The 54,874-nt window shown below is 69.3% G+C and carries 58 protein-coding genes; 19 read left to right on the top strand and 39 right to left on the bottom strand.

Annotation, left to right across the window (positions count from 1 at the left end):
- Positions 1-35 precede the first annotated feature (35 nt).
- Genes H5J31_RS10615 through H5J31_RS10600 form a run of 4 tightly spaced genes read right to left on the bottom strand, consistent with a single transcriptional unit; the run spans position 36 to position 3,466 of the window.
- Positions 36-491, bottom strand: a complete 456-nt coding sequence (locus H5J31_RS10615; protein ID WP_181772334.1) for an Lrp/AsnC family transcriptional regulator — start codon at positions 489-491, stop codon at positions 36-38.
- The gene (locus tag H5J31_RS10610) at positions 488-1,630 is read right to left on the bottom strand and encodes a M24 family metallopeptidase (RefSeq protein WP_181772333.1); all 1,143 of its coding nucleotides are present in this window, start codon (positions 1,628-1,630) and stop codon (positions 488-490) included. The genes H5J31_RS10615 and H5J31_RS10610 overlap by 4 nt, the downstream gene beginning before the upstream one ends.
- A gap of 10 nt (positions 1,631-1,640) precedes the next feature.
- Complete coding sequence (locus H5J31_RS10605) at positions 1,641-2,891, bottom strand: MFS transporter (RefSeq protein ID WP_181772332.1); 1,251 nt, start codon at positions 2,889-2,891, stop codon at positions 1,641-1,643.
- Positions 2,888-3,466 carry an ArsR/SmtB family transcription factor gene (locus H5J31_RS10600; protein WP_181772331.1) on the bottom strand — a complete coding sequence of 193 codons (579 nt, stop codon included), beginning with the start codon at positions 3,464-3,466 and terminating at the stop codon, positions 2,888-2,890. The genes H5J31_RS10605 and H5J31_RS10600 overlap by 4 nt, the downstream gene beginning before the upstream one ends.
- Positions 3,467-3,583: 117 nt before the next feature.
- Between H5J31_RS10600 and H5J31_RS10595 the strand changes: the two genes are divergently transcribed.
- The 3 genes from H5J31_RS10595 (at position 3,584) to H5J31_RS10585 (ending at position 6,106) form a co-directional block, all read left to right on the top strand.
- Complete coding sequence (locus H5J31_RS10595) at positions 3,584-4,120, top strand: NADPH-dependent FMN reductase (RefSeq protein WP_181772330.1); 537 nt, start codon at positions 3,584-3,586, stop codon at positions 4,118-4,120.
- Positions 4,121-4,196: 76 nt separating this feature from the next.
- Positions 4,197-5,141: a 5'-3' exonuclease gene (locus H5J31_RS10590; RefSeq protein ID WP_181772329.1), complete on the top strand. Its 945-nt coding sequence runs from the start codon at positions 4,197-4,199 to the stop codon at positions 5,139-5,141.
- Positions 5,138-6,106 carry a pirin family protein gene (locus tag H5J31_RS10585; protein ID WP_181772328.1) on the top strand — a complete coding sequence of 323 codons (969 nt, stop codon included), beginning with the start codon at positions 5,138-5,140 and terminating at the stop codon, positions 6,104-6,106. The genes H5J31_RS10590 and H5J31_RS10585 overlap by 4 nt, the downstream gene beginning before the upstream one ends.
- Here H5J31_RS10585 and H5J31_RS10580 read toward each other — a convergent pair.
- From H5J31_RS10580 to H5J31_RS10560, 5 genes are all read right to left on the bottom strand, one after another.
- Positions 6,103-7,323 carry a GNAT family N-acetyltransferase gene (locus H5J31_RS10580; RefSeq protein ID WP_181772327.1) on the bottom strand — a complete coding sequence of 407 codons (1,221 nt, stop codon included), beginning with the start codon at positions 7,321-7,323 and terminating at the stop codon, positions 6,103-6,105. The genes H5J31_RS10585 and H5J31_RS10580 overlap by 4 nt on opposite strands.
- Positions 7,324-7,367: 44 nt before the next feature.
- Positions 7,368-7,778: a DUF4333 domain-containing protein gene (locus H5J31_RS10575; protein ID WP_181772326.1), complete on the bottom strand. Its 411-nt coding sequence runs from the start codon at positions 7,776-7,778 to the stop codon at positions 7,368-7,370.
- A 34-nt stretch (positions 7,779-7,812) separates the two neighbouring features.
- Positions 7,813-9,012, bottom strand: a complete 1,200-nt coding sequence (locus H5J31_RS10570) for a GNAT family N-acetyltransferase (protein ID WP_181772325.1) — start codon at positions 9,010-9,012, stop codon at positions 7,813-7,815.
- Between the two features lie 43 nt (positions 9,013-9,055).
- On the bottom strand, positions 9,056-9,874 hold the full coding sequence (locus H5J31_RS10565) for a DUF4333 domain-containing protein (RefSeq protein ID WP_181772324.1): 819 nt from the start codon (positions 9,872-9,874) through the stop codon (positions 9,056-9,058).
- 192 nt (positions 9,875-10,066) lie between these two features.
- Entirely contained in the window at positions 10,067-12,844 is a 2,778-nt protein-coding gene (locus H5J31_RS10560) for a DEAD/DEAH box helicase (RefSeq protein ID WP_181772323.1), read from the bottom strand.
- Between the two features lie 113 nt (positions 12,845-12,957).
- On the opposite strand from H5J31_RS10560, the gene H5J31_RS10555 reads away from it, so the two are divergent.
- Positions 12,958-13,545, top strand: a complete 588-nt coding sequence (locus tag H5J31_RS10555) for a hypothetical protein (protein ID WP_181772322.1) — start codon at positions 12,958-12,960, stop codon at positions 13,543-13,545.
- Here H5J31_RS10555 and H5J31_RS10550 read toward each other — a convergent pair.
- The 7 genes from H5J31_RS10550 to H5J31_RS39830 all read right to left on the bottom strand — a co-directional run bounded on the left by H5J31_RS10550 (position 13,529) and on the right by H5J31_RS39830 (position 18,484).
- Entirely contained in the window at positions 13,529-14,404 is an 876-nt protein-coding gene (locus H5J31_RS10550; RefSeq protein WP_181772321.1) for a diacylglycerol/lipid kinase family protein, read from the bottom strand. The genes H5J31_RS10555 and H5J31_RS10550 overlap by 17 nt on opposite strands.
- 8 nt (positions 14,405-14,412) lie before the next feature.
- The gene (tatC, locus tag H5J31_RS10545; protein ID WP_181772320.1) at positions 14,413-15,384 is read right to left on the bottom strand and encodes a twin-arginine translocase subunit TatC; all 972 of its coding nucleotides are present in this window, start codon (positions 15,382-15,384) and stop codon (positions 14,413-14,415) included.
- A gap of 109 nt (positions 15,385-15,493) precedes the next feature.
- Positions 15,494-15,832, bottom strand: coding sequence for a Sec-independent protein translocase subunit TatA (gene tatA / locus H5J31_RS10540; RefSeq protein WP_181772319.1), 339 nt, complete (start codon positions 15,830-15,832; stop codon positions 15,494-15,496).
- Positions 15,833-15,869: 37 nt separating this feature from the next.
- Positions 15,870-16,079, bottom strand: coding sequence for a bacteriophage holin (locus H5J31_RS10535; RefSeq protein WP_181772318.1), 210 nt, complete (start codon positions 16,077-16,079; stop codon positions 15,870-15,872).
- Positions 16,080-16,088: 9 nt separating this feature from the next.
- Positions 16,089-17,066, bottom strand: a complete 978-nt coding sequence (locus H5J31_RS10530; protein ID WP_181772317.1) for a helix-turn-helix transcriptional regulator — start codon at positions 17,064-17,066, stop codon at positions 16,089-16,091.
- Positions 17,063-18,043 carry a helix-turn-helix transcriptional regulator gene (locus H5J31_RS10525; protein ID WP_181772316.1) on the bottom strand — a complete coding sequence of 327 codons (981 nt, stop codon included), beginning with the start codon at positions 18,041-18,043 and terminating at the stop codon, positions 17,063-17,065. Before H5J31_RS10525 ends, H5J31_RS10530 begins: the two co-directional genes overlap by 4 nt.
- Positions 18,044-18,052: 9 nt before the next feature.
- Positions 18,053-18,484 (bottom strand): winged helix-turn-helix transcriptional regulator, encoded by a 432-nt coding sequence (locus H5J31_RS39830; RefSeq protein WP_181772315.1) that lies wholly within the window; start codon positions 18,482-18,484, stop codon positions 18,053-18,055.
- A 104-nt stretch (positions 18,485-18,588) separates the two neighbouring features.
- Between H5J31_RS39830 and H5J31_RS10515 the strand changes: the two genes are divergently transcribed.
- From H5J31_RS10515 to H5J31_RS10505, 3 genes are read left to right on the top strand one after another with little or no spacing between them, the layout of a single operon-like run.
- Positions 18,589-19,524, top strand: a complete 936-nt coding sequence (locus H5J31_RS10515; RefSeq protein ID WP_181772314.1) for an NADP-dependent oxidoreductase — start codon at positions 18,589-18,591, stop codon at positions 19,522-19,524.
- Positions 19,525-19,561: 37 nt separating this feature from the next.
- A complete protein-coding gene (locus H5J31_RS10510) occupies positions 19,562-20,017 on the top strand; it encodes an SRPBCC family protein (protein ID WP_181772313.1) in 456 nt (151 codons plus the stop codon).
- Positions 20,014-20,712 (top strand): SDR family oxidoreductase, encoded by a 699-nt coding sequence (locus tag H5J31_RS10505; RefSeq protein WP_181772312.1) that lies wholly within the window; start codon positions 20,014-20,016, stop codon positions 20,710-20,712. The genes H5J31_RS10510 and H5J31_RS10505 overlap by 4 nt, the downstream gene beginning before the upstream one ends.
- On the opposite strand, the gene H5J31_RS10500 is transcribed toward H5J31_RS10505, so the two are convergent.
- The 4 genes from H5J31_RS10500 to pafA all read right to left on the bottom strand — a co-directional run bounded on the left by H5J31_RS10500 (position 20,709) and on the right by pafA (position 24,639).
- Positions 20,709-21,587: a TIGR03620 family F420-dependent LLM class oxidoreductase gene (locus H5J31_RS10500; RefSeq protein WP_181772311.1), complete on the bottom strand. Its 879-nt coding sequence runs from the start codon at positions 21,585-21,587 to the stop codon at positions 20,709-20,711. The two genes, H5J31_RS10505 and H5J31_RS10500, sit on opposite strands and share 4 nt — an antisense overlap.
- Positions 21,588-21,658: 71 nt before the next feature.
- The gene (locus H5J31_RS10495) at positions 21,659-22,000 is read right to left on the bottom strand and encodes an ArsR/SmtB family transcription factor (protein WP_181772310.1); all 342 of its coding nucleotides are present in this window, start codon (positions 21,998-22,000) and stop codon (positions 21,659-21,661) included.
- A gap of 151 nt (positions 22,001-22,151) precedes the next feature.
- A complete protein-coding gene (locus H5J31_RS10490; RefSeq protein ID WP_181772309.1) occupies positions 22,152-23,198 on the bottom strand; it encodes a WD40/YVTN/BNR-like repeat-containing protein in 1,047 nt (348 codons plus the stop codon).
- Between the two features lie 82 nt (positions 23,199-23,280).
- The gene (pafA, locus tag H5J31_RS10485; protein WP_181772308.1) at positions 23,281-24,639 is read right to left on the bottom strand and encodes a Pup--protein ligase; all 1,359 of its coding nucleotides are present in this window, start codon (positions 24,637-24,639) and stop codon (positions 23,281-23,283) included.
- A 147-nt stretch (positions 24,640-24,786) separates the two neighbouring features.
- Here pafA and H5J31_RS10480 point away from each other — a divergent pair, with 147 nt between their 5' ends.
- Entirely contained in the window at positions 24,787-26,265 is a 1,479-nt protein-coding gene (locus tag H5J31_RS10480; RefSeq protein ID WP_181772307.1) for a bifunctional phosphatase PAP2/diacylglycerol kinase family protein, read from the top strand.
- Here H5J31_RS10480 and H5J31_RS10475 read toward each other — a convergent pair.
- Positions 26,262-27,236 carry an ArsR/SmtB family transcription factor gene (locus H5J31_RS10475; protein WP_181772306.1) on the bottom strand — a complete coding sequence of 325 codons (975 nt, stop codon included), beginning with the start codon at positions 27,234-27,236 and terminating at the stop codon, positions 26,262-26,264. The genes H5J31_RS10480 and H5J31_RS10475 overlap by 4 nt on opposite strands.
- A 284-nt stretch (positions 27,237-27,520) precedes the next feature.
- On the opposite strand from H5J31_RS10475, the gene H5J31_RS10470 reads away from it, so the two are divergent.
- Positions 27,521-28,159, top strand: coding sequence for an RICIN domain-containing protein (locus H5J31_RS10470; RefSeq protein WP_181772305.1), 639 nt, complete (start codon positions 27,521-27,523; stop codon positions 28,157-28,159).
- A 648-nt stretch (positions 28,160-28,807) separates the two neighbouring features.
- Here the strand turns inward: H5J31_RS10470 and prcA are convergent.
- From prcA to dop, 4 genes are all read right to left on the bottom strand, one after another.
- The gene (prcA, locus tag H5J31_RS10465) at positions 28,808-29,569 is read right to left on the bottom strand and encodes a proteasome subunit alpha (protein WP_181772304.1); all 762 of its coding nucleotides are present in this window, start codon (positions 29,567-29,569) and stop codon (positions 28,808-28,810) included.
- A 51-nt stretch (positions 29,570-29,620) separates the two neighbouring features.
- Complete coding sequence (gene prcB, locus H5J31_RS10460; RefSeq protein WP_181772303.1) at positions 29,621-30,457, bottom strand: proteasome subunit beta; 837 nt, start codon at positions 30,455-30,457, stop codon at positions 29,621-29,623.
- 74 nt (positions 30,458-30,531) lie between these two features.
- Positions 30,532-30,726, bottom strand: a complete 195-nt coding sequence (locus H5J31_RS10455; protein ID WP_005150863.1) for a ubiquitin-like protein Pup — start codon at positions 30,724-30,726, stop codon at positions 30,532-30,534.
- Between the two features lie 97 nt (positions 30,727-30,823).
- Positions 30,824-32,326: a depupylase/deamidase Dop gene (gene dop / locus H5J31_RS10450; protein WP_181772302.1), complete on the bottom strand. Its 1,503-nt coding sequence runs from the start codon at positions 32,324-32,326 to the stop codon at positions 30,824-30,826.
- A 43-nt stretch (positions 32,327-32,369) separates the two neighbouring features.
- Here dop and H5J31_RS10445 point away from each other — a divergent pair, with 43 nt between their 5' ends.
- Positions 32,370-32,888: an NUDIX hydrolase gene (locus H5J31_RS10445; RefSeq protein ID WP_181772301.1), complete on the top strand. Its 519-nt coding sequence runs from the start codon at positions 32,370-32,372 to the stop codon at positions 32,886-32,888.
- On the opposite strand, the gene H5J31_RS10440 is transcribed toward H5J31_RS10445, so the two are convergent.
- From H5J31_RS10440 to H5J31_RS10430, 3 genes are read right to left on the bottom strand one after another with little or no spacing between them, the layout of a single operon-like run.
- Positions 32,885-33,487 carry a hypothetical protein gene (locus tag H5J31_RS10440; protein ID WP_181772300.1) on the bottom strand — a complete coding sequence of 201 codons (603 nt, stop codon included), beginning with the start codon at positions 33,485-33,487 and terminating at the stop codon, positions 32,885-32,887. The genes H5J31_RS10445 and H5J31_RS10440 overlap by 4 nt on opposite strands.
- 55 nt (positions 33,488-33,542) lie before the next feature.
- A complete protein-coding gene (locus H5J31_RS10435) occupies positions 33,543-34,496 on the bottom strand; it encodes an aldo/keto reductase (protein WP_181772299.1) in 954 nt (317 codons plus the stop codon).
- 36 nt (positions 34,497-34,532) lie between these two features.
- Positions 34,533-34,868, bottom strand: a complete 336-nt coding sequence (locus H5J31_RS10430) for a hypothetical protein (RefSeq protein ID WP_181772298.1) — start codon at positions 34,866-34,868, stop codon at positions 34,533-34,535.
- Positions 34,869-35,060: 192 nt separating this feature from the next.
- On the opposite strand from H5J31_RS10430, the gene H5J31_RS10425 reads away from it, so the two are divergent.
- Positions 35,061-35,990 carry a DMT family transporter gene (locus tag H5J31_RS10425; RefSeq protein WP_181772297.1) on the top strand — a complete coding sequence of 310 codons (930 nt, stop codon included), beginning with the start codon at positions 35,061-35,063 and terminating at the stop codon, positions 35,988-35,990.
- Positions 35,991-36,051: 61 nt separating this feature from the next.
- Here H5J31_RS10425 and arc read toward each other — a convergent pair whose 3' ends face one another.
- On the bottom strand, positions 36,052-37,854 hold the full coding sequence (arc, locus tag H5J31_RS10420) for a proteasome ATPase (RefSeq protein WP_181772296.1): 1,803 nt from the start codon (positions 37,852-37,854) through the stop codon (positions 36,052-36,054).
- 362 nt (positions 37,855-38,216) lie between these two features.
- Here arc and H5J31_RS10415 point away from each other — a divergent pair, with 362 nt between their 5' ends.
- Positions 38,217-39,050: a hypothetical protein gene (locus H5J31_RS10415; RefSeq protein ID WP_181772295.1), complete on the top strand. Its 834-nt coding sequence runs from the start codon at positions 38,217-38,219 to the stop codon at positions 39,048-39,050.
- A gap of 10 nt (positions 39,051-39,060) precedes the next feature.
- Positions 39,061-39,510 (top strand): hypothetical protein, encoded by a 450-nt coding sequence (locus H5J31_RS10410; RefSeq protein ID WP_181772294.1) that lies wholly within the window; start codon positions 39,061-39,063, stop codon positions 39,508-39,510.
- Between the two features lie 27 nt (positions 39,511-39,537).
- On the opposite strand, the gene H5J31_RS10405 is transcribed toward H5J31_RS10410, so the two are convergent.
- Both H5J31_RS10405 and H5J31_RS10400 read right to left on the bottom strand, forming a co-directional pair.
- Entirely contained in the window at positions 39,538-40,362 is an 825-nt protein-coding gene (locus tag H5J31_RS10405) for a tRNA (adenine-N1)-methyltransferase (protein WP_181772293.1), read from the bottom strand.
- A gap of 58 nt (positions 40,363-40,420) precedes the next feature.
- Positions 40,421-41,572, bottom strand: a complete 1,152-nt coding sequence (locus H5J31_RS10400) for a M50 family metallopeptidase (protein ID WP_181772292.1) — start codon at positions 41,570-41,572, stop codon at positions 40,421-40,423.
- A 128-nt stretch (positions 41,573-41,700) separates the two neighbouring features.
- Between H5J31_RS10400 and H5J31_RS10395 the strand changes: the two genes are divergently transcribed.
- The 3 genes from H5J31_RS10395 (at position 41,701) to H5J31_RS10385 (ending at position 44,393) form a co-directional block, all read left to right on the top strand.
- Positions 41,701-42,594 (top strand): RecB family exonuclease, encoded by an 894-nt coding sequence (locus tag H5J31_RS10395; protein ID WP_181772291.1) that lies wholly within the window; start codon positions 41,701-41,703, stop codon positions 42,592-42,594.
- Positions 42,595-42,604: 10 nt separating this feature from the next.
- Complete coding sequence (locus H5J31_RS10390) at positions 42,605-43,390, top strand: thioesterase family protein (protein ID WP_181772290.1); 786 nt, start codon at positions 42,605-42,607, stop codon at positions 43,388-43,390.
- Between the two features lie 67 nt (positions 43,391-43,457).
- Positions 43,458-44,393, top strand: coding sequence for a ParA family protein (locus H5J31_RS10385; RefSeq protein WP_181772289.1), 936 nt, complete (start codon positions 43,458-43,460; stop codon positions 44,391-44,393).
- Positions 44,394-44,664: 271 nt separating this feature from the next.
- On the opposite strand, the gene hisG is transcribed toward H5J31_RS10385, so the two are convergent.
- From hisG to H5J31_RS10360, 5 genes are all read right to left on the bottom strand, one after another.
- Positions 44,665-45,510 (bottom strand): ATP phosphoribosyltransferase, encoded by an 846-nt coding sequence (hisG, locus tag H5J31_RS10380; protein WP_181772288.1) that lies wholly within the window; start codon positions 45,508-45,510, stop codon positions 44,665-44,667.
- Positions 45,511-45,542: 32 nt separating this feature from the next.
- On the bottom strand, positions 45,543-45,806 hold the full coding sequence (locus tag H5J31_RS10375; RefSeq protein ID WP_181772287.1) for a phosphoribosyl-ATP diphosphatase: 264 nt from the start codon (positions 45,804-45,806) through the stop codon (positions 45,543-45,545).
- A 72-nt stretch (positions 45,807-45,878) separates the two neighbouring features.
- Positions 45,879-46,370 (bottom strand): methylated-DNA--[protein]-cysteine S-methyltransferase, encoded by a 492-nt coding sequence (locus tag H5J31_RS10370; RefSeq protein ID WP_181772286.1) that lies wholly within the window; start codon positions 46,368-46,370, stop codon positions 45,879-45,881.
- A gap of 16 nt (positions 46,371-46,386) precedes the next feature.
- Complete coding sequence (locus H5J31_RS10365) at positions 46,387-47,850, bottom strand: AlkA N-terminal domain-containing protein (RefSeq protein WP_181772285.1); 1,464 nt, start codon at positions 47,848-47,850, stop codon at positions 46,387-46,389.
- A 55-nt stretch (positions 47,851-47,905) separates the two neighbouring features.
- The gene (locus tag H5J31_RS10360; protein ID WP_181772284.1) at positions 47,906-48,586 is read right to left on the bottom strand and encodes an HAD family hydrolase; all 681 of its coding nucleotides are present in this window, start codon (positions 48,584-48,586) and stop codon (positions 47,906-47,908) included.
- A 168-nt stretch (positions 48,587-48,754) separates the two neighbouring features.
- Here H5J31_RS10360 and H5J31_RS10355 point away from each other — a divergent pair, with 168 nt between their 5' ends.
- Positions 48,755-49,654, top strand: coding sequence for a PAC2 family protein (locus H5J31_RS10355; RefSeq protein ID WP_181772283.1), 900 nt, complete (start codon positions 48,755-48,757; stop codon positions 49,652-49,654).
- A 134-nt stretch (positions 49,655-49,788) separates the two neighbouring features.
- Here H5J31_RS10355 and H5J31_RS10350 read toward each other — a convergent pair whose 3' ends face one another.
- From H5J31_RS10350 to H5J31_RS10340, 3 genes are read right to left on the bottom strand one after another with little or no spacing between them, the layout of a single operon-like run.
- Positions 49,789-50,613, bottom strand: a complete 825-nt coding sequence (locus tag H5J31_RS10350) for a metallophosphoesterase family protein (RefSeq protein ID WP_181772282.1) — start codon at positions 50,611-50,613, stop codon at positions 49,789-49,791.
- Positions 50,614-50,628: 15 nt separating this feature from the next.
- Complete coding sequence (locus H5J31_RS10345; RefSeq protein WP_181772281.1) at positions 50,629-51,867, bottom strand: MFS transporter; 1,239 nt, start codon at positions 51,865-51,867, stop codon at positions 50,629-50,631.
- Entirely contained in the window at positions 51,864-52,442 is a 579-nt protein-coding gene (locus H5J31_RS10340) for an ArsR/SmtB family transcription factor (RefSeq protein WP_181772280.1), read from the bottom strand. The genes H5J31_RS10345 and H5J31_RS10340 overlap by 4 nt, the downstream gene beginning before the upstream one ends.
- Before the next feature lie 151 nt (positions 52,443-52,593).
- Here H5J31_RS10340 and H5J31_RS10335 point away from each other — a divergent pair, with 151 nt between their 5' ends.
- The gene (locus H5J31_RS10335; protein ID WP_181772279.1) at positions 52,594-53,052 is read left to right on the top strand and encodes a MarR family winged helix-turn-helix transcriptional regulator; all 459 of its coding nucleotides are present in this window, start codon (positions 52,594-52,596) and stop codon (positions 53,050-53,052) included.
- 150 nt (positions 53,053-53,202) lie between these two features.
- Positions 53,203-54,816, top strand: coding sequence for an ABC-F family ATP-binding cassette domain-containing protein (locus H5J31_RS10330; protein WP_181772278.1), 1,614 nt, complete (start codon positions 53,203-53,205; stop codon positions 54,814-54,816).
- Positions 54,817-54,874: the final 58 nt, after the last annotated feature.

The following is a 54,874-nucleotide window of genomic DNA, read 5'->3' as shown; positions in this document are numbered from 1 at the left end:
CGCGCAAGCCCACCCATTTACTGAGACGAGGCCGCTCAGAGGGTCGGCGAGCGACCCTCGAACGGCGTCGACAGCACCACCGTGGTCCGCGTCGAGACCTTGGCGGACTCGCGGATCCGGCGGAGCAGATCCTCCAGCCCGAGCGGCGACGCCACCCGGACCAGGAGGATGTACGACTCGTCCCCGGCGACCGAGTAGCAGGACTCGATCTCCTTGATGTGCTCCAGACGCTGCGGATAGTCGTCCGGCGCGGCCGGGTCGTTCGGGGTCAGCGAGATCAGCGCCGTGAGCGGGAGGCCGATCTGCTCGCCGTCGAGCCGCGCGGTGTACCCGAGGATGACACCGCGCTGCTCCAGCCGCCGCACCCGCTGGTGCACGGCCGAAACCGAAAGCCCGACCCGCTCCGCGAGATCGGTGAAACTGCGCCGTCCGTCCGCCGCCAGCTCCTGCACGATGGCCTGGTCCAGCGGCTCCAGAGAACCGGTCGTCATGCGTCGAGCACGATCAGGTCGTGCGGACGCCGGTTGACGGACTCGACGCCGTCCTCGGTGACGACGACGATGTCCTCGATGCGGGCGCCCCAGCGGCCAGGCTGGTAGATGCCCGGCTCGACGCTGAAGGCCATACCCGGCTCGAGCGGCAGCGCGTTGCCCTTGATGATGTAGGGCTCCTCGTGCACGTCGAGGCCGATGCCGTGACCGGTGCGGTGGATGAAGTACTCGCCGAAGCCGGCGTCGGCGATGATGTCGCGCGCGGCGGCGTCGATCGCTTCGGCGGTGACGCCGGGGCGGACGGCCTCGACCGCGGCGCGCTGGGCCCGCTGAAGGACGGCGTAGGTCTCGGCGACGTCGGCGTCGCGCGGGGTGCCGACGGCGTAGGTGCGGGTGGAGTCGGAGTTGTAGCCCTCGGCGATCGGGCCGCCGATGTCGACCACGACGACGTCGCCGCGCTCGATGACGCGCTCGGAGACGTCGTGGTGCGGGCTGGCGCCGTTGGGACCGGAGCCGACGATCACGAAGTCCGCGTGCGTGTGGCCCTCTTCGACGATCGCCGCGGTGATGTCCGCGCCGACCTCGGCCTCGGTGCGGCCCGGCCGCAGCCATTCGTGGACCCGGGCGTGGACGCGGTCGATGGCCGCGCCGGCGTCGCGCAGCGCCTGGATCTCGGTGGCGTCCTTGCGCATCCGCAGCTCGCGCACGATGGGTCCGGCCAGCGTCTGTTCGGCGTCGCCGAGCGCGCCGCGGAACGCGAGGACGTGCAAGGCCGGGGTGAAGTCGCTGACCGCGACGCGGCCGGGCTTGCCGAGCCGGTCGGCGACCAGTTCGTAGGCGTCGTCGCCGTCGACCCAGGTGACGACCTCGATGCCGAGCTCCTCGGCCGGGACGTCGGCGTAGCCGGGCGCTTCCAGCTTCGGCAGCACCAGTGCCGGGACGCCGTCGGCCGGGATCACCAGCGTGGTCAGCCGTTCGAAGGAGCCGCCGGCCTGCCCGATGAGGTAGCGAAGGTCCGAGCCGGGCGCGATCAGCAGCGCGTCGGTGTCGGCGGCGGCCGCCGCGGCGCGGGCCCTGTCCAGGCGGGCGCGGAGGCTGGCGGCGTCGGGGGCTGGGTTGTGAAGGGAACGGCGCGACATGAGGGCGAGCCTAGTCGGTCCGGGACTCTTGGCTCACCAGCCGGTCACCCCCGATCGGGGCGGGATCGTCGAGTCCCCGCCAGACCCGGAAGATCGCCGGGAACGTGGTGGCGATCAGGTACAGGCCGCCGAATACGGCGAGCGCGCCGACCAGCCCGATGCCGTCCAAGAGCAACCCAGCCGCCATCGAGCCGAGCGGCATCGCGGCCAGAATTCCGCCCACCAGGAGACTGAGCACGCGGCCGCGGACGGCTTCCGGCACCCGTTCGTAGACCGCCGGGAGCACGATCGGGTTGAGCGCCCCCGCCCCGATCCCGGCGACCGCCAGCCCGGCGAGCAGGACCGGTGGCGAGGGTTCCAGCGCGAGGAGGGCGAATCGCGGCGCGCCTTCGAGGGCGACGGCGACCAGCAGGGCCGAGCGGCGCGAGAACCGGTGGCCCAGCCAGCCGTAGAGAGCCGAACCGAGCAGCGCTCCCACCGCGACGGCGGTGATCATCGCACCGACGAGCGCGGCGCTGTGCAGGACCTGATCGCCGTACGCCGGGTACAGGACGCCGAGGAGGCCGAAGTCGAGGCTGTTGGTGAGCATCAGCATGCCGACCATCGCGCGCAGCAAGGCGTCGCGTTTGACGTAGCCGAGTCCTTCACGCAGTTCTTTGAGGTAGCCCTCCGACGACGACCGGGGCGGGCCGGCCGCGGCGGGGATCAGGACGAACACCAGCGCGGCGGACGACAGCAGCGCGCCGGCGTCGACGAACAACACCGGAATCGGTCCGATCCACGCGATCAGCGCGCCCGCGGCGGGTCCGCCCACCATCCGGCCGGTCCTCATCGCCGCTTCGACGGCGCTCGCGGCCCGGCTCGTCCGGATCCCACTCGCCTCGGCGACACCCGCCAGCAGCACCTGTTTCGCCGTGTCGGCGGGACCACGGGACACCCCCATCACGAAGGACAACACGATCAGGCCCGGCAAGCCCAGACCGGTGGTGCCGACGGCGAGCGGGATCAGCAGGACAGTGACGGTGGTCAGCAGATCCGCTCCGACGCTGGCCCGCCGCGTGCCGACCCGGTCCACGATCGGCCCGCCCAGCAGCGCGGCGACCATCAGGCCCAGCACCTCGGCCGCGGTGACGAGGCCGGTCTTGGTGCCGCTCCCGGTGCTCTGCAGGACGAACCAGGGAATCGCGATCAGTGTCATCATCACCCCGGCCGAGGAGATCCCCGAAGCCGCGACCAGGGCCCCCAGTGGCAACCTGCTCATGGCGTTTCCGGCCTCGACTTCCGCGGGAAGGCCGCCCAGTGCACGCGGACCGGGGTATCGCCCTCTCTTTCCGGGCGCCGGTAGCGGGCGATCACCTCGAGGATCTCGTCGCCCAGCGCGGCGGCCTCGTCGGGAGTGAGCGAAAGCGGCGAGTCGTGAAAACTGACCTTGTCGATCCACTCGTCGGCCCAGTCCCGTACCTCCGCGACGAACTGCGCTTCGGCCGCGTAGCGCCGCTCGATCATCGTGTGCGCGTAGGCGTTGAACGGACCGGCGAGGTCGGGATCGTCGATGAAGTCCCTGGCCCGCATCTGGTCCCCCTCATGCACGGCCTTCCACCACCTGTCGCGTCTGCTGCCGCGTTCGGCGTCCTCCCCGATCAGCCCGCATTCGGCCAGCTGACGCAGATGCCAGCTGGTGGTCCCGGAACTCTCCCCCACTCGCTTCGCCAGCCCGGACGCCGTCGCCGGACCGTCCTCCCGTAGCAACTCCAGGATCTTGACCCGCAACGGATGCGACAGCGCCCGCAAGACGCGGCCGTCGACCCGCGCGAGATACCTCTCGCTCTTCCCCATGACCGCATCCTACAATCGCAGAGGATCCTTTGCAAAGAGTTCTCTGCGCTTACCTGACTGAAATAGCCCACTTCCAGAGTTTGACTTCCAGTTAAGTACAGGTTTTACGGTCGGCGCATGACATCGAACACGCCCTACCGACTGGCCGTCGTCATCAGCAGCGTCCGCGAAGGACGCTTCGCCCCCGTCGTCGCGAACTGGTTCCTCGAACGAGCCAAACAGCGCGACGACGTCATCCTGAACGTCATCGACCTGGCCGAATCCCCCGGCGGCCTCTCCGACGGCGTCACCGCCGCGGACGCCGTCGTCGTGATCGTCCCCGAGTACAACCACAGCTACCCCGGACCGTTCAAGACCGCACTCGACGACACGGGCCGGGAATGGCACGGGAAGCCGGTCGCCTTCGTTTCCTACGGCGGGATCTCCGGCGGCCTGCGCGCTGTCGAGCATCTGCGTCCGGTCTTCGCCGAACTCCACGCCATGACCATCCGCGAGACCGTGAGTTTCCCGTACGCCTGGAACAACTTCGGGCCCGACGGCGAGCATCTGGACGCCGATGGCGCCGACCTCGCGGCGACCACGCTGCTGAACCAGCTGAACTGGTGGGCCAACGCGCTGCGCGACGCGCGGCAGGCCCGGCCCTACGCCGCCTGACCGATATCCGTGGAGGACCCGGCTGGGGGTCGGGTCCTTCGCGGACATCCGGGCCGGAACGTGGCAGGCTGTCCGCGTGACCGGACCTCTCGCCCTCCTCGATTCCGCGAGCCTCTACTTCCGCTCGTTCTACGCCCTGCCCGAGTCGATGACCGCTCCCGACGGAACGCCGGTCAACGCCGTACGGGGCTTCACCGACACCGTCGCCCGGATCCTCACCGACCGGCGGCCCGCACGGCTCGTGGCCTGCCTGGACGCGGACTGGCGGCCGAAGTTCCGCACCGACCTCCTGCCGAGCTACAAGGCGCACCGCGTGGCCGAAGAGGTCCCGGAAGGCGGAGACGTCGAAGAGGTGCCGGACACGCTCACCCCGCAGGTCCCGATCATCCTGGAACTCCTGGAGGCCTTCGGGCTCGCGACGGCCGAGGCGGCCGGGTACGAGGCCGACGACGTCATCGGCGCGCTCGCGGTCCACGAGAAGAAGTCGCCGGTCGAGGTCATCACCGGCGACCGCGACCTGTTCCAGCTGGTCCGGACCGAACCGACGCCCACGGTGGTCATCTACGTCGGCAAGGGCTGGAACAAGGCCGAGATCCTGGGCCCGGACGAGCTCGCCGAGAAATACAACATCCCGGCCGCGAACGCCGGCCCCGCGTACGCCGACATGGCCGCGTTGCGCGGAGATCCCTCCGACGGACTTCCCGGGGTGGCCGGGATCGGCGAGAAGACGGCGGCGAAGCTGATCACCCAGTTCGGTTCGCTGCAGGAACTCATCGACGCGTCCAACGCCGGTGACTCGCGGGTGCCGCTCAAGACGCGGCTGCGGCTGACCGAAGCCGCCGACTACCTCGCCGTCGCGCCCACCGTCGTCCGGGTCGCGGCCGACGCGCCGATCGACCAGTCCCGTTCGGACGTCGTGCCGTCCGAACCCGCCGACCCCGACAAGGTCGCGGAACTGGCGGAACGCTGGAACCTCGGCCGTTCGGTGGAGCGTCTGCTGGCCGCGCTCCCCAAGTCGTGAGCAACACCGAGACCGACCCGGCCGAACTGCTGTGCCGGGACCGGCCGGGCGACGGCGTCACCGTGCTGACCCCGCGCGAGGTCCCGCTCGGCGGGCCGCGCGCGATCCGCGTCCGCCGGACGCTCCCCCAGCGGCAGCGATCCCTGATCGGCGCCTGGTGCTTCGCCGACCACTACGGGCCGCAGGACGTGTCCGAGTCCGGCGGGATGGACGTCGCGCCGCATCCGCACACCGGGTTGCAGACCGCGAGCTGGCTGTTCAGCGGCGAGATCGAACACCGCGACAGCATCGGCACACGCGCCATGGTCCGCCCCGGCGAACTGAACCTGATGACCGGCGGGCACGGCATCGCGCATTCCGAAGTGTCCACACCGGACACCCGGACGCTGCACGGTGTCCAGCTCTGGATCGCGCTCCCGGACGCACATCGCGACACAGTGCGGGATTTCCGCCATTACGCGCCACCCGAACTCCAGCTGTCCGGTGCCACCGCGCGGGTGTTCCTGGGCAGCCTCGCCGGGACCACGTCACCGGTCCCGGCGTTCACTCCCCTGCTGGGTGCCGAACTCACCGTGGATCCCGGCGCGACGCTCGTCCTCGACGTCGACCCGGACTTCGAACACGGCGTGCTGCAGGACAACGGCTCGGTCACCGTCGGCGGAACCGCGCTGACGACCGGCGAACTCGCCTACCTCGCGCCCGGCGCCAGGCGGCTGGAACTGGCCAACCCCGGCACCGATCCGGCACGGGTGCTCCTTCTCGGCGGGACGCCGTTCACGGAGGAACTCGTGATGTGGTGGAACTTCGTGGGGCGCAGCCACGAGGAGATCGCCGAGTACCGCGAAGCGTGGCAAGCGCAGTCGGACCGATTCGGCCACGTCGACGGCTACGAGGGCACCACTGCGTGGTTGCCCGCACCCGCGTTGCCGCAGGTGCGGATCAAACCTCGGCGCAACCCCGCTTAGAAGAACGTCCCGCACCACGGGGCCCGCGCGGTGTGGAACAGCGCGTCGGCCCGGGCGACGGCCGCCGCGTCGACCACCTCGACGCGGCCGGCCAACGCCTGGTGCTCGAAGAAACCGTGGCCGAGATACAGCGACGCCAGGGTGTCGACGGCCAGCCGCAGATCCGCGTCCGCCGTGGTGCGCTCCACGCCCTTCGGGCCGACGACGTAGCGACCGTTGTTGTCCGGTAGCTGCCGGTCGAGCACTTCGAGCACCACCGGCTCGGCCGTGCCGTACGTGCGAGCCGTCAAGGCGGCGAGGACGTCGACGAGTCGCACCCACAGGTCGTCGATGACCTCGGTGGTGTTCACCGCGCGCGGATCGGTGAGCAGTTCCGCGATCGGCTCGTCCATCGGGCGGCCCCGGCCGGCGACCGCGGAGACCAGGTCGACCGACAGCAGGAAGCGCCAGAGCCCGGCCCACGCCCGCGGTGTCGCGGCGTGCATTTCCCGGATGTCGAGCAACGCTCCACGTTCCGGCGCCTGGCGGTCACGCAGGTCGATCGTCTGATAGACGACGAAACCGTCTTCGCCATCGGGTCCACTGTGGACAGCGACGCGATAACCCATGTCCCCGGTGACCAGACGGTCGAAGAAACCCGGCCACCACATCTCCGGACGGGCCACGAATCCCGGCCGCTCACCCGCGAATCGCCGGTACAGCGCCGGAACTCGCTCGACGGCCTCCGCGGGAGTGAGGAACCGGACCGTCCCCTCGCGACCCACGCCGTCATGGAGCTCGGCCCGGGGACGTTCGACGAGAACGCTTTTCCCATAGGTGGCCGCGCCGTAGCCGAAGCGGCCGTAGATGACGCCCTCCGAAGCGTGCAGCGCGGCGAGCGGGACACCGCGCGCGGCCATGTCCTCCAGCTGCGCGGCCATCATCGTGGTGAGGATGCCGCGACGGGTCCGATCGGCGCGGACGGCGACCCCGTCGACGGCAGAGGTGACGAGCTTCCGTCCACCTGGGACGGTGAGTTCGGTGTCGAAGGAACTGGCGATCCCCACCGGTGTGGCGTGGTCGTCGAAGGCGGCGAACTTCCCGGCGGCGGGCCAGGACGGCGCCATCTTCTCCCATGCCTCGTCGGACATCGGCCTGGAGTGCAAGGACTGCTGCAGGAGTTCGAGACAAGCCCGCTGTTCGCCTTCGGCCACCGCACGCACGTGGAATTCGCTCATGGCCGCGATCCTGCCGTCCGGTGCCCGCCGAACCCAACCGGTTTTCAGCTGGGCGCGCCGACTTCGTAGCGGCCGTCCTCACCGGTGACGGTGATCGTGACGGTCTTGCCCTCCCCCGCGACCTGGACGGTGCAGCTGAACGTGCTGCCGTCCTTGACGGTCTGGTTGGACGGGCACAGCACGTCGCCGACCTCACTCACCTGATAGGTCTCGGTGAGGATCTTCTTCACATCGGCCTGCATGGTCCTGGGGTCGAAGACCCGGCCCGGCGCGCTCGCGGAAGACGAGTCGCCCGAGGAGCTCCCCGCGGGCGGCGAACTCGAGGACGCGCTCGTCGACGGCGGGACCGTGACGGTCTTCGTCGGCGTCGCGGGCGGCGGCGTGTCCGAACACGCCGTCAGCACCGCGAAAGCGGCGCAACACAGACCGACCGTCGCGACGGCTCGCCTGCTCAAGCTTCTCCACCCCCGGGAATGTGATCTTCCAACGTCAGAAGAAGGTACCGCACCAGGGGTTCACCCGCGTGCTGAACAGCAGGTCCGCCCGCTCCAAGGCGGACTCGCCGGCCGCGCGGACGCGTCCAGCGGCGGCGAGATCCGACGCGCGCCAGCCGCCGAGGTACAGCATCGACAGGGTGTCGACGTCCACCGCGAGATCGGCCGGGTCGGTGGTGCGGGCGGCGCCGTCCTCGGAAAGGCGGTAGCGGCCGGAGTTGTTCTCCAGGAAGGGATCGTTCACTTCGATGACGAGCGACCCACCCCGGTAGGTCCGCGCGCCGAGCATCGTGGGGACGTCGACCAGCCGGAACCAGCCCTCGTCCTGGACCTTCTGCACAGCGGCGTGCCGGGGATCGGCGAACAGCAACTCGACCGGTTCGTCCAGTGGCCGTTTCTCGGCGGTGATCCGGTCGACCAGGTCCACCGAGAGCAGATGCCGCCACAGACCCGCGAACGCGTCCGGGGTCGAGTGATGGAAGGACTGGACCTTCAACACCGACGGGGCGCCGAAATGGGCCCGCTCGACGGTGTAGGTGACATACCCGTCGACCCCGTCGGGACCCCGGTGCACGGCTGTCGAGACGGGCGTGGTGGCGCGGCGCACTTCCCGGGCGTAACCCGGCCACAGATGCGGGCTCCGGGCGATCATGCCGGGCCGCGTACGCGGGAGCGCGTCGAAGAGCGACGGCCACTGCTCGATGGTGCTTTCCAAGTCCAGCAACGAGATCTGCCCACCGGACGAGAGCTCGGGGCGGAACTTGGCGCGCTGCCTGTCGACCTCGATCGACTTGCCCCGCGCGGCGATGCCGTATCCGAACCTGCCGTAGATGGCGCCTTCGGACGCGTGCAGCATCGCCGCCGGGACACCCCGAGCGGCGAAATCCTCGAACTGGGAGCGCATCAACGCGGTCAGCACGCCGCGGCGGGTGCGATCGGAACGGACGCCGACGAGGCTGACCGCGCCGAGCGGCACGGTGCCCCCGCCGGGCAACGTCACTTCGGAATCGAAGGACCGGACGGTGCCGATCAGTTCCGGATCGAACGCGCCGAACCCGCGATCCGGCTGCATCGACGGGGCGATCGCCGCCCATTCCTCGTCCGTCGTCTCCTTGACGTGCAAGGCCCGCCTGAACACATCCGTCGCGACCCGGTCCTCGTCGGACCGGAGCAACCGCACTGAGAAGTCGCTCATGGGGACGATCATGCAGGATCGACCGTCCCCGGCGCCCGTCGTTTTACTTGGGGACGGCGGGCGGCGAGACCTCGTAGTTGCCGGTGTCACCCTTCACGGTGATCGGCACCTCCTGCGGCTTGCCGTCGATCGTGGCGGTGCAGGTGAACTTCTCGCCGTCCTTGACCTCCTTGCCCGAGGGGCAGGAGACCGCGCTGACGTTCGGGATCTGGTAGGTCTCCGACAGCAGCTTCTGCACGTCGGTCTGCATCTGCGTGTTGTTGAAGACCTGCGTGTTGAACCAGCCCGGCGTGACGAACCCGAGGACGCCGACCGCGGCGATGATCACCACGAGCGCGCCGATCCCGATGAACAGGCCCTTCTTGGACTTCGGCTTGTCCTGCGCCTCGCCCTGGGTGCCCGGTACCTGGCCGTAGTCGAACTGCCCCTGCTGCTGCGGGTAGCCCGGCTGCTGCTGCGGCTGCCCGTACTGCGGCTGCTGCTGCGGGCCGCTCTGCGGATAGCCGGGCTGCTGCTGCGGACCGGACTGGGGATAGCCCGGCTGCTGGCCGTACTGGGGCTGCTGACCCCACTGCGGCTGCTGTTGCTGCGTCTGAGAGGGGTCGTAGCCGGGCTGCTGCTGGGGTCCGCTCTGCGGGTACCCGGGCTGCTGCTGGGACGGGTCGTAGGGAGCGGGCTGCTGGCCCCACTGGGGCTGTTGCTGCTGCGTCTGCGACGGGTCGTACTGCGGCTGCTGACCCCACTGCGGTTGCTGCTGCGGGCCGCTCGGCGGTTGAGAGCCGCCCGGCTGTTGCCCGTAGCCCGGCTGCTGCCCCCATTGGGGCTGCTGCTGCGGGTCGTTGCCGCCATACGGCGTGCTCATCGTTTCGCCTCCGCCTGTTCCGCCATCGTCACCGGCCGTGTTTCCTGCCGTCGTGGGCGATCCAACCACAGGTCGGCGCCCCTGCCCACTGTTCCCGGGTGGTGTCGGACCAACTCGATCCGCCGGTCAGCCCAACGCCGTCGTGAGTGGTAAGGACGGTGAGAACCGTCCTTACCACTCACGAGAGCCACGCTAAGCCCCGCCTGCCGCCACGACACCACGCCGCAAGGCCTTCACCGCGTCCGAAGCCGCCGCTCCGACCGGATCGGCCTTGCCGAGGACGTCGCGGATCTGGTCCAGCAGGTCGATGACCTGCCTTGACCAGCGCACGAAGTCACCGGCGGACAGCTCCTGCCCGTTCGCCTCGGCGGCGGTGAGGACCTTCTCCAGCGACTCGCCGCGGGCCCAGCGGTAGATCGGCCAGGCGAATCCCGCGTCGGGCTCGCGGGTGCGGTCGAGCTTGTGGCGGCGCTCGTCCTCGGTCAGTTCCACCCAGAGCCGGGTGGTCGCCTGCCAGGCGTCGAGCACCTTGCCCGCGGGCAGCCGCGGCTCCCCCGCGGTGTCGCGGCGGGCTTCGAAGACCAGCGTCGACACGACCGCGGCGAGTTCGGCCGGGGTGAGGTCCTTCCAGACGTCGTTCCGGATGCATTCGGCGGCGAGCAGGTCGGATTCGCTGTAGAGGCGGGTGAGCCGCTTGCCGTGTTCGGTGACGCGGTCCTCGCCGTCGCCCTTCGACTCCGGGCCGAGGTAGCCGCGCTCGCCGAGCAGACGCAGGATGCGGTCGAAGGCCCGTGCGAGCGAGTGCGTGGTCGCGGCGACCTTGCGTTCCAGTTGCTCGGTCTCCGACGAGAGCCGCTGGTACCGCTCGACCCAGCGGAGGTTCGCCTCGCGTTCGGCGAGCCCGTGGCACGGATGCGCGCGCAGCGCACGCCGCAGGGCGGCGAGCTCACCGTCCTCATTGGCCCCGGCGCGGCGTTTTTGCCTGCCGGGCAAGGAGATTCCGGCGTTGCGCAGGGTCGAAGCGATGTCGCGGCGCGTCTTGGGTGAACGCAGCTCGATGTGCTTCGGCAGCTTGATGTGTCCCAGCGCCTCGACCGGCGAAGGGAAGTCGGACACCGACAGCGGACCGGACCAGCGGTCCTCGGTGACCACGACGGGCCGCGGTTCGCGGATCGGGTCGAGTCCCGGGTCGACGACGACCGCGAGCCCCGCGCGCCTGCCCGCGGGCACGGCGATGACATCGCCCTTGCGGAGCTTCTCCAGCGACTCGGCCGTGCCGGCCCGGCGCGCGGAGGTGTTCTGCCGCGAGAGCGCCTTCTCCCGGGCCGAGATCTTCGCGCGCAGCTCGACGTACTCGAGCATCTCGTCGAAGTCGCCGGTGATGGCGGACGTGTAACCCCGCAGTGCCTCCTTGTTCCGCTCGATCCGGCGCGCCGTGCCGACCACCGACCGGTCGGCCTGGAACTGCGCGAACGACTGTTCCAGCAGGTCACGGGCCGCTTCGGCGCCCACCTGGGCGACCAGGTTCACCGCCATGTTGTAGCCGGGCCGGAACGAGGACCGCAGCGGGTACGTCCGGGTCGAGGCGAGACCGCCGACCTGCTTCGGGTCGATCCCCGGCTGCCAGGCGACGACGGCGTGGCCTTCGACGTCGATCCCGCGCCGCCCGGCACGCCCGGTGAGCTGCGTGTACTCCCCCGGCGTCAGGTCGACGTGCGCCTCGCCGTTGTACTTGACCAGCCGTTCCAGGACGACCGTGCGCGCGGGCATGTTGATGCCGAGGGCGAGCGTCTCGGTGGCGAACACGACCTTCACCAGGCCTTGTACGAACAGTTCCTCGACGGTCTCCTTGAACGCCGGGAGCAGTCCGGCGTGGTGCCCGGCGATGCCGCGTTCGAGCGCCTCGCGCCACTCCCAGTACCCGAGGACGCCGAGGTCGCCTTCAGGCAGGTCCTTGGTGCGTTCGGCGACGATCCGGCGGACCTTCTCGACCTCTTCGGGACCGTTGAGCCGGAGGCCGGACCGCACGCACTGGCCGACGGCGGCGTCGCAGCCGGCGCGGGAGAAGATGAAGACGATGGCCGGGAGCAGACCGGCGTTGTCCAGGCGTTCGACGGTGTCGGTGCGGGACGGCGGCCGGTACCTCGGCATCCGCGACGGCGCCCCTCGCCGTCCTCTCGGCCCGCGCAACCCGGCCGGGGCGAAACGTCCGCCGATCTCCTCGGTGCGGCGCAGCAGGCTCGGGTTGATCCGCAGTTCGGCGCCCGGCGCGTGTTCCTCCTGGCCGGCGAACAGATCCAGTAGCCGGTTGCCGACCAGCATGTGCTGCCACAGCGGCACCGGACGGTGCTCGTCGACGACGACCGTGGTGTCGCCGCGGACCTCGACGAGCCATTCGCCGAACTCCTCGGCGTTGCTCACCGTGGCCGAAAGGCCGACGACGCGAACGTGTTCGGGCAGGTGGAGGATGACCTCTTCCCAGACCGCGCCGCGGAACCGGTCGGCGAGGTAGTGGACCTCGTCCATCACGACGTAGGCGAGTTCTCCGATGGTCGACGACCCGGCGTAGAGCATGTTGCGCAGGACCTCGGTGGTCATGACCACGACCTGCGCGTTGCCGTTGATCGAGGTGTCGCCGGTGAGCAGGCCGACCGCGTCCGCGCCGTAGCGGCCCACGAGGTCGGCGTACTTCTGGTTCGACAGCGCCTTGATGGGCGTCGTGTAGAAGCATTTGCGGCCCTCGGCGAGGGCCAGGTGCACCGCGAACTCGCCGACCACGGTCTTCCCCGCGCCGGTGGGTGCGCAGACGAGCACGCCGTGACCGTCTTCGAGCGCCTCGCAGCCGCGGATCTGGAAATCGTCGAACTCGAACGACGACTCCGCGGCGAACCGGGTCAGCTGGGGGTACTGAGCGCGGCGCTGGGAGGCCGCGTAGGCCTCGGCCGGGGTCTGAGAAGGGCTATTGACCACTTCGTCAGGGTTCCATACGGCACCGACAGTTCGCACTCGGTGTGACGATCACGGGAACGGCGGACGCCCTTCCGGCATCGAAGGCACGGATTCGTGATCGAGAGGGGGACGCCATGGAGATCGCTTGCCCGCAGTGCGCGCAGGTCGACCAGGTGCAGAGCGTGCCGGCGGTGTTCCAGGGCGGGCAGACCACCTACCGGGTGCAGGGGCCGATGACGGCCATCCCGGCGGGCGACGGCGTCGTCTACACGGCGAGCACGCATCGGGGCGTTTCGGTGACCGCGACGGCCGCCGCGCTCAACCCGTACCCGGTGCTTCGCGGTGGCGGGTGTTTCCTGACGCTGGCCCTGTTCCTGCTGATCCCCGCGTTCGTTTTCGTCTCGTTCGCGAACGAGGTGCTCGCCGAGAACCCCGCGCCGACCGCGGGCGGACGCCTCGGGGCGGCGATCGGGGCGTGGATCTTCCCGTTCGGCGCGTTCGCGCTGGTGGCGCTGTTCGCGGTGCTGTTCGTGCTCCGGCTGCGGCGCAACGCCCGGATCCGGCGCGGCATCCCGGACGCGCTGGCCCACTGGCGGCAGGGGTGGTTCTGCCATCGCTGCGGCGGCGTGTTCCTCCCCCGCGGCGAACTGATGTCGGCCGCGTCGTTCCGGGCCCAGGTCTGGCGCGCGGGCGGCTACGCCGGGGTCAGCCGAGGAGGGTGAGGGCCCCGGGGACGCAGGTGATGTCGATCGGCAGCCTGCCCAGCGGTTCGCCGTCGGCGTAGACGGGCAGGTCGCTGCCGGCGAGGTGGATCTCGGTGGCTTTGAGCGTCCGGACCGCCGGATGCGCGACATGGCGCCCAGATCGGACACCGGGCAGCATGCGGAGCAGATCGCGCCGGGTCGCGTTGCCCACGACGGTGACGTCGAACCGCCCGTCCTCGGGGTCGGCGTCGGGACAGATCCGCATGCCGCCGCCGTAGAACGGCGTGTTGCCGACCGCGATCATGGTGGCGTCGAGTTCGAGGGTCTCGACGTCGGTGCGGAGCACGACCGGCCGGGGCTGGAACGCGGCCAGCTCACCCAGGATCGCGACGTCGTAGCGGCGCGGGCCGGTCGGCCAGCGCAGGCGGTTGGCCCGTTCGGTGACGAGGGCGTCGAAACCGGAGCACAGGACGGTGGCGAACCATTCGCCACCGGCGCGGCCGAGGTCGATCCGGCGCCGGTTCCCGGCGGCGATCCGCCTCGCGACCGCGTCGGCGGCCTTGTGCGGTTCTTCGGGGATACCGAGCGCCCGGCCGAAGTCGTTGCCGGTGCCGGCGGGAACGACGCCCAGTGCGACACCGGATTCGGCGCAGAACTGGACTCCTTCATGCACCGAGCCGTCACCGCCGAGGACGACGAGCACGTCCAGCCCGGCCGCGCCCGAATCGGTCATCAGCGCGCGGGATTCCTCGACCGTGTTCGCGACGAGGACGTCGAGCCGGTCGACGGCGGGCCGCAGCCGCGCCGCGACCGACTCCATCAGCCGTCCCGCGGCACCGTTGCCGGAGGCGGGGTGGACGGCCAGTGCCGCGTGCATGGCCGGGCTCAGGTGACGTCGTCGGTACTGGACCGCTTGCCACCGGTGGTGGCCGAGGGTTCGTCGTCGATCGTGCTCGGCGTGTAGTCGAACGGCGCGGCCTCGTCGTCGTCGAGCTGGTCCCAGCCCTCGGTGCCGCGTTCCTTGTCCAGTTTGCGATCGTGGAAGCGCGCGATCTGGATGGACAGCTCCAGCAACACGACCAGCGCCCCCGCCAGTGCGAGCATCGAGAACGGGTCGGAGCCGGGCGTGGCGAACGCGGCGAAGACGAACACGACCATGATCAGGCCGCGGCGCCACTTCTTCAGCATCTGGTACTTCAGGACGCCGACGCGGTTCAACATCACCACGAGCAGCGGGAGTTCGAAACTGACGCCGAAGATCAGCAGCAGCGACAGGATGAACGAGATGTACTTGTCACCGGTGAGGGCGGTGATGAACTGGTCGCCACCGAAGTTCATCAGCAGCTCGAGAGCGTGCGGGATGAGCAAGTAGGCGAGCACGGCGCCGCCCGCGAAGAGCACCGAGGCGAAGGCGACGAAGGTGAGCGCGTACTTGCGCTCCTTCGAGTAGAGGCCGGGCGCGATGAACGCCCAGAGCTGGTAGAGCCACAGCGGCGCCAGCAGCACCGAACCCGCGGCGATACCGACCTTCAGCTGAATCATGAAGGCTTCGAACGGGACCGTCTGCAGCAGCTGGCAAGGGCCGTCGGGCGTGCCGCCGAGCCGGCGCTGCCACGGGATACCGCAGTACGGGCCGGTCATGATCTGCCCGAGGGACGGGATCGGACCCACCTTGGTCTGGAACCAGAGGAAACCGATGATCCCGCCGACCAGGATGGCGAGCAGCGCGAAGCCCAGGCGGCGCCGGAACTCGTAGATGTGCTCGATGAGCGTCATCGTGCCGTCGGGGTTCTTCCGACGGCTGCGCTTGCGCCGCGTCGACCCGCGGCGCTCCTCACCCGAGGCGGAATCCGCCACTGAACAGTCCGTTCTCGTCAGGGTCCACCATGAGCGCGCCGTGACTTCGGCGCGCTCATCCGCGAACAGGCTCCGCTGAGCTGTCTAGAAGCTGCTTGCCACGAACCGGTCAGCTGGCGTTCTTCTGCGCCTGCTCGGCCGGAGCGGGCGTGGCGGCCTGCTGCTTCTTGAGCTCGTCGAGCTGGCGCTGGAGGTCGGCGACCTGCTTGTCCTGCGCGGACGAGGTGGCGGGCGCGGCAGGCGTGGTGGCCTGCGGCAGCTGCTTCGTCTCGACCTCTTCGGTCTCCGCGGCCTTGTCCTTGTCTCCGGCCATGTCCTTGGTCTCGGCCTTGAAGATCTTCATGGACTTGCCGATGGACCGCGCGGCGTCCGGAAGCCTCTTGGCGCCGAACAGCAGAACAACGACGAGCACCAGGATGATGATGTGCCACGGCTGCAGCGCGTTCATCGTTTGCGGCCTCCTTCTCGAGTCTCTAGGTGTGATGTTACCGGTCTTCGAGCCCACGTCGTTGCGCGATCGCCACGCGGAGCGCGGCGGACCGAGCGCGAAGGAGCCCTGTCCGTTTTCGGGTGTTCGTAGCCACCATGCTCATCGTATGGGTGAGCACGCGCAAGACTCCGCGTAACTTGATTAGCAGAACAAAGAGAGCGATCAGCCCCGCGACGGCGAGCGCGATGCTCGGGAGGTACGACACGGCGTCACCCTACTGCTCGCAGGTTGACGCAAGGTGACGAGCCCGAGCCAGCGCGTCGGACGCCCGGCGACGAACCGCCTCCCCGAGCGCGGCGGGGCTCTCGACCTGCGCGTCTCCGCCGAGACCGAGGATCAGCCGGACCATCCACGACTCGTCCGCGTACCGCATCCGGATGCTCAGACGGCCGCCGTCGAGTTCGTCGAGTTCCTCGCAGGGGTAGTACTCGGCCACCCAGCGTGCGTCCGGATCGAGAACGAGGACGGCTTCCTGCTGATCGGGACGCGGCCGGAAGACGCCGTCGGAGATGTCGGTCGGCCGGGCGTGCGCGGGCGGCACGGCCGGCTCGTCGAGCACGGTGAGTTCGTCGATGCGGTCGAGCCGGAACAACCGCACGTCCTCGGCGCGACGGCACCACGCTTCGAGGTAGCCGACGGCCTGGACGATGAGCAGCCGCATCGGATCCACGGTGCGTTCGGTGATCTCGTCCTTGGACGCGGTGTAGTACCGGATCCGCAAGGCGCGCTTCGCGGTGAGCGCGGCTCGGACGGCTTCACGGGTCCTGGCGGTCTTCTTGCCTTCGCGGACTCCCCCGCCGACGACCACACCGGACGGCTGAGCCTGGCCGGCGGCGGCTTCGATCTTCGCGATCGCGCGACGGACCGCGTCGGCGTCGAGCACGCCCGGCGTCTCGGCCAGCGCGCGGAGGGCGACGAGCATGGCCGTCGCCTCGCCGCCGGTGAGCCGCAGTGGGCGGTTCATACCGGCGTCGTGGGTGACGACGATCGTGTCGCCTTCGAAGGACAGGTCGATCAGGTCACCCGGGCCGTAGCCGGGCAGCCCGCACATCCAGAGCAGTTCGAGGTCCTTGCGGAGCTGCTTGGGCGTGACGTCGAAGTCGTGGGCGGCGTCGGTGATCTTGATACCGGGCCGGGCGAGCAGATACGGCACGAGGGCGAGCAGGCGCGGCATCCGTCCGGTGGCGCTCATCGGGCACCACCGGAGTGCGCGATGGCTTCGAGGCGACTGAAGACGGACTTCGCGAGGACCTCGGGTTCGAGGACCAGGACGTCCGGGCCGTGGGCGGTGAGCCAATCCGCGGCCGATTCCGGGTAATACAGCTCGATCTCCACGAGGTCGCCTTCTTCTCCCCCGGCGTCGCTTCGGCCGACGACGCGACCGCGGCGGCGAACCCCGGCGGCACGGCCGTCGGCCACCCAGACGCTGGCGGTGGTGGCAGCGGACGGGTCCTCACTGCTGCTGGCCGAGACCATCTGCAGGAGATTGACCCCTTCCGGACGCTCGACGACGCCGGGTTTTCCGACGGGCTCGACCTTCCCGGTGACGCGGGAAAGGCGGAAACATCGAGACGCGCCACGGTCCCTGTCATGTCCGACGACGTACCAGCGGGCGCGCCAGGACACGACGCCCCACGGTTCGAGGGTGCGGATCTTACGTTCGGCCGAGCCGCTGCGCCGGTATTCGAACCGCACGGCCTGCCCGGCCTGGACGGCGGCGAGCAGCGGACCGAACGCCGATTCCGCGCGGACACGGGGTTCGACGACGGTCGGGGCGTGGTCGTCGACCTCGACCCCGGCGGCGCGGAGTTTCACCAGCGCGCCCTGTGCTTCCCCGGTCAGTTCCGGCGAGTCCCACAACCGGACGGCGAGACCGACCGCGGTCGCCTCGTCGGGCGCGAGATCGATCTCGCCGAGTTCGTAGTCGCGGCGCGCGATGCGGTAGCCGTCGATCCCGTCGAAGGCGGAGTTGCGGCCGGTCTCCAGCGGGATGCCGAGTTCGCGCAGTTCGGTCTTGTCGCGCTCGAACATGCGGAAGTAGGCCTCGTCGCTGGCCGCGTCGGCATACCCGGGCACGATGCCCCGGATCCGCTCGGCGGTGAGGTACTGCCGGGTGGACAGGAGGGCCAGGACCAGGTTGACCAATCGTTCGGCGCGTGCGGTGGACACCCGGTAACCCTAGCCCTCGCCGTCCGCCCCGATGGTGAGTGCCGCTGATCGCGCGTCGTAACCGGCCCTGGCGGCGTCGACCTCGTCGAAATGCGTCTCCGCCCAGTCCTTGATCCCGGCCACCAGCCGCAAGAGACTCCGGCCGAGATCGGTGAGTTCGTAGTCGACGCGGACCGGTACACACGGCGTGACGGTGCGGGTCAGCAGACCGTCCCGTTCCAGGGCTCGCAACGTCTGCGTGAGCATCTTCTGGCTGACGCCCGCGATCCGGCGGGACAGGTCGCTGTAGCGCTGGGGCCCGTCGCCGAGCGCGACGAGGATGAGGCTGACCCATTTGCCCGAGACCTCGTCGAGCAGCTTCCGGGCGGGACAGGCCGCGAGATAGGCGTCGTAGGCCCGTTTCTCCTCGTCCCGCCGTTCCTGTGCCGTGCGCGTGACCACGGTTCGCCGTACCTCCGCGTGGGTTGGGCACCTCCAGGTGCGTACTTCCCGATGGAGAGTAACTCCCCCTACGTTCGCGGGGAACGGAACCTTGGAGGGAAACGATGCGCGCAGTGGTGGTCCGCCGGTTCGGCGGTCCGGAGGTCTTGGAGTTCGCTGAAGTCCCGGTGACCGAGCCGGGCCGCGGCCAGGTGCGGGTGAAGGTGGCGGCGGCCGGGGTGAACCCGGTCGACGCCGCCACCCGGTCGGGATTCCTGACCGAGGCCGGGATCGTCCCGCCGAGGGAAGCGGTCGGGATCGGCTGGGACGTGGCCGGGATCGTGGACACGGTGGGCGACGGCGTCACCGGCTTCGTGCCCGGCGACGCCGTGATCGGCCTGCGGGACCGGCCGGCGACCGCGCTCGGCACTTACGCCGAGTACGTCGTGCTCGACGCGCACGCGATCGCGAGTGCGTCCACAGTGTCCTTGCCGGAGGCCGCGACGTTGCCGTTGAACGGCCTCACCGCGGTCCAGGCATTGGATCTGGTCGACCTTCCGCCGGGAGCGACGGTGCTCGTGACCGGCGCGGCGGGCGCTGTCGGCGGGTACGCGGTCTCGTTGGCCCACGCCAAGGGTTTCCGGGTGGTCGCGGTCGCCGGCGAGTCCGATGAGGACGTCGTCCGCGGTTTCGGCGCCGACGTCTTCCTGCCCCGCGGCGACTTCCTGGCCGACCGTGTACGGGCGGAGATCCCCGGCGGCGTGGACGCGGCGCTCGACACGGCACTGCTCGGCCTCGACGCCCTGGACGCGGTTCGGGCCCAGGGCCGCTTCGTGGTGTTCGCGGCCGGCGCGGCGCCGATCCCCTTGCGCGGGATCCGCGTCGAGCACGTGTGGATCCGCGCGGACGGCGCCGCCTTGGCCGGACTCGTGAAGCTGGTCGACGACGGCGTGCTCGCCTTACGCGTGGCGGACACTCTCCCACTGGAGGAGGCCACGAAGGCGCACAAGCGGCTGGCGGCGGGCGGTCTCCGGGGACGGCTCGTCCTGACTAACGAATAAGTTGACGCTTAATTAAGTCTGCGGTTATCTTCGCACCATGGACAGCGAAGAGACCCTGATCGAACTCCGGCGCGAGTACCCGGACCCGATCGACGACGTCTGGTCGGCGCTCACCGAGTCCGACCGCACGGCCCGCTGGATCGGCACGTGGACGGGTGAGCCCGGCGTCGGCAACACGATCATGCTCTTGATGACCGCGGAGGAGGGTTCCGAACCGGCGCCCGGCGTCATCCGCGAATGCGATCCGCCGAAACGGCTGGTCATGGATCTGGAGAACCCCAGCGAGCCGACCACCTGGCGGGTGGAGCTCACCCTGACGCCACAGGGGTCGGGAACGGTGCTCGACTTCGTGCACCGGATGCCCAAGCCCGACTGGGACACCTCGGACATCGCCAAGGGCTGGCATTTCTACCTCGACCGGCTCGGCGCGGCGCTCAGCGATGAACCGGTCCCGGAGTGGGACGGCTACACACCGCCTAGCTTGGAGGCATGAACGATCGAGTACTGCTGATCACCGGCGCCTCCCGCGGGCTCGGCGAGGCCACCGCCCGCCGGGCCGCGGCCGCCGGCTACCGCCTGGCGTTGCTCTCCCGCGACCGCGAATCGCTGCTCCCCCTCGTTTCCGAGTTCGGCGAGGATCGCGCCCTCGCGCTCGCGGTGGACGTGACCGACTGGGGTTCGCTGTCCTCCGCCGTCGGGACGGTGAAGAAGACCTTCGGACGACTGGACGCCGTGTTCGCCAACGCGGGACAGAGCGTCGTGGTCTCGTTCTTCGGCGACGGCGGGGCCGAACCCGAGCAGTGGCGGGACATGGTGCTGACCAACGTGTACGGGACCGCGCTCACCGCACGCGCCACCTTGCCGTCGCTGGCGGAGTCGAAGGGGCATCTCGTGCTGACCGGCTCGGTGGCCGGGCGCTATCACCGGCCCGGCAACCTCTACTCGGCGACGAAATGGGCGGTGACCGGTCTCGCCGGCTCCATCCGCGAGGAGGCCGTCGGCACCGGCGTCCGGGTCACCGTGGTGCAGCCGGGCCTGGTCGACACCTCGATGATCCCCGAGGACTCGAAGTCCAAGCCGAAGCTCGAACCCGACGACATCGCGAGGGCGGTGCTCTACGCGCTGGAGCAGCCGCCCTCGGTCGACGTCAACGAGATCGTGGTCCGGCCGACCGGTCAGCTCCGCTAGCGGATCGCGGCAGACCGGGGCAGCAGCGCTTCGACCAGCCGCCGCCAGTGCGGCATGGCCGACCGGCCGGGTTCGACGCCGATCACCTGGATCCCGACATGGTCGGCGCCGGCGTCGAGATGGCCGTGCAGTTTCGCCGTGATCGTGTCGATGTCGCCCCAGAACACGAGATCGTCGACGAGCCGGTCGCTGCCGCGGCCGCCGTCGATGTCGGCCTCCGTGTAGCCGAGCCGCAGGAACTTGGCGACGTTGTACTTCGACGTGAGGTACGCGTGGAGATGCTCGCGGGCGGTCTCGCGCGCCTTGGCGGCGTCCGTTTCGAACAGCACCGCGTGCTCGACGCCGAGGAACGCCTTGTCCCCCAGCGTTTCTCTCGCCTGGGCGGTATGCGACACGGTCACGTGATAGGTGTGCGCCCCCTCGGACCGGTCGCGGGCGAGTTCGAGCATCTTCGGTCCGTACGCCGCGAGCAGCCGCCTCATCGGTGCGACGGGCAACGGATTGGCGCTGGTGACCGTGTCGAGTTCGTCGAGATAGTCGTTCATCGCCCGCAACGGCTTGACGCCGGATCGCGCGCCGCCGAACCCGAGCCCGAGGACATGCCGGCCCGGATACGCGTCGGCCAGCAAGAGCGCCGCCCCGCGAGTCCAGCGCGCCCCACGGGAGCCGATCCGCGCGATCCCGTTGACGACGGCGATGCGCTCGGTGGCCGAGAGCAGGAAGCCGGCGTGGGTCAGCGCCTCACGACCGTCCCGTTCCGGGATCCAGATCGCCGGCCAGCCGAGCTCTTCCAGTTCCCGGACCGAATCCCGCAGCATGCCCGCCGGCTGCTCCTCGAAGTCGAACGTCCAGACTCCGAACCGCCCCAGTTCCATTCGTTTCTCCTCGCTTCGAGTCCAACATATCGAAGTATCGCAGATTCTCGATATGTTATTCCCGGGGAGGCTCAGATCGAACGTCCCAGCAGGTCGACGAGCTGCGCGATCCGCTGCTCGTCACGCCGGTAGTGGGTCCACTTCCCCACCCGCGTGGACTTCACCAGCCCGGCGCGCTGCAGCAACGCCATGTACGCGGACACCGTCGATTGCGCGAGCCCCAGCTTCTCCTGGAGGTGGCTCACGCAGACGCCGACCTCGTTCTGATCGGCGATCGCCTTCTCCGGCGAGAAGTGCCGGTCCGGCTCGCGCAGCCACCCCAGTACCTGCAACCGGACCGGATTGGCGAGCGCCTTCAATACTTCGACCAGATACTCGGTGGTGTCCGGTGCGGCTTCGGCGTTTGCGGTCATGGTCTTTCGAGCTTAAACCGGCTCTGGGGACTCGACAGCAACAGTGCGCTGTCCGCCAGGGGACGACGTTGCGAAAGTGGCTTTCGCACCACCCTTCGTGGACCTAGGCGTCCCAGGACGAGCCACCGACCACAGCACGTTCACCTTCCGCTCAAGCAACCCCGCCGAGCCGGGCGGCCCTGCCCTTCGCGCCGCTCGCCCAGCACGCGCCACGGGCACAGTCGACCGAGTCCAGCGAGCCGGTGTCGAACGCCTCCCAGTGCCGTCCGCCGTCCGGGCTCAGATCGCTCCCGCCGGGTCCGACGGCGATGATCGTGTTGCCCAGCCACGCCAGGCCGGACCGGTAGCCGACAGGTGCTTCCGACGGCGTCCGCCAGGTCCGCCCCTTGTCCGCGCTGAGCGCGACCGCCGGGCCGGGCGCGTTCGGGGCCGCGTAATCCCCGCCGATGGCGACGCCGTGGCGCGGATCCCGGAACGTCACCGAGAAGACGCCGGCCGAGGCGCCGCTGGGCAGCGGAGTGTCGGCGGCTTCCCAGGTCTTCCCGCCGTCGCCGGAGTGCAGGACACGGGCGCGGGCCCCGCCGCCCGTCGCGATCCACGCGTCACGCGGACCGGACGTGGTCAGGCACTGGCCGCTCGCGGCGAACCCGAACTCGCCCTCCAGCGCGGGGACCATGCCGTCGGCGGGCACGGGCTTCCAGCTGCGGCCGCCGTCCGAAGTGGACTGCAACCGGAACTTGCCGTCGACCGGGTCGCTCATCGCGAGGCCGCGGTGGCGGTCGAAGAAGGCGACGCAGTCGTAGAACGCGGCCGGATCACTGTTCCGGAAGGACAGTCGCCAGCTCTTGCCGCCGTCGTCCGTGCGGTAGATGCGGGAGGCTTCGCCGGGCCCGATGGACAGGGCGACGGCGTGATCGGCGTCGAAGGCCTCGATGTCGCGGAAGTCGAGGTCCGCGGTGTCCGGCGGGGCGACGGATTTCCAGGTCCGACCGCGGTCGGTGGTACGCAGGATCGTGCCCTTGCTGCCACTGACCCAGGCTGTGCGGGAGTCTACCGCGGACAGTCCGCGCAACTGGGCGTCCGTACCGGTCGGGGTCTCCGTCCAGGCGGGGTCGGGACATTCGGGCGCGGCGTGCGCCACCCCGGTGAGCGCCAGCGGGACGACCGCTCCCAGCACGACCAGCAACGCACGGCGCATCGGCGTACCTCTCCCTCGAAGATCCGTGAAGGCCACCCTAGGGGACCTAGAGTCCCGCGGGATGGCCTTCACGGAGCAACTTTCAGAGCGAGGAGATGAGCCGTTCGACGCGTTCGTCCACCGAACGGAACGGGTCCTTGCACAGCACGGTCCGCTGCGCCTGGTCGTTCAGCTTCAGGTGCACCCAGTCGACGGTGAAGTCGCGGCCCGCGGCCTGCGCTGCGGCGATGAAGTCACCGCGTAGCTTCGCCCGCGTCGTCTGCGGCGGGGTGTCCTTGGCGACCTCGATCTCGCCGTCGTCGGTCACCCGGCGGACCAGCCCCTTGCGCTGCAGCAGGTCGAAGATGCCGCGGCCACGCCGGATGTCGTGGTAGGCCAGGTCGAGCTGCGCGATCCGCGGGCTCGACAGGTCGAGGTCGTGCTTGGCGCGGTAGCGCTCGACCAGCCGGTGCTTGATCGCCCAGTCGATCTCGGTGTCGATCTTACTGAAGTCCTGCTGCTCGACGGCCTCCAGCGCCCGGCCCCACAGCTCGACGACGCGCTCGGACTGCGGCGACGAACCGGTCTCCTTGACGTGCTGGACGGCGCGGGCGTGGTACTCGCGCTGGATGTCCAGCGCGGACGCCTCACGACCGCCGGCGAGCCGCACCTGGCGACGGCCGGTGAGGTCGTGGCTGATCTCGCGGATCGCCCTTATCGGGTTGTCCAGCGTGAAGTCGCGGAACTGCACGCCCGCTTCGATCATCTCCAGCACCAGGTTCGCCGAGCCGACCTTCAGCAGGGTCGTCGGCTCGGCCATGTTCGAGTCGCCGACGATCACGTGCAGGCGCCGGTAACGCTCGGCGTCGGCGTGCGGCTCGTCGCGGGTGTTGATGATCGGGCGCGAACGGGTCGTCGCGCTGGAGACGCCTTCCCAGATGTGTTCCGCTCGCTGGGACAGGCAGTACACGGCGCCACGCGGCGTCTGCAGCACCTTGCCCGCGCCGCAGATCAGCTGCCTGGTCACCAGGAACGGCAACAGCACGTCCGCGATCCGGGAGAACTCCCCGGCGCGGGTCACCAGGTAGTTCTCGTGACAGCCGTACGAGTTGCCCGCCGAGTCGGTGTTGTTCTTGAAGAGGAAGATGTCCCCGCCGATGCCCTCGTCCGCCAGGCGGCGCTCGGCGTCCACCAGGAGGTCCTCGAGGATCCGCTCCCCCGCCTTGTCATGCGTGACGAGCTGCACCAGGTCGTCGCATTCCGCCGTCGCGTATTCGGGGTGGGAACCCACGTCGAGGTAGAGCCGCGAGCCGTTCGACAGGAAGACGTTCGACGAACGTCCCCAGGACACGACACGCCGAAACAGGTAACGCGCCACTTCGTCCGGGGAGAGCCTGCGTTGCCCATGAAAGGTGCACGTGACCCCGAACTCGGTCTCGATGCCAAAGATCCGCCGCTGCATCCCACCAGAGTAGGCGGTGAGGCCCCCTTGACGGTGCGCCGTTCGGGCGTCGACACGCGGTCGGTACGTTGCGTTCGGTGAAAGGTGTGCGGAGAGTCCCGATCGGGTATCACGCACATGACATCCCGACCCGGAAGCGGTGGAACCGTGTTAAAGCAGCTCAAGCGCCCTTTCCGCAAGGTCGGGCGGACCGACCGGCGACTGATGGCGAAGAGCGCGGCGCTGCCGAGGACCAGGGCCGACGACGTGATCACTTCGCTCTCCAAAAGTGCGGATAAATCGAAGCTCTGGTGGTGTGTCGCGATCCTGCTCGCGACCAAGAAGGGCCCGACGCGCCGAGGCGCGCTACGAGGCGTGGCCGCCATCGCCGGCGCGAGCGCCGCCGCGAACCTGATCGGCAAACCGCTGTTCCCCCGACGTCGTCCCGCGGCCGAAGAAGTGCCGATGCACCGGCGCCTCGTCCGGCGTCCGACGTCCTCGTCGTTCCCATCCGGACACTCGGCGTCGGCGGCCGCCTTCGTCACGGCCGTCGCGATGGAATCGCCCAAGGCGGGCGCCGCGCTCGTGCCGCTGGCCGCCGCCGTCGCGTACTCCCGTGTCCACACCGGCGTCCACTGGCCCAGTGACGTCGGCGTGGGGATCAGCATCGGCGTCGGCGCGGGCCTGCTCACCAGGCACTGGTGGCCGCTGAACCCCGACGTTCCCGGCCGCACCGCGCACACCGCCGAAGCGCCCGAAATGCGCGATGGCGAGGACATGCTCGTCCTGGTCAACCCGCACTCGGGGATCGACGGCCAGGACCCGACCGAAGAGGCCCGCTTCGCCTGGCCCAAGGCCACCATCCTGTACCCGGACTCGAAGCGGGACCTGCGCGAACAGCTCGTCGACGAGATCACCGCCCGCGGCGGCACCGTGCGCGCGCTCGGCGTCGCAGGCGGGGACGGGACGGTCGCCGCGGTGGCCTCCGTCGCGGCCGACCACGACCTGCCGCTCGCGCTCATCCCGGCCGGCACGCTCAACCACTTCGCGCGCGACGTCGGCATGCGTTCGATGCCCGACGCCGACGCGGCGACCGAGGCGGGCAACGCGGTCGGCGTCGACCTCGGCGAGGTCGAGATCAACGACGACGATGACCACCGTTACTTCGTCAACACCGCCAGCCTCGGCGGCTATCCCGAAATGGTGCGGGTGCGGGAAAAGCTGCAGAAGCGGCACCCGAAGTGGCCGTCCGCGGCGATCGCGCTGGCCCGAACGCTTCGGCGCGCGAAGCCCCTCGAAGTGACCCTGAACGGCAAGCACACCAGCATCTGGCTGCTGTTCGTCGGCAACGGCACCTACGCGCCCAAGGGATTCGCGCCCTCGCACCGTCCGGCGCTCGACACCGGCCTCCTCGACGTCCGCTACCTGCGCGCCGACCTGCCGTACTCGCGGGCCCGGTTCATCCTGGCCACGATCACGAACAGCCTCAACGCGAGTCACGTCTACCAGGAGATCGACGTCCCCGAACTGCACGTCAGGCTGCTCAACGGCAACCGCCGCGTCGCCACCGACGGCGAGGTCGGCCCGCTCGGCAACGACTTCCGCTTCCGGTCGCGGCCCAGCGCGCTCACCATCTACCGGAACTAGCCGCCGAGCAGGGCGCTACCCAGCGGCGTCAGCGAGTGCAGCACGGCGTTGCGGTCGCGTTCGGTGGTGATCAGCCCCGCGCGCCGCAGCACCGTGGCGTGTTTGCTGACCGCCGACGGGGTCACTCCGAGCCGCGCGGCCAGTTCCGACGTGCTGCACCCGACGGCGAGGACCGCCAGCGCCGCCGCCCGGGTCGGCCCGAGCAGGTCGGCCAGCGCGGTGTCCGGCGATCTTCGCACGTCACGGCCGTACCCGGTGGAGGGCGCGGCCTGCCGCACCGACGGGTACAGCAGCCTGACCGGCGCCTCGCCCGAGGGCGGGACGATCACCGGGCATACGGCGAAGTACGTCGGCGAGACCACGAGTCCCGTGCCGCCCGCACCGCAGGATCCGACGCTCCCGTCCCCCACCTCCAGCACCGGGGACGACCAGCGCACCATCGGCCGCAGGCTCGTCAGCACCGCGTCCACCCCGTCGTGCAGCAACAGTTGCGCCCGCATCCCCCGGTCGGCGTCCACCTGCGCCCGCGCCGGCTCCCATCCTGGCGCCAGCGCGAGTTCGAAGTAGTCCTGCATCAGCTGGATCAGCTTCGGCAGGCCCGCCGTGTCACCGTCCGCCAGGTTCGCCGCCCAAGCGGGCAGATCGCGGTTCACCGGGGCGTCCCGCAGCGCGGACTTCAGGCAGACCGAATCGGTCCGGCCGATCGTCGCGAACCCCGCCTCCAAACCGTTTTCGTCCCTCTCCGGCACGAGGAACGCCGGGATGGGCGTGGACGGACGGCACAGCCACAACAGCACCGAGGCCGACTCGGCCAGCCCGGGCCACACCCGGTGCCGCCATCGGTTGAACAACGCCGAACCGGCGTCTCGCCGCTGCAGGATCTGCAGACTGGAGGCCAGCTCGGCCAAGGGATCGGCTTCGGGCGCGAGCCGGACGCGCGTCAGATCCTGCAACGTCAGCTCGATACGCACGGGGACCTCGCCTTGGTCGGAGTCGTCGCCGTGTGATCGCGTACCGGTCCATTCCGTTACAGGGCTGATCTGCCTTATTGCCGCTCCCGGAAATCTCCTCGACGGCCGTGGTTCAGACCTGAATGATGTTCATGGAAGGTCCGCTTCTCGGGGGTTTACGCGGATCCTTCACGAGGGGGAATCACCGGCAGGGCCCAAGAGGCCGCGCTTCGTCGCGGCCCGACGACTCCTGCGACCCTCCCCTGGAACCACTGGGAGAAAACGCTTTCCACAAAGGGGAAGAAATGACGAAAATGAAGCGCCTGGCGGGAATCATCGCCGCCGCGGCCGGTGTCCTGACGCTCGCCACCGCGCCCGCGGCCACCGCGGCCCCGCAGCCCACCGGCGACGGGTTCAAGACGGTCACCGTGCACGGCATGAAGCTCATCCCGGTCAAGCGCACCTCGACCGGCGCGCGCACGCAGGCCAACGGCGTGGCCGACGCGGACATGTACCTCATCCCGTCCGGGCTGAACTCGAACAAGTGCTGGGACGCCGACCTGGGCACCATCAACCGCAACGGCACCAAGATGCAGCTGTGGGACTGCAACTTCGACGCGGACCACCAGGCGTTCTACATCACGGACAACCCCGAGGGCTTCTCGCGCTTCCAGAACGTGGCCAGCGGCCGCTACCTGGACGCCGACCTCAACAGCATCAACAACAACGGCACCATCGTCCAGCTGTGGGACTACATCCCCGGTGCCAAGAACCAGTGGTGGGGCGGCGCCACCAACCCCGAGGGCTACGTCCGGTTCCAGAACCCCAGCGGCGGCCGGTACCTGACCGCCGAGGGCAACTCGGCCAGCAACGGCACGCGGCTCCAGCTGTGGAGCTTCATCGCCGGTGGCCGCAGCCAGTGGTGGGGCACCGGTCCCGCCTGACCCTGAGTCGTGAGTGTTTCGGGTCGTTCTAACCGTCCTCACCACTCACGAGCCCCTTGACCGGCTACGGCGCGGCGCCCTGGCCACCCGCGCTGCTGGTGCACGTTGACGACCCATAAGTCCGTGAAGGCCTCCTTGCCTACTTTCAGGGTAGGGAAGGAGGCCTTCACGGACCGGACCCACGACCCACCGCAGCCAGAACCCAGTGGGTACCTGAGACCCGGTTGGCCCTAGCGACCCAAAACACTCACGACCAAGCCGGGCCGGGTCGGTGCTTTCGCGTGACTGAGTGGACGGCACATGTGATCAGCCGGACGACGCCCGTGATCAGACGGACGACACTCGGTGACGTCCATCCAGTCACGCGTGCCGTCCGTCCAGTCACGCGTGCCGTCCGTCCAGTCACGCGTGCCGTCCGTCCAGTCACGTGTGACGTCCGTCCAGTCACGTGTGACGTCCGTCCGGCCACGCCAACCAGCCTGACCCTGAGTCGTGAGTGTTTCGGGTCGTTCTAACGACCCAAAACACTCACGACACCGCACCGAACGCTCCGGCGACTTTCTCCTCGGCGCCGTTCGGTGTCCCTTGTGTACGTACGTGAAGGCCCCCTTCCCGCACTGGGGAAGGGGGCCTTCACGATGAAAAGCGTCAGTCCTTCTTGGAGTCGCCTTCGGGCTTGTCGCCTTCGACTTCGTCCTTCTCGGGTTCCTCCGGCTCGGCCGGCAGCAGCGAGTCCAGCGCCGCCCCGGTGACCCGCCGGAACTTACGGCCGCGCCGCTCCCGCTCCAGGACGGCGACCTCGAGCTTCACCGGGTCCGAGTCGCCGTTCGCGGGCGTCGGGGTGTTGTCGCGCAACGCCTTCACCGCGACGCCGAGAGCCGCACCCAGTTCCAGGTCCGCCTCATAGCTTTCCTTCAGCTTAGTGGTGAGCGTGTCGGCCTGCCCGCCCATCACGACGAACTTCGGCTCGTCGAAGATCGAACCGTCGTAGGTCAACCGGTAAAGCTGGTCTTCGGCGGCGGTCGCGCCGACCTCGGCGACGCAGATCTCCACCTCGAACGGCTTCAGCTGCTCGGTGAAGATGCTGCCCAGCGACGCGGCGTAGGCGTTCGCGAGCGCACGCGCGCTGACGTCCCGCCGGTCGTACTGGTAGCCCTTCAGGTCCGCGTGCCGGATCCCGGCGACCCGCAGGTTCTCGAACTCGCTGTAGCGGCCCACGGCCGCGAAACCGATCCGGTCGTAGATCTCCGACACCTTGTGCAACGTCGCCGAGGGGTTCTCGGCCACGAACAGCACGCCACCGCGGTACTTGAGCACGACCACGCTCCGGCCACGCGCGATGCCCTTGCGCGCGATCTCGGAACGCTCCCGCATCAGCTGCTCGGGAGAGGCGTACAACGGCATCGTCACTGTGGTGCTCCGCTCTTTCTGGCTCTCATCGGAAAGGGATCAGGGAGACGGCTAGCGCCCGCGCTCGGCACGTGCGGCGACGATCGCCTCGGCCACCGCGGTCGTCTGCTCCTGCGGCAACGCCACCGCACCCTGCTCCGCGGTGATCGTCACGATCGTCGGGAAGATCCGGCGCACCAGATCCGGTCCGCCGGTCGCCGTGTCGTCGTCCGCCGCGTCGTACAGCGCCTCGACCGCCACCCGGATCGCGGCGTCGACGTCCCCGTCCGGATCGTGCAGCTTCTTCAGCGAGCCCTTCGCGAACAGCGAACCCGAACCGATGGCGTGGTAGCCGGCGTTCTCCTCGTATCGTCCGCCCGTCGGGTCGTACGACACGATCCGGCCCGCGTGCTTCGCGTCTTCCGCGTCGAGGTCGTAGCCGACGAACAGCGGCAGCACGGCCAGCCCGGCCATCGCCATCTCCAGGTTGGCCTTCACCAGCCCGGCGAGTTTGTTCGTCTTACCGTCGAGCGAGAGCGAAACACCCTCGATCTTCTCGTAGTGCGCCAGTTCGACCGCGTACAGCCGCACCATCTCGATGGCCAGCCCGGCCGAACCCGCGATGCCCACCGCCGAGTACTCGTCGGTGACGTGCACCTTCTCCATGTCCCGCGAAGCGATCAGGTTGCCCGACGTCGCCCGCCGGTCACCCGCGATCAGCACACCGCCGGCGAACTTGACCGCGACGATCGTCGTACCGTGCGGCACGTCGAGCCCGGCCGCCCCGGCCGCGACGCGCCGCTCCGGGAGCAGCTCAGGGGCCTGCGCCCGGAGGAAGTCCGCGAACGACGAGGTCCCCGACGTGAAGTAAGCGTCGGGCAGCGCCGACTTACCCGAGGTGTGTTCCATACGTGCTCAAAGTTCCCATCTGTGTGATCCGCCGGCTCTGCGCGAGCGGCCGCATCCGGCCGCCGGAAGACGAACTACTCGCCGCCCTTTTGCACGTACGCGCGGACGAAGTCCTCGGCGTTCTCCTCGAGCACGTCGTCGATCTCGTCGAGGATCGTGTCGACGTCCTCACCGAGCTTCTCGCGTCGCTCCTGGCCCGCCGGACCGCCGCCCTCGAACTCTTCGTCCGAGTCGCCTCCGCCGTGCTTTTCGATCTTTTCCTGAGCCATCTCGCCTCCCGGTGTGGCCGATGTTTCCTAGCCTACCCAGCGGTCCCGACATTCCGTGGGATCCGTGATCGCTTAACCCTGAGGAAAGGAATTCCCGCTAGTCCGAACCGGTGAGCGCTTCCACCAGTTCCTCGGCGGTCGCGGAGTCGTCCAGCAACTTCCCCACGTGGGCCTTAGTGCCCCGCAACGGCTCCAACGTCGGGATCCGCACCAGCGATTCCCTGCCGACGTCGAAGATGACCGAATCCCACGACGCCGCGGCGATGGAGTTGGCGTACTTCTCCAGCGTGCGGCCCCGGAAATAGGCCCTGGTGTCCGAAGGCGGCGTCGTGACCGCCTCCAGCACCTCCTCCTCGGTCACCAGGCGTTTCATCGAGCCCCTGGTGACGAGCCTGTTGTACAGGCCCTTGTCCAACCGGACATCCGAGTACTGCAGGTCGACCAGCCGCAACCGCGGCGCGCCCCAGGCCAGCTGGTCCCGCGCGCGGTAGCCCTCGAGCAACCGCAGCTTCGCCGGCCAGTCCAGCCTGTCCGCGCATTCCTGGGGGTCCCGCGCCAGCGCGTCCAGGATCTCGCCCCAGACCCGCAGGACCTCCTTGGACGCTTCGTCAGCACCGGTGCGCTCCAGATTCGCCGACGCGATCTCGTGGTAGGCGAACTGCAGGTCCAGCCCGGTGTACTTCCGACCGTTCGCCAGCGACACCTTCGCCTTGAGCGTCGGGTCGTGGCTGATCTGGTGCACCGCGCGCACCGGCTCGTCGAGCTTCAGGTCGTCGAACCGGATACCCGCCTCGATCAGGTCCAGCACCAAGGCGGTCGTGCCGACCTTGAGGTACGTCGAGTACTCGGCCAGGTTCGCGTCGCCGATGATGACGTGCAGGCGGCGGTACTTGTCCGCGTCGGCGTGCGGCTCGTCGCGGGTGTTGATGATCCCGCGCTTGAGCGTCGTCTCCAGGCCGACCTCGACCTCGATGTAGTCCGAACGCTGCGAGAGCTGGAAACCGGCTTCCTCGCTCTGCTGACCGACACCGACCCGGCCGGAACCGGTCATCACCTGGCGCGACGCGAAGAACGGCGTCAGCCCGGCGATCACCGCGGTGAACGGCGTCGACCGCTGCATCAGGTAGTTCTCGTGCGTGCCGTAGCTCGCGCCCTTGCCGTCGACGTTGTTCTTGTAGAGCTGCAACGGCGGCTGGCCGGGGACGGTGGCGGCCTTGCGAGCCGCCTCCTCCATCACCCGTTCGCCCGCCTTGTCCCAGATGACCGCGTCGCGCGCGTTCGTCACCTCGGGCGCCGAATACTCAGGGTGGGCGTGGTCGACGTACAGCCGGGCGCCGTTCGTCAGGATCACGTTCGCCGCGCCGAGGTCCTCGACGTCCGGGTCGTGCCCCGGGCCGCTCGGCCCGGTCAGGTCGAAACCACGGGCGTCGCGCAACGGCGACTCCACCTCGTAGTCCCATCGCGCCCGCCTGGCCCGCGGGATGTCCGCCGCGGCCGCGTAGGCGAGCACGACCTGGGTCGAGGTGAGTACCGGGTTCGCCGTCGCGTCGCCCGGCACCGCGATGCCGTACTCGACTTCGGTTCCCATGATCCGCCGCATACCCACCACCCTACGGGGTCGGAGCCGTGCGACGATGCCCCCCATGTCAGGCAGTGACGAACTCGTTGCGCTCTATGACCTCGGCGGAACCGTCGTGGGGGCGGCCACCCGCGCCCGGGTCCGGGCCGAAGGGCTGTGGCACGCGGCGGGCGTGGTCTTGGTCCGTTCGGGTGACGGAAACTCCGTCTACGTGCACCTGCGCACCCCCACGAAGGACGTCTATCCCTCCACTTGGGACTGCTGGGCGGGCGGTGTCGTCGCGGCGGGCGAGACCCCGGAGGAGTGCGCGCGCCGTGAACTGGTTGAAGAACTGGGCGTTCACGGAGTGGAACTGCGGCCGCTTTTCACCCATGTCTATGACGAAGGCACGATCCGCTGCCACAACTTCGCCTTCGAGGCACGCTGGGACGGCCCTTTCGTCCACCAGCCGTCCGAAGTGGTCGAAGGACGGTGGCTGACACTGGAGGAACTGCGTTCCTGGCTCGACGATCCGGAGAGCTCGTTCGTGCCGGACGGACGCCTGGGCGCGCTGGAGTGGTTCCGGCGGGAAGCGGCCCGTTAGGCCGAACGCAGACGCTGCGCCACGATCGGCAGCAGCCGCTTCGCCGCGTCGGTCGCCCGAGCCTCGGTCCCGGCGGTCACGCTGAGCGCGGAGACGAGCTTCCCCTTGGCGAGCAACACCGTGCACGTCGTGCCGTCGCACCAAGCACGCTGCTTCTCGATGCCGGATTGCTTCGTGAGCGTGAGTTTCTTGCCCTCACAGTCCGCCTGGGCGACGTCGGCCGCGTCCCGGTCGGTGTATTCGGTGACCTGGTGCTCCAGGGTCGAGCCGCTCGGGTACGTCCACGTCGCCGAACGGCTCGTGCCGCGGGTGAGACCGGTCAGACAGCCGGACACCTTGCTCTCGCCCGGAACGACCTCTTCCTCCACGACGTCCTCGTCGGTCAGCAACGCCGCGGAGACGGCGGCCGGGACCGGAGCCGGGGTCGACGTCTGCGGCACCGGCGCGGCCTGCGGCTTCACCGAAGGCTGCGCGGGTTCGACCGTGGGTGTCGGGGTGGGGTCGTCGTAATAGGTGTCGAGGTCGTTGGGCCGGTCGGCGCATCCCGACAAACCGAACAGCGCGACCGTCGCCACCGCGAGCACCTGCCGATGACGCACCCTCAAGCCTCCCCGGTGTCCCGCCAGACGTTTGCCGCGAGACTAGACCAGCCCGTCAGGTCCAGCCGAGGCAGGACCTGTGCCGCCAGTAGGCGACCGGTTCTTCGGCGAGCGCGGACAGCTCTTCCAGCTCGTCGCCGGTCAGGTTCGCCTTGACGGCAAGGAGATTCTCCGCCAGCTGACCGGTGCTCGACGGGCCGATGACCGCGACCGGCCGCCACTCCCGCGCCAGCACAGCCGCGATCGCGACCGCGTCCGGGCCGACCTCGTGCTCCCGCGCGATGCGCGCCAACGACGGCGGCGGCTCGACGACCAGCCTGCCGTTCGCGACCGTTTCCTTGACCAGCACGCGTTTCCCGGCCGCGTGCGCCTCCGCGAGCGCGGGACCGACCGAAGGTTCGAGCAGGTTCCACGTCGATTGCACGGCGCTGAAGACCGGCACTCCGGACACTTCCAGCTCGAACGCGCGACGAACCGCGTCGGCCTGCTCGGGACCGGAGGTCGAGAATCCGATCGGGACACCTTCGGCCGCGAGCTCGGCCAGCGCGCCGATGAGCCGCTCGTCGGTGAACAAAGGACTGTCCACAGTGAGCGAGTGGACCTGGTAGAGCGACACCGCTTTCCCCAGCAGGCCAACGGTTTCCACCCACTGCTCGGCGAGCCGCGGCGCGGTGTGCTCCTTGACCTCGTGCACCTCGGCGTCGAGCCGCCACTCCCCGACGTAGCGGTAACCCCATTTGCTGGACACCGTCACGTCCTGATGGGCGCGGTCGGCGAGCCAGCCGGCCAGGAACTCCTCGGAAGAACCATACGAACGGGCGACATCGATCCAGCGGACGCCGGCACGGTACGCGTCGTCCAGCACGTCGTAGGTCGCCGCGCGCATCGCCTCGAACTCGCGTCCGGGAGGAAGCGCGTCGGCGCGGCCGAGGTTGATGTACGCGGGCCTGCCGAGCGCCGCCAGGCCTACGGCGATCCTTTCGTCCGTGCGGATTTCCGAGTCCGTCACCAGCGTTTCCCCTCTCCCGCCCAGCGGTATAGGTCGTTATACATTCTTGTGACGGAGGATCGCGAGCCACTGGCTCGAGTTCTGCGCCTGCCGGTGGAGCTTTTCGAGGCGGGCCGCCGGGGCCCGAACGTATCCCTTCCCGAACACCGGCGCGATCTGGCGGAGGCTCGCGCCCTCTTCCCTGGCGGCGAGCAGTGCCCAGTCGGACGCGTCGGCGCAGGCCGCGGAGGCGCGCCGCAACTCCCCCAGCAACTCGATGAGCTCGGGGGCGCTCACCTCCCCCGCCTGGACGGCGGCGGCCGTCGTTTCCAGCCACGCCAGGACATCGGCTTCGGTGATCGGCGCGCGCGGGCGCCCGGAGGATTCGCTCACAGCTCCGCAGTATAGGGCGTTATACGGACGCCGGGCGCGATCTCTCACCGGCGTTTCGCGGCCGGGTGGCACACGACCTTGCCTCCACGGCGCGCAGGAGTCTTCGGACACAACGTCCGAAAACCGCTGGAGTACACAGTGGAATCCCGTTTGACTGTGCTCGGGAGCGTGCGGGACTCGAGAGAAGGACAAGTGGGACGTTTTGGAATCGCCATCCGGTTCGCGGCACTCGCGATCGTCTGGGGTGCGAGTTTTCTGTTCATCAAGATCGGCCTGACCGGGCTTTCGCCGGCACAGGTCGCGCTCGCCCGGGTCGTCCTCGGCGCGGTGGCGCTGATCCTCATCGCCGCCTGGCGCCGCAAGCCACTCCCCCGGGACCCGGCGATCTGGGGCCATCTCGCCGTCGTCTCGGTGCTTTTGTGCGTCATCCCGTTCCTGCTGTTCTCGTGGGCCGAGCAGTACATCTCCTCCGGACTCGCCAGCATCTTCAACGCGACGACGCCCCTGATCACCATGCTCATCGCGGCCGCGGCCCTGCCGACGGAACGCTTCACGAAGGCGCGCACGACCGGGCTGGCCCTCGGTTTCCTCGGCGTCCTCACCATCGTCGGGGTCTGGCAAGGGATCGACGTCTCCCACGAGCTGACCGCGCAGCTGGCGTGCCTGGGCGCGACGACCTGTTATGGGATCTCGTTCGTCTACGTCCGGCGGTTCATCTCCTGGCGGAACCTCGACGCGCCGACCATCGCGCTCGGGCAGGTCTGCTGCGGAGCCGTGGTGATGCTGCTGCTCGCGCCGTTCATCGCGACGACCCCGGTGCGCCTGGACACGCCGATCGTGCTGAGCATGATCGCGCTCGGCGCCCTGGGCACGGGTCTCGCCTATGCCTGGAACGCGGCGATCATCTCCGCGTGGGGCGCTTCGAACGCGTCCGCAGTGACCTACCTCACACCCGTCGTCGGCGTCCTGCTCGGCGTGCTGGTCCTCGACGAACCCCTGGCGTGGAACCAGCCCGTCGGCGCACTGCTCGTCGTACTCGGGATCCTGGCCGCACACGGCCGTCTGAGCCCGCACAAGAAGCCCGAGCCGGTTCAGGAGCTGAAGGACACCGTTCCTTCCTGAGACACGACGAAGGGGCCCTTCACCGCATGGCATGTGGTGAAGGGCCCCTTCGGCTCTCGTCTTACAGGTACTGACCGGTGTTCGTGGCGGTGTCTATCGCCCGCCCCGAATCCTGGTTCTTGCCGGTGACGAGCGTGCGGATGTAGACGATCCGCTCACCCTTCTTGCCGGAGATCCGGGCCCAGTCGTCCGGGTTGGTGGTGTTGGGCAGGTCCTCGTTCTCCGCGAACTCGTCGACGATCGCGTCCAGCAGATGCTGCACGCGCAGGCCGGGCTGCTTGGTCTCCAGCACCGACTTGATCGCCGACTTCTTCGCCCGGTCCACGATGTTCTGGATCATCGCGCCCGAGTTGAAGTCACGGAAGTACAGGACTTCCTTGTCACCGTTGGCGTAGGTGACCTCGAGGAACCGGTTCTCGTCCGTCTCCTCGTACATCCGCTCGACCGTGTGCTGGATCATCGCGTCGAACGTCGCCCGCCGGTCCCCGCCGAACTCGGCGAGGTCGTCCGCGTGGATCGGCAGACCGTCGGACAGGTACTTGGAGAAGATGTCCTTCGCGCCTTCGGCGTCCGGACGCTCGATCTTGATCTTGACGTCGAGCCGGCCCGGCCGCAGGATCGCCGGGTCGATCATGTCTTCACGGTTGGAGGCGCCGATGACGATGACGTTCTCCAGGCCCTCGACACCGTCGATCTCCGAGAGCAGCTGCGGGACGATCGTGGTCTCCACGTCGGAGGACACGCCCGAACCACGGGTGCGGAAGATCGAGTCCATCTCGTCGAAGAACACGATCACCGGGGTGCCTTCGGAGGCCTTTTCCCGAGCCCGCTGGAAGATCAGGCGGATATGCCGCTCGGTCTCCCCGACGAACTTGTTCAACAGCTCCGGACCCTTGATGTTCAGGAAGTAGGACTTCCCGTCCGCCTTGTCGCCGCGGGCTTCCGCGACCTTCTTGGCGAGCGAGTTGGCCACCGCCTTGGCGATGAGGGTCTTACCGCAGCCAGGAGGCCCGTAGAGCAGCACGCCCTTGGGCGGGCGCAGCTGGTACTCCTGGTAGAGATCCGCGTGCAGGAACGGAAGCTCGACGGCGTCGCGGATCTGCTCGATCTGCCGGGTGAGGCCACCGATGTCCTCGTACTGGACGTCGGGCACCTCCTCCAGCACGAGATCCTCGACCTCCGCCTTCGGCACGCGCTCGTAGGCGTAGCCGGCCTTCGAGTCCACCAGCAGGGAATCGCCCGGCTTGAGGGGCTGTTCGGCCAGCGGATCGGAGAGCAGGACGACCCGCTCCTCGTCCGCGTGCCCGACCACGAGCGCACGGGGGCTGCCGCCCTCGACGTCCGGGGCCAGCACCTCGCGCAGTGCGCAGACCTCGCCGATCTTCTCGAAGTCGCCGCCTTCGACGACGGTGAGCGCCTCGTTGAGCCGCAGCGCTTGTCCACGCTGCAACGACGAGACCTCGACCGCGGGTGAGACCGAAACCCGCATTTTGCGGCCCGCGGTGAACACGTCCACCGTGTTGTCCTCGTAAGCGGTCACGAACACGCCGTAACCGCTCGGAGGCTGGGCCAGCCTGTCGACCTCCTCTCGCAACGCCAACAACTGGCCACGCGCCTCGCGGAGCGTCTCGACCAGCTTCGTGTTGCGTTCGGTGAGTTGGCTCACTCGTTCCGACGCCTCGGCGAGTCGCTGCTCCAGCACTCGGTTCTGGCGTGGCGAATCGGTGAGCTTCCGGCGCAGCAGGGCGACTTCCTCCTCGAGGAAGCGAACTTGGCGTGCCTGCTCGTCGGATGTGATTCCAGCTCCGGTCGTTTCTGAAGGGTCGGCCTCCTCGCGCCGACCTCCGGGAAGGTCATGATGCATCGGGCACCTCCTCGGAGTGCTTTTCATTCCACGGTACCGGCGATCACCGACAAGAAAAGGCCTTTCCGCATCACAAGATCGGCGCGTCGCGTTCCGGATGGCCTGACAGCACGTACGTTCCGGCCGCGCAAGGGGCCATCCCGGTGCCGGGTCCGGCACTCCCTCGGTCACATTCCGTCCACCTGCCCTGACCTGCGGCGGGATACCCGGGCCTCATCTGGTGCAAACGGGTTCCCGGTATCAGTTCGGCCCTAATCGAGCGGCGATCCGGCTCGATGGCTAGCATCGGGCCGACGTTCGCCGGGCAGGCGGACCGGCACTCAGATTCAGCATTTCCGCAGAACAGCTAGGGGGCACCAGTCATGACTTACCCGCCGCAGCAGCCCGGCGGCTACGGGCAAGACCCGTACGGCCAGCAGGGCGGGTACCCGCAGAGCGGCCCCCAGCCGCAGCAGGGCTACCCCGGTGGCGGCCAGTACGGCCAGCAGCCCGGTCAGTACGGACAGGATCCGTACGGCCAGCAGGGCGGATATCCGCAGAGCGGCCCCCAGCCCCAGCAGGGATATCCCGGCGCGACGCAGCAGTTCGGGCAGCCGGATCCGTACGGGCAGCAGCAGGGCGGCTACAACGCCTACCCGCAGGAAGGCGGCTATGGCGAGCCGCCGAAGAAAAAGAAGACCGGCCTGATCATCGGCATCGCGGTCGGCGCGGTCGTGCTGATCGGTGGCGCCACCGGCCTCATCATCGCGCTGAACTCGGGGGACGACGACCCGGTCGCCGCTCCGCCGGCCAGCTCCAGCAGCGCGGCTCCGACGGGTTCGGCTTCGTCGGCGCCCAAGTCCTCCACGTCTTCGACCAGGAGCAAGTCCAGCTCGCCGAGCACGTCCAGCACCAAGGGCTCCGGCCCGGCCCCCCTGGGCAAGGCGTCGCCGGAAGAGGTCTCGGATGCCGTGTTCAACGCCTACAACGCCCACGATGGCAAGGTCGTCGCCCAGTCGGCCTGCCGCAGTGTGAACACCAAGGACGACATCTCGGTCGCCAAGGACCTCAAGATCGTGAAGGCCGGGGACCTGGCGGTCACCGGGGAGACGGCGAAGCTGCCGATCACGGCCACCACGGGTGGCAAGACCGAAACGGGCTCCCTCAACTTCAAGAAGGAATCCGACCTCTGGTGCTTCATCGGCGCGAAGCGCTGATCAGGGAACGGTGTCCAGCAGGCTGATCGCCATCCTGGCCGGATGCGGCGCGGTCGTGGTGGGTGTCGTGGTGGGGCTGCTGCTGGTGGCCCCCTCCGGCACCGACCCGGCCGCGTCCAGCACCGCGCCGGCGCCGGCGTGGCCGAGTTCCTCCCGGCCGGTGCCGGTGGATCCGGACGTGGCCGCGGTCGAGGTCGTCGGCAAGGCGATCGCCGCCGCCATCGTGAATCACGACGCGACGGCGTTCGGCAAGCTCACCTGCGTCCAGCAGTCGTCGGCCGATCTGGCCGCGCTGAAACGGAAGTGGGAGGCCGCGGGCAAGGTGACCGCGACCGTCCCGGATCCGCCGTCGGTCGGCGGCGATTCGGCCACCGTGACCGTGCACGTGGAGGGAGCGGGCGGGCAGAAGGACACCCCGTTCCCGCTCAAGAAACGTGACGGAAAATGGTGCGTTCCGTAATGTGGGCCCGGGCGTGTCCCGCCCGTTTCATCCCTTTCCGGACCGCCGGTGCACCCGCGGCGAGACCGTTCCGTCGGCCAGACGGCGAGCCGTCAGCAGGAAAGCGGTGTGCGCGACCATCCGGTGATCCGGCCGCACGGCGAGACTCACGACGTGCCAGGGCCGCATGAGCGTTTCGAACGACTCCGGCTCGGTCCAGCACTGCTGATCCCGCAAGGCTTCCGTGATCCGCGAAAGCTGCGTGACCGTCGCGACGTAGACCGTCAGGACGCCGCCGGGCACCAGATGCGCGGCGACGTTCTCGAGCTGGTCCCACGGAGCCAGCATGTCGAGCACCACGCGATCGACCTCGCCGGTGTGCGTCGACAGGTCCGCGACCGTCAGCGACCAGTTGTCCGGCTTCCCGCCGAAGAACTTCTCCACGTTCCGTTCGGCGTGCTCGGCGTGGTCGTCCCGGATCTCGTACGACTGCACGGTGCCTTCCGAGCCGACCGCCCGCAGCAGCGAACAGGTCAGCGCGCCGGAACCGGCGCCCGCCTCGAGCACCCGCGCACCCGGGTAGATGTCGCCCCACATCACGATCTGCGCGGCGTCCTTCGGGTAGATCACCTGAGCGCCACGCGGCATCGAGAGCACGTAGTCCGGCAGCAGCGGGCGCAACGCCAGATAGTGGCTGCCGCCCGCCGAAGTGACGACCGAACCCTCCTGCGCCCCGATCACGTCGTCGTGCGCCAGCGCGCCGCGATGGGTGTGATACTGCTGTCCCTCGGCGAGCACCATGGTGTAGTGCCGCCCCTTGGAGTCGGTCAGCTGAACCCGGTCACCAATACGAAACGGCCCACGGACCGACACTGAACCTCCATACGCACAAAATGATCGACGACCGATCCTCGCAGGTGGCCGTACCGCGCTACGCCGGGGGTCGGCTCCGGGTCATCGCGGCGCGCAGGTCCTCTCGTCGGAGCACTCCGGCGGGCCTGCCTTCGTCGTCCACGACGAGGAACTGCCACGCGGCGGTTTCCCGGACCCGCTCGGCGATCTCCTCGCCCGACTCGGAGGAGAGCAGCACGGTATCGGCGCGAATCGGCTCCGCGGCCATCTCCGCGGGCGCGTGAGGCGATGTACCGGCCAGTTGCGCGGCGGCGGTCTCGTCGAGCAGTCCGGCCGCCACGCCGTCGGCTCGCACCAGGACCACACCGCGGCCGGCCGAAGCGGCGAGCGCGTCCGAGACGGGGCTTTCCGCGGGAAGCTGGAGGACCGGCCGGACGAGTTCGCTCAACTGCACACCTTCGGGCCAGCCTCGACGTGCTTCGGCGGCGAGTTCGCTTCGCGCGCCGAGGATCACGAACCACGCCGTCACGACGCAGACCCCGAGACGCAGCCAGCGATCCTCGCTGCCGGCGGCGAGTCCCCAGACCGCCCAGACGAGCAGTCCCGCCGCGACGACGCCGCCACCGACGACAGCGGCTCGTGTGCCCTTCTCGCGGCGTCCGGTGGCCGCCCAGACCCCGGCACGCACCAAGCGGCCGCCGTCGAGCGGGAGTCCCGGTAGAAGGTTGAAGAGGCCGACGGCGAAGTTCGCGACCGCGCATTCGGCGATGAGCAGCCACGCCGCGCTTTCCGGCGGCACGGCGAACATCAGGAGCCCGCAGAAACCGCCGAGCAGCAACGAGACCACCGGGCCCGCGGCGGCGACCAGACCTTCCTGACGGGGCTGCCGCGGCGTCCTCGCGACCTCGGAGAGTCCACCGAGGAGGAACAGTCGCAACCGCCGGACCGGGATGCCCAGGCGTAGCGCCACCAGGCAGTGCCCGAGTTCGTGCGCCAGCACCGAGAGCCCCAGCAGGATCGCGAACGCGGCCGCCAGCAGCCACGAGGTCAGCATGCTCGCGCCGGGCAGGAACCGTTCGACCAACGGGGTGTAGAGCACGACGATGATCAGCGAGCCGATCCACCACGAAGGGGCCAGCAACACGGGGATCCCGGAGACACGGAACAGCAGGAGTCCACCCTCCGGTGCCACGCCTCGTCGAGGCGGGCCCTGCTCACCCGTGACCGCCATGTGTCAGAGCGTAGATGCCCAGGTGTGGGCTGCCGGTAACCCGCCCATCCCGTCCGAGTGGTGTCGGTCATGCCACTCCGGTGCGTCAGGGTGGAGGAACTGTCGGTACCCGGCGCTACCCTCCCTGCATGCCCGACACCGACACGGTCACCGCCGATCCGCCGCCCGGCGCCGAAACCCCGCGCCGTCGGCCGGCCCTGTCCCCGTCGCGTGCCAGCGACTTCAAGCAGTGCCCGCTGCTCTACCGCTTCCGCGCGGTCGACAGACTGCCCGAGATCCCGACGAAGGCCCAGCTGCGCGGCACACTGGTGCACTCGGTGCTGGAGCGCCTGTTCTCCCTTCCGCAGGCCGATCGCACTCCCCCGCAGGCCAAGGAACTGCTCGCGCCGGCGTGGGAGGAGCTGTCCGCGGAACGTCCGGAGTGGATCGAGCTGTTCGATCAGGACGACCCCGAGGCCGTCACCTCATGGCTCTCCTCCGCGGAGCAACTCGTCGATACCTACTTCGGGCTCGAAGACCCGCGTCGGCTGGAGCCGGAGGCGTGCGAACTGCACGTCGAGATCGAACTGGGCTCCGGAGTCCTGCTGCGGGGCTACGTCGACAGGCTGGACGTCGCGCCGACCGGCGAGATCCGCGTCGTCGACTACAAGACCGGCGCCGCGCCTCGCGAGATCGGCGAGGCCAAGGCGATGTTCCAGATGAAGTTCTACGCCGTGGTGCTGTGGCGGCTGCGCGGCGTGGTGCCGCGCCAGCTGAAACTGATGTACCTCACCGATGGCCAGTCCCTGGCGTACACCCCGGACGAGGCCGAGCTGATCCGGTTCGAGCGCACGCTGGAGGCCATCTGGCAGGCGATCCTCAAGGCGGGCAAGACCGGCGATTTCCGGCCCAATCCGAGCAAACTGTGCGCGTGGTGCGATCACCAGGCGGTCTGCCCGCAGTACGGCGGGACTCCCCCGCCCTATCCCGGCTGGCCCGAACCCGATCCCGGTGAAGAGTCCGTTTTGGACCGAGCGGATTAGGGTGTCCGGTGTGACAGAAGCCTTCTACGTTCCTGCCGGTGAGGGAAGGTTCCTCCCGACCGAGCACACCGCGGGCCCGTGGACCCCGGACGCACAGCACTTCGGGCCGCCCTCGGCGTTGCTGGTCCGCGCGCTCGAAGAGGTCGAAGCGCCGCACGCGAGCCAGCTCGCGCGGGTGACGATCGAGATCCTCGGCCCGGCCCCGCTGAAGGAGCTTTCGGTGCGGGCGTGGGTGGAACGACCGGGCCGGTCGGTCGAATGGCTGGAGGCCGAACTCGCGCACGGCGAGCGCGTCGTCGCGAGGGCGTCCGCATGGCGGATCGCCACCTCGGACACCACGGCGGTGGCGACCGCCGAAGGTCCCGCGCTGCCCTCGCCGGACGGCCTGCCGACGTCGCGCTGGCCGGAAGGCTGGCACGGCGGATACCTGGACGCCGTCGAGTGGCGGCGGGTCAAGGGCGCGCTCGACGAACCCGGTCCCGCGACGGTTTGGGGCCGTCAACGCGTCGCGCTCGTCGATGGTGAGAAGCCGAGCGCGCTGCAGCGGCTGTTCGTCCTGGCGGACTCCGGCAACGGGATCTCGAACTTCCTCGACCCGCGCGAGTGGTGGTTCATCAATTCCGAGCTGACGGTGCACCTGCGCCGCCCGCCACTGGGCGACTGGATCGGCGTCGACGCGGCCACCCTGGTCGGCCCGCACGGCGTCGGCACCGCGACGACCACGCTGCACGACACGTCCGGGCCGATCGCCTCCGGGGCGCAGGCCCTCCTGGTGCGGCCGCGACAGGCGGGCTGATAGACGCGCATTCTCGGCGTGTTTCCAATAGCCTTCCCGGAACAACAGACGCAGGGAGCGCTTCGGCATGCAGATCACCTCGGTGGTCAACCAGAAAGGCGGGGTCGGCAAGACCTCACTCAGCGTGGGCGCGGCGGCCGCATTGGCCGAACGCGGCCGCCGGGTGCTGCTGATCGACCTCGACCCACAGGGCCACGCGACCACCGAACTCCTCGGCCTGGACGAGGTCGCCCCGGATATGCCCAGCCTGGCGAAAGCCCTGACCAAGGTATGGAAGGGCCCGATCGAGGAACTCGCCGTACGGCATCCGCGCAGCAACCTCGGGCGCGGCGGCGCGTTCGACGTGATCCCCACGTCCCCAGGCATGTTCGACCTGATCCGGCGGCTCGACCAGTTCCGCGTACCGGGCTGGCAGCTGGCCAGGGTCATCCAGTTCGCGAACTACGACCACATCATCATCGACTGCCCGCCCGCGCTCGACGTGCTGACCAACAACGCGCTGGCCGCGTCGCACGGGATTCTCGTGCCGGTGCAGCCGGACCGGACCAGCATCCGGGCGCTGCGCCTGCTTTCGGACCAGGTGCGTTACGTCGAACAGACCGTCGGCCGTCCCCCGATCGCCTACTACGGGATCGTGCCGGGGCTGTACCGCCGCCCGATCTCGCATTACGCGGCTGCGGCTTTGCAGGAGTTGTACACGTTCGGCATCCCGATGCTCTCGCACGTCCCGCTCGGTGTGGTCATGAACGAGGCCGCCGCGCACGGCGTCCCGGTGACGACCTACGCGCCGGAAACGCTGCAGGCGCTGTCGTTCCGGGAGATCGCGGAGACGCTGGACGGATACCTGCGGAACCATCCGGCGCCGGCGATCGTGCCCGCGGACGAGGACTTCGTCTTCGAAGACTTCATCACCGAGGTCTCGGTGACGCGCAGCGCGAACGACAACGGGGCACGGAAGAAGCTCTACGACCTCATGCCGAAGAAGCCGAACCGGCCTCGGTAGAGCCTTGGGGTCGTGAGTGTTTTGGCTCGTTGGAGCCACCTGGGTCTTCGGTCCCTCCTTACCGGTGCGCAAATGGCGGTTTCGCGTGTCCAGAGGGACGGCACATGTGTCAGGAAAGACGGCATGCGTGATCGGACGGACGGCGCATGGCGGCAACCTGCCGCGCGTGTGCCGTCCGCCCAATCACGTGTGTCGTCCGTCGGATCACGCGTGCCGTCCTGGCAGTCACGCGAAACGGCGATTCGGTCCAGGTGGTCTCACGCGCGACAGGCTAGAGCCGGCAGGCCCGGATGTCCGAAGCAAGAACGGCCTTCGCGCCGGTCTCGGCGAGTTCGTCCATGATCCGGTTGACCTCCTTGCGCGGCACCATCGCCCGCACGGCCACCCAGTCGTCGTCCGCGAGCGGCGCGACGGTCGGCGATTCGAGGCCCGGTGTGATCGCGATGGCCGCTTCCATGAGCGAACGCGGGCAGTCGTAGTCCAGCATCATGTAGTGCTGGGCGAAGACGACGCCCTGCAGCCGCGCCTTCAGCTGGTCCTTGGGCCGGGTGTGTTCGGTACCGGCCCGCTGCAGCAGCACCGCTTCCGACACGCAGATCGGGTCACCGAAGGCCACGAGGTTGTGCTGGCGCAGCGAACGTCCGGATTCGACGACGTCGGCGATGGCGTCGGCCACCCCGAGCTGGATCGAGATCTCGACGGCGCCGTCGAGGCGGATGACCTCCGCCTCCACCCCGTGCTGCTTCAGGTTCTCCCTCACGAGCCTCGGGTACGACGTCGCGAGCCGCTTTCCCTGCAGGTCTTCGGCCTTCCAGTCCTTGCCCGCCGGGGCGGCGTACCGGAATGTGGAACCGCCGAAGCCGAGGCCGAGGATCTCCTCGACGGGGGCGCCGGAGTCGAGCGCGAGGTCGCGGCCGGTGATGCCGAGATCCAGCTCGCCGGACCCGACGTAGATCGCGATGTCCTTGGGGCGCAGGAAGAAGAACTCGACCTCGTTGATCGTGTCCAGCACGGTCAGGTCGCGGGCCTCATGTCGCTTGCGGTAGCCGGCCTCTCCGAGCATCTCCGACGCGGCGGCGGCGAGGGCTCCCTTGTTCGGCACGGCGACACGCAGCATTGCTTCTCCTTGGTTCTCCGGACGCGAACGCGTCACAGGTACCGGTACACGTCCTCTGTCGACAGTCCACGGCCGAGCATGAGCACCTGCACCCGGTACAGCAGCTGTGAGATCTCCTCCGCGAGCCTGTCGTCGGATTCGTGCTCGGCGGCGATCCATACCTCGCCCGCCTCTTCGAGCACCTTCTTGCCCTGCGCGTGCGTTCCCGCGTCCAGCGCGGCGACGGTGCCGGAACCGTCGGGGCGCGTCACCGCGCGGTCGGCAAGCTCGGCGAACAGCTCATCGAAGGTCTTCACAGTCTGGAGATCCTTCCATCCGCGCTCGCGTCGCGCTGCCCCGGGCCGGTGTGTTGACACCCGCGTCACACCTCAGAACAGTGTGGCGCCCTCCCGTTCGAAGTCGAGCAGCTGCCGCTTCCGTTCGATACCACCGCCGTAGCCGGTGAGATCGCCGGTCGCGCCGACGACGCGATGACACGGCACGATGATCCCCATCGGATTCTTGCCGTTGGCGAGCCCGACCGCGCGCGACGCGGTGGGCCGTCCGAGCCGGTCGGCGAGCTGACCGTAGGAGACCGTCTCGCCATATGGGATCTCGCAGAGGCCCTTCCAGACCATGCGCTGGAAATCGGTGCCGGCGAAGCTCAGGGGAAGATCGAAGTCCTTGCGTTGACCGGCGAAGTACTCCTTCAGCTGTCGCTCGGTCTCCACGAAGATCGGCGCGCCCGGGTCAGGATGACCGAAGGTCTCCTCGGCCGGACGGTGGCGCTGCTCGACCATGTACAGGCCGCAGAGGCTTTGTTCCTCCGCGACCAGGGTCAGCGGGCCGTACGGGCTGTCGATGACGGTGTGCGTGCGCATGGTGCTCCTCGGAAAATCAGGCGGCGGGCAGCCGGTTGATCGGGTGGTCCCCGGTCGCCCAGAGGTGTTGGACGGCGTAAGCGCGCCATGGGCGCCAGCGTTCGCCGTGTTCGCTGAGTGCGGCCGGGCTCAGCCCGTACTCCTTCGCCGCGACCTTGACGCCGAGATCGGTCGGCAGGAACGCGTCCGGGTCGCCGAGCGAGCGCATCGCGATGCTTTCGACGGTCCAGGGGCCGAAGCCGGGCAACGCGTTCAACCGCTCCCGCGCCCGCTGCCAGTCACTGCCCGCTCCGAGATCCAGGTCGCCCTCGGTCAGTTCGGCGATGAGCCCGAGCAGAGTCCGCTTGCGGCTCTGCGGCATCGCGAGGCTTTCCGGGTCGAGGTCCGCGAGGGCGGCGGCGTCCGGGAAGACGTGGGTAAGGCCGCCGTCGGGGTCGTCGACCGGCTCGCCGTGCGCGAGGACCAGTCTGGCCGCGTGGGTGCGGGCGGCCGCGGTGGAGACCTGCTGCCCGAGCACCGCGCGAACGGCGAACTCGTCGCCGTCGACGGTCCGGGGCACGCGGCGACCGGGCGCGGCGGCCACCATCGGCGCGAGCATCGGGTCCGCGGCCAGGAGATCGTCGACGGCGACCGGGTCGGCGTCGAGATCCAGCAGGCGACGGCAGCGGCTGATCGCGGTCGAGAGATCCCGCAGGTCCGACAGCGTGAGCCGGCAACCGATGAAGCCGTCCTCGGGTTTGAGCGCGACGACGGCGGGGCCGTGTGGAAGCCGCAAGGTGCGCCGATAGGCGCCGTCACGCCATTCCTCGACGCCGGGGACGCCGGTCGCGACGAGATGCCCGAACAGGTTGTCCGGGAACAGCGGCTTGCGGTACGGCAGGCGCAGCGACAACGTCCCGGGAGCGACGGCCGGCGCGGTACGGACTCGTGCGCGCAGTTCCGTCGGAGACAGCGCGAAGACCTCGCGGACGGTGTCGTTGAAGGTCCGGACGCTGCCGAATCCGGAGGCCAGCGCCACGTCGATCATCGACAGGCTCGTCGTCTCGATCAGCAGGCGCGCCGTCTGCGCGCGCTGCGCCCTGGCGAGGCTCAGCGGACCCGCGCCGAGTTCGGCACGTACATGCCGCTCCACCTGCCGGACGCTGTAACCGAGGCGCGCCGCGAGGCCGCTCACGCCGTCGGTGTCGACGACGCCGTCGGCGATCAGCCGCATCGCCCTGGCCACCAGGTCCGCGCGCTCGTTCCACTGCGGCGATCCGGGGCTGGCGTCCGGACGGCACCGTTTGCAGGCGCGGAAACCGGCCTCCTGGGCGGCCGCCGCGCTCGGATAGAACGTCATGTTCTCCGGTTTGGGGGGAACGACCGGACAGCTGGCCCGGCAATAGATCCGTGTCGTCACGACGGCGGTGAAGAACCAGCCGTCGAAACGGTCGTCCTTCGCCTGTACCGCCCGTACGCAGCGCTCGAAATCCTCATGCACCCAGCAAGCATCACCGAGTGCGAGCGCGGGGTCTAGCGGAAATGCGACATGGACGTCAGCCCAGGAGCGCGGTGAGCCCTGGCACGTCGAGCCCGACCAGCGACGAGCGGAAAACCCGCCGCTCCCCCGGCTGGACCTCGACGTCGTTGGGGATCACCAGCACCGTGCAGCCGGCGGCGGCCGCCGAAGCCGCACCCGGCGGGGAATCCTCGATCGCCACGCACCGGGAAGCCTGGACTCCCAGCAACTCCGTCGCCAGCTGATACGGCTTGGCGTCCGGCTTGTTCAGACCATCGACCTCGTCGCCGCAGACGGTGGCGGCGAAGTACTCACGTCCGATGGTGTTCAGCGCCAGTTCCGTCAGCGACCGCTCGGTCGAGGTGACCAGGGCCATCGGCACGCCCTCGGACCGCAGCAGCTCCAGCAGTTCCTGGGCGCCGGGGCGCCACGGGATGACGCCGTCGAAGAGGTTGGCCGTGCGCTTGCGGATCCATTCGCCCATCTCCGCGACCGATTCGGGAGTGACGGGCTTTTCGCACACTTCGAGGAGGAACGCGGCCGTGTCGTCCATATTGGACCCGACGAGGCTCAGGCGCTGCTCCTCGGTCAGCGTGCCGCCCAAGGTCTCGACGGCCTCGTAGAGGGCGACGTCCCACAGCTTCTCCGAGTCGACCAGCGTGCCGTCCATATCCCACAGCACGGCGGCGAGTCCGTCCAGTGTGGACGGTGCGCTCACGGCTCCCCCTTCACGGTCCGGTGGCGAAGTACAGGTTCACGGTAGCCGAGTTCGGCGGCGTCCGGACGGGTGAAGCCGAGGGGCTCGTCACAGCCCGCCAGCCGTCGGTGACGGAAGACGATCGGACATGCCCGACGGCGAAGGGCCGCCTGGTCGTAGGCTGGTCCGGTGAGTGAGCCCGTCGACGAGACCCAGCAGCCCGGCCGCGACCGCCCGGATGACACCAAACCGCTGATGGTGGTGGCCTTCGAAGGCTGGAACGACGCAGGTGACGCGGCCAGCCGGGCCGTCGAGCACCTGCAGCTGAACTGGGATGCGACACCGCTGGCCGAGCTGAGCCCGGACGAGTATTACGACTTTCAGGTGAGCAGACCGACCGTACGCATGGTCGACGGCGTCACCCGAAGGGTCGACTGGCCGACCACGCGCCTGTCGGTGTGCCGCCCAGAGGGACTCAACCGCGACGTCGTCCTCGTCCAGGGCCCCGAGCCGAACATGCGCTGGCGCGCCTTCTGCGCCGAACTGCTGGAGCACATCCAGCAACTCGACGTCGCCACCGTCGTCACCCTCGGCGCCCTGCTGGCCGACACCGCGCACACGCGGCCCGTCCCGGTCACCGGAACGGCGTACGACAAGGACACCGCCTCGCAGTTCGGCCTCGAACTGAACAACTACCAGGGGCCGACCGGGATAGTGGGCGTGCTGCAGGACTACTGCGTGCAGGCCGGTGTGCCCGCGGTGTCGATCTGGGCGGCCGTGCCGCACTACGTCTCGCACCCGCCGTCGCCCAAGGCCACCCTCGCGCTGCTGCACAAACTCGAAGACGTCCTCGACGTCGAGATCCCGCTGGGCGCGCTGCCCGAACAGTCGGAAGAGTGGCAGCGGACGGTCACCGAGATGGCCGAAGAGGACGAAGAGATCAGCGAGTACGTCCGCGGACTCGAAGAGCGCGGCGACGCGGAAACCGAGTTCACGCTGGACGACGTGAGCGGGGACAAGATCGCGGCCGAGTTCGAGCGGTACCTGCGGCGGCGGCGTCCTGGGCAGGACGGACCCGGACGAGGCTGACCCTCCGGTCGCCACCTGCTCCGGTTGCGCGTGCAATGAACGGGTCATTCCTTGCAAATTTTGCAAGGAATGACCCGTTCATTGCGTCGGGACCGCTCCGTCCGACACCCGGCGTAGAGGTGGTGAAGCGGGCGTCAGAAGATGCGCCGCAGCGGAATCGGGCCCCGCGCCCGCTTCCGCCACTCACGCGGATAGCCGAGCGAGACCTCCTCGAACCGCACCCCGTCGGCCTCCGTCGAACGCGGGATGTGCAGGTGCCCGTAGACGGCGACCTCCGTCCGGAACCGCAGGTGCCAGTCCTCGGTCTCCGTGGTCCCGCACCACAGCGCGAACTCCGGGTAGTACAGCGGCGCGGTCGGGTGGCGGTGCAGCGGCCAGTGCGACATCAGGATGGTCCCGTGGTCTTCGGGGATCGCCTCCAGGCGCTCGGTGCTGATCTTCACGCGATCGGCGCACCAGGCCTGCCTGCTGGGGTACGGGTCGGGGTGCAGGAAGAACTCGTCCGTGCACAGCACGCCGGCGTCGCGCGCCTGGTCGATCGCCTGCTGCATCGGCAGGCCCTCGGCCGCCGGGGCCCGCCAGCTGTAGTCGTACAGGACGAACAGCGGGGCGATCGTCAGCGGCTTCTCCTGGTGTTCCCACACCGGGTACGGGTCCTCCGGGGTGAGGACGTCGATCTCCCGGCATCGCTCGACCAGGTGCTCGTAGCGTGCTTGGCCCCGCAGCTGGCATTCGTCCTTGTGGGTGGTCCACAGTTCGTGGTTGCCGGGCACCCAGACGACCTTCGCGAAGCGATCGCGCAGTGTCTTGAGCACTTCGATCACGGATTCGGCGCGTTCGGCGACGTCACCGGCCACGAGCAGCCAGTCGTCGGGGGTCCGGGGGACGACCTCGTCGACGATCGGGGCGTTGCCTTCGTGGGTGACGTGGAGGTCGCTGGTGGCGAAGAGATGTGGCACTCCACCACCGTAGCTTCACTCGGACCGGGGAACCGCCGAAACCGCATCACGGCGTAACCGGCCGGACGACAGGACGACGAGCACGATCAGCCCCGAGGCGACGTGCAGACCCGCCTGAAGGTTCAGCAGGACACCGGAACCCAGGACACTCATCAGCGCGCCCACGAGCAGTGCGCCGAGCGCGGTGAACCCGGCCATCCCGGCGAACATCGTGCTGAGCACCCGCCCGGACCGTTCCGGCGACGCCGACGTCTGGACCAGCGAGAGCAACCCGGAACCGCCCAGCACCCCTGGTGCGCCGACGAGGCCGAAGAGCCCGACGTAGACGCCCAGTGACGCGGTCAGCGCGGGAAGGTTCCAGATCAGCGCCGACAGCAGGCCGAGCGCGAGCCCGCCCCAGCCGAGCAGCGCGGCGGGCGCGACCTTGCGGGCGAACGTGGCGACGGCGAATCCCGCAGCCAGGCCACCAAGGGCCTGCACGCCACGCAGAAGGCCGACGTCGCCCTCGCTGCCGCCGAGGATGTCGAGGACGAAGACCACGAACAGCACCAGGAACATCCCCTGTGCCAGCGAGATCAGCACCACGACGACGCCGGCGAGCCGCAGACGTCCATCGCGGCCGATCTCGCGGAGCCCCTCGATCCAGGCCCGGAGCACCGGTTCGTGCGGCCCCGCCTCGGCCGGGGCGGCGACCCGCCGGAACGGGCGCGCCAGCAACGCCGACGCGACGATCAGCACGCCGAGGTACGCCACCACGACCCAGCCCAGCCCGCCGAACCCGAGCAGAAGACCACCCGCCCAGCCGCCGACGAGGCGCGCGACGCTGCCGTTGATGCTCATGAGGCCGTTGGCGCCGGTCAGCTCCTCCGGGTCGATCAGTTCCGGCACGAGCGCGTTGCGGGCGGGCTCGAACAGCGAGGCCAGACCCGCTTGAGCGGCCATGACGGCGTAGACGACGACCACCGGGCCGCCGGACGCGACGAACAACAGCGGCAAGGCCACGAACGCCTGTCCCGCGCACACCACGCACAGCACCAGCCGCCGGTTCCAGCGGTCCGCGATCACCCCGGCGACCGGGCTGAGCAGGACCGCGGGCAGCAGGCCGAGCACGATGCTCAGCGCCGTCGTGGCGGCGGAACCGGTCGCCTGGAAGACGAACACCGGCAGCGCGATCTGCAGCATCCACTCGGCGGTCTCGGAGAAGAACGAGGCGATCCACAGCCGCGCGAAAGCGGGTTCCCTCAACGGTTTCATTCGCTCGGCTTCCCCTCGGCGTCGATGCGCAGGAAGGCGCGCAGCCCCAGATGCACCGGCCTGGCCCCCTCCGGTACGTCCTCGCGGATCGTGCTGACATAGGGCCGGACCAGCGCGTCCATCCCCCGGATCAGCTCCTCCAGCTCCGCCGCGGTCACCCGCAGGGAGTACGTGTTGATCCCGGACGCGTCCTGCCACTCCTTGTCGAGCCCGTCGGCGGCGTCGAGATATCGCTCGACCAGCTCCCGCTCGCGGGCGAGGGTCGTGCCCACCACCGCCAGCTGCGCCCCGTGCAGCTCCGGATCGTCCCCGAATTCGATGCCGACCTGGCAGGCGCGCCAGGGCCGTTCGCGTCCGTCCTCCCCCTCGACCCGCTCCACCAGGCCGTGCTGCGCCAGCTGGCGCAGGTGCCAGCTGCAGTTCGAGGCTGTCGAGCCGACGGCCGTCGCGCATTCGCTCGCGGTCCGCGGGCCCACCGCCATCAGGTGGTCCACCAACGCCGAACGCAGCGGATGCGCCAAAGCCCGCATCAGCTCGACGTCCTCGATCCGCTTACGCGGCGGCAACCCGGCCATCGCCCGATCCAATCTGAAAGAGTTCTTTCGAAAGCGTTCTTTCAGAATTGCAGGCGTCCGCGACCTTGTCAACCGGCCTCGATACCCTTGCCCACGCAGCTGCTACAGAAAGCAGTAACTGCACAAGTCAACTACTGCTTGAGGAACACACGTGCCCGACCAGCGAGAACTCGCCACCGCGGCGGCTTTGGAGATCCCGCGCTTCGTCAGCGCGACCGTCCTCTTCCAGACGGCCATGGCGGAGCGGCTCGGGATCAGCCCCACCGAGCTTCACGGTCTCCAGCTGGTCATCAGCGGCGCCGCCACCTCCCCGACCGAGCTGGCGCGGGCGCTCGGCATGACGACCGGCGCAGCGACACGGATGCTCGACCGCATGGAGGCGCAGCGCCTGGTCGAACGCGTCCCCGACCCGGCCGATCGCCGACGTCTCCGGGTCCACCCACTGCCGGACCGGCTCGGCGAGGTCTCCGACCTCTACTCCCCCATGGCCCGCTTCTTCGGCGACCGCCTCGGCCGGCTCGACCGCCGCCAGCTCGCCGCACTCCTCGGCGTCATGACCGACGGCCGCGCCTTCGCCGAACAAGAGGCCACACGACTGCGCTCGAACTAAAGCGGCTCGAAAGTGGGGGTTGACTAACGCTACACAGGTTGCGTTAGACTGCTCGCATCATGGACAACTGACACCCGCATCCCACCCCGCTCCGAGGCGCGACCAAGCCCGGCGGGGATCCCTCATGGATCCGAAACGCGGTGATGTCGCATGTCTTCTTCTCTTTCCCTGATCGCCAAGGACCTCGTCCGTTCGTACGGTGCCCGTGTCGTACTCGACGGGGTGAACCTGACCGCTTCGGCCGGGCAACGGCTCGGCCTGGTCGGCGAGAACGGCGTCGGGAAGTCCACACTCCTGCGGCTGCTCGCCGGGGTCGAAGAGCCCGACGCCGGCGAGGTGCTCCGCGGCGATGATCTCGGATTCCTCTTGCAGGAATTGCCTTTCCCGCTCACGGCCCGGTTCTCCGACGTCATCGACGACGCGCTCGCCGAAATCCGGCGGGCGTCCGCGAGACTCGACGAACTGACCGCCGCGCTCACGGAACATCCCGACGACGCGACGGTCCTCGACGAGTACGGCACGGTCCTGGAATGGGCCCAGGCACATGACCTCTGGGACGCCGACCGGCGGGCCGAGGTCGTGTGCGCGGGACTCGGACTCGCCGGGATCGACCCGTCGCGGGAACTGGGCACGCTTTCCGGCGGGCAGCGATCGCGGCTCGGCCTGGCCGCACTGCTGGTCCGGCGGCCGGGAACGCTGATCCTGGACGAGCCGACGAATCACCTCGACGACGCCGCGATGGAGTTCCTCGAACACCACCTCGCGTCACTGACCGGTGTCCTCGTGCTGTCGTCGCACGATCGCGTGTTCCTCGACGCGGTGTGCACCGACATCGTCGATCTGGACCCGGCACTCGGCGGGCCGACCCGGTACGGCGGGACGTATTCCGACTACCTGGACCAGAAACGGGCCGAACGGGCGCGCTGGGAGCAGCGCTACGCCGAGGAACAGGACGAGCTGAAGGAACTGCGCGAATCGGTCGCCGTGACCGCGCGCGACGTCGCGCACAACCGCCCTCAGCGCGACAACGCCAAGATGCTCTACGACTTCAAGACCGGGAGGGTGCAGAAACAGATCTCACGCCGGGTCCGCAACGCCCAGCTTCGGCTGGACGAGCTGGAACGCGATCAGGTGCGGAAACCACCGGCGCCGCTGCGGTTCCAGGCCGAACTGACCGGCAAGCCCGGTGAGGACAAGACGGCGATCTCGGTGCGGGACATCGAAGTCCCTGGCCGGCTGCGGCTGGAGACCCTCGACATCACGACGACGTCGAGGCTCCTGATCACCGGCGGGAACGGCGCGGGGAAGTCCACGCTCCTGTCCGTCCTCACCGGTGCGCTGACCCCGGATTCCGGGACCGTCCTTTGCGGACGCGGGGTGCGGATCGGCTTGCTGGCGCAGGACGTCGAGTTCGCCGAGCCGGAGAAGACCGCGCAGCGGACCTACGCCGAAGCGCTCGGCGAAGGTGCTCCGCCGTTGCGTGGCCTTGGCCTGCTGGCACCGCGTGACCTCGGGACGCGGGTGGGCGCCCTGTCGGTCGGACAACGGCGGCGTCTCGCACTGGCACTGCTGATCGCCGATCCGCCGGAGGTCCTGCTGCTGGACGAGCCGACGAACCACATCTCGCTCACGCTGGCCGAGGAGTTGTTCACCGCGCTCGATTCCGCGCCGGGTGCCGTCGTCATCGCTTCGCATGATCGATGGCTGCGACGGGACTGGGCGGGCGACCGCCTCCGGCTGGAAGCCGGCCGCGTCGCGGTATAGGGCGTTATACGAGTGTCGGGAAAGGGTCTTTCAAGACGAAGAACGTCCTGAAAGACCC

The sequence above is a fragment of the Amycolatopsis pittospori genome, assembly GCF_013870525.1.
Classification (GTDB): domain Bacteria; phylum Actinomycetota; class Actinomycetes; order Mycobacteriales; family Pseudonocardiaceae; genus Amycolatopsis; species Amycolatopsis pittospori.
The sequence above is the reverse complement of the archived record's forward strand: the minus strand, read 5'-3'. Positions and strand labels throughout refer to the sequence as shown.

Excerpts from the sequence above, each read along its gene's own strand:
- H5J31_RS10505 (WP_181772312.1), top strand. The coding sequence starts at position 20,014 with ATGAACGATCGAGTACTGCTGATCACCGGCGCCTCCCGCGGGCTCGGC.
- H5J31_RS10570 (WP_181772325.1), bottom strand. The coding sequence starts at position 9,012 with ATGAGCGACTTCTCAGTGCGGTTGCTCCGGTCCGACGAGGACCGGGTC.
- H5J31_RS10340 (WP_181772280.1), bottom strand. The coding sequence starts at position 52,442 with ATGGCCGGGTTGCCGCCGCGTAAGCGGATCGAGGACGTCGAGCTGATG.
- dop (WP_181772302.1), bottom strand. The coding sequence starts at position 32,326 with ATGCGGCGGATCATGGGAACCGAAGTCGAGTACGGCATCGCGGTGCCG.
- H5J31_RS10385 (WP_181772289.1), top strand. The coding sequence starts at position 43,458 with ATGCAGATCACCTCGGTGGTCAACCAGAAAGGCGGGGTCGGCAAGACC.
- H5J31_RS10615 (WP_181772334.1), bottom strand. The coding sequence starts at position 491 with ATGACGACCGGTTCTCTGGAGCCGCTGGACCAGGCCATCGTGCAGGAG.
- H5J31_RS10515 (WP_181772314.1), top strand. The coding sequence starts at position 18,589 with ATGCGCGCAGTGGTGGTCCGCCGGTTCGGCGGTCCGGAGGTCTTGGAG.
- H5J31_RS10605 (WP_181772332.1), bottom strand. The coding sequence starts at position 2,891 with ATGAGCAGGTTGCCACTGGGGGCCCTGGTCGCGGCTTCGGGGATCTCC.
- H5J31_RS10595 (WP_181772330.1), top strand. The coding sequence starts at position 3,584 with ATGACATCGAACACGCCCTACCGACTGGCCGTCGTCATCAGCAGCGTC.
- hisG (WP_181772288.1), bottom strand. The coding sequence starts at position 45,510 with ATGCTGCGTGTCGCCGTGCCGAACAAGGGAGCCCTCGCCGCCGCCGCG.
- H5J31_RS10470 (WP_181772305.1), top strand. The coding sequence starts at position 27,521 with ATGACGAAAATGAAGCGCCTGGCGGGAATCATCGCCGCCGCGGCCGGT.
- H5J31_RS10510 (WP_181772313.1), top strand. The coding sequence starts at position 19,562 with ATGGACAGCGAAGAGACCCTGATCGAACTCCGGCGCGAGTACCCGGAC.
- H5J31_RS10550 (WP_181772321.1), bottom strand. The coding sequence starts at position 14,404 with ATGCACGCGGCACTGGCCGTCCACCCCGCCTCCGGCAACGGTGCCGCG.
- H5J31_RS10530 (WP_181772317.1), bottom strand. The coding sequence starts at position 17,066 with ATGAGCGCCACCGGACGGATGCCGCGCCTGCTCGCCCTCGTGCCGTAT.
- pafA (WP_181772308.1), bottom strand. The coding sequence starts at position 24,639 with ATGCAGCGGCGGATCTTTGGCATCGAGACCGAGTTCGGGGTCACGTGC.
- H5J31_RS10495 (WP_181772310.1), bottom strand. The coding sequence starts at position 22,000 with ATGACCGCAAACGCCGAAGCCGCACCGGACACCACCGAGTATCTGGTC.
- arc (WP_181772296.1), bottom strand. The coding sequence starts at position 37,854 with ATGCATCATGACCTTCCCGGAGGTCGGCGCGAGGAGGCCGACCCTTCA.
- H5J31_RS10455 (WP_005150863.1), bottom strand. The coding sequence starts at position 30,726 with ATGGCTCAGGAAAAGATCGAAAAGCACGGCGGAGGCGACTCGGACGAA.
- H5J31_RS10395 (WP_181772291.1), top strand. The coding sequence starts at position 41,701 with ATGCCCGACACCGACACGGTCACCGCCGATCCGCCGCCCGGCGCCGAA.
- H5J31_RS10445 (WP_181772301.1), top strand. The coding sequence starts at position 32,370 with ATGTCAGGCAGTGACGAACTCGTTGCGCTCTATGACCTCGGCGGAACC.
- prcB (WP_181772303.1), bottom strand. The coding sequence starts at position 30,457 with ATGGAACACACCTCGGGTAAGTCGGCGCTGCCCGACGCTTACTTCACG.
- H5J31_RS10330 (WP_181772278.1), top strand. The coding sequence starts at position 53,203 with ATGTCTTCTTCTCTTTCCCTGATCGCCAAGGACCTCGTCCGTTCGTAC.
- H5J31_RS10610 (WP_181772333.1), bottom strand. The coding sequence starts at position 1,630 with ATGTCGCGCCGTTCCCTTCACAACCCAGCCCCCGACGCCGCCAGCCTC.
- H5J31_RS10490 (WP_181772309.1), bottom strand. The coding sequence starts at position 23,198 with ATGCGCCGTGCGTTGCTGGTCGTGCTGGGAGCGGTCGTCCCGCTGGCG.
- H5J31_RS10565 (WP_181772324.1), bottom strand. The coding sequence starts at position 9,874 with ATGAGCACGCCGTATGGCGGCAACGACCCGCAGCAGCAGCCCCAATGG.
- H5J31_RS10345 (WP_181772281.1), bottom strand. The coding sequence starts at position 51,867 with ATGAAACCGTTGAGGGAACCCGCTTTCGCGCGGCTGTGGATCGCCTCG.
- H5J31_RS10370 (WP_181772286.1), bottom strand. The coding sequence starts at position 46,370 with ATGCGCACGCACACCGTCATCGACAGCCCGTACGGCCCGCTGACCCTG.
- H5J31_RS10415 (WP_181772295.1), top strand. The coding sequence starts at position 38,217 with ATGACTTACCCGCCGCAGCAGCCCGGCGGCTACGGGCAAGACCCGTAC.
- H5J31_RS10500 (WP_181772311.1), bottom strand. The coding sequence starts at position 21,587 with ATGGAACTGGGGCGGTTCGGAGTCTGGACGTTCGACTTCGAGGAGCAG.
- H5J31_RS10580 (WP_181772327.1), bottom strand. The coding sequence starts at position 7,323 with ATGAGCGAATTCCACGTGCGTGCGGTGGCCGAAGGCGAACAGCGGGCT.
- H5J31_RS10400 (WP_181772292.1), bottom strand. The coding sequence starts at position 41,572 with ATGGCGGTCACGGGTGAGCAGGGCCCGCCTCGACGAGGCGTGGCACCG.
- H5J31_RS10555 (WP_181772322.1), top strand. The coding sequence starts at position 12,958 with ATGGAGATCGCTTGCCCGCAGTGCGCGCAGGTCGACCAGGTGCAGAGC.
- H5J31_RS10600 (WP_181772331.1), bottom strand. The coding sequence starts at position 3,466 with ATGGGGAAGAGCGAGAGGTATCTCGCGCGGGTCGACGGCCGCGTCTTG.
- tatA (WP_181772319.1), bottom strand. The coding sequence starts at position 15,832 with ATGAACGCGCTGCAGCCGTGGCACATCATCATCCTGGTGCTCGTCGTT.